Below are 51084 nucleotides of genomic sequence, written 5' to 3' on the forward strand. Positions count from 1 at the left end.
TGTTCAAGAATCATGGGACTGATCCGGCGGCTGCGTTTCTCCACGGCGTTTGCGAGAAACACGACTGTTCAGACGCGGTGTTTCTCGCCGATGCCTTCGGTTATCGGACTGCCTTCTCTCGATTAGGGTTGAACGGTCGGGTCGACTACACAGAGCGAAACCTGATCGAAAAGTGGTTTCACACGTTCAAAATGAGGGTCGACCGTTTCCACAACTCATGGGTGGGCAGTCGGCTGAGCGTCCGCCGGTGGCTTGCAGTGTTCGTTCATTACTATAATTTTCAGCGACCGCATCAATCGCTCGGTGGTCGAACGCCAGCTCAGGAGGTTAACTAGACAGTGCCCTATAATTGATGAGCAACGCAACGAGAGACACGAATACGAACGGGAAGAGCCAAGCAATCGGTCTCATCGCGACAGAGGCGAATTTGGGAAGGCTCGCGCGACGAATCGTTCAGGCGAACGGACGAGGATACAAGTCGTTGGTTACCTACGAACGGGGGATGAACCTCGACCAACTCCGTTTCGTCGAACAGCTTGGTGGTTCACTCATTCACCCGGACGGCGTGGTAGAAGGTCGGAACGAACTGTGTAGGAAGTTAGAGAGTGAAGCAGAGCGACTGAACTATCGGATAGTGCTATCAGGTGATGGTCCCGACCTGTTTCGAGGAGACCACACTCTCGTCGCGACAGAAGACGCGCTGGCCTCGACTGTCGATGCGACTGCGTCGGTGGCTCAGGATAGAGAAGACAAGGTTGCCACTACAGAGACTATCGTGGCGATTCCAGCCTACAACGAGGCACAGACAATCGGGGACGTAGTGAGGAGAGCGAAGCCGTTCACCGACGAGGTCATCGTGGTCGACGATGGTAGCTCCGATTCGACCGTCAGCGTCGCTCGCGAAGCAGGCGCGACTGTCGTCGAACACGTCGAGAACCGAGGCTACGGTGCCGCGCTCCGGACGGCGTTCAGAGAAGCATACCGTCGAAACGCGACACAACTCGTCACGTTGGACGCCGATGGACAGCACGACCCACGTGATATCCCAAAACTACTGAACTCACAGAAGAAACTCGATGTAGAGGTCGTCGTGGGAAGCCGGTTCGTCGACGACGGCTCGTGTGATGCCCCCCTGTACCGACTGTTCGGGCTCCGTGTGATCAACCTACTCACAAATCTGAGCCTCGGTGTCGTCCGGAGTGATTCGTGGGTCACCGACACGCAGAGTGGATTTCGGGCGTACGACGAGCGAGCGATAAAGACACTCGCAACGGATCGGACAATCGGAGAATCGATGAGTGCGAGCACAGATATCCTCTATCACGCGCACCGACACGGATACTCTATCAAGGAGGCCGGTATCGACGTCAGTTACGACGTCGATAGCCCGAGCAGTGTGAACCCGCTCGTTCATGGACTGACGCTCGTTACGAACATCCTGAATACAGTCGAGCGAGAACGTCCACTGTTGACGTTCGGTCTCCCAGGACTACTTCTGATCCTCTTTGGAATCTCCTTCACGCTCGTAGCGACGATGGGGTACATAACCACAGTGCCCCCTCTCGGCCTGACAATCACCTCGATTACCGTCACGATGGTCGGCATCTTCTCGTGTTTTACTGCGTTGATACTCCACTCGGTGGCTGGACTCCTCGAACGAGAACAGTACGAGAGACAGGACGACTATCACCAAGACACCATCTTTCCAAGATGATATTTGCACAGCACAAAGGATGTCAGTGCGACGAACCAGCGCCCGGTGACGAGCGCCTCGTCGACACCGAGTGATGTTCGTGTCTCGTTCGTACATCAGAACGCCTACGCTCTGAGTCTCGCATGACCGGTATCGGATGCTCGTTCCGGTCGACACCTCATCATGAGTGTGAGAGGAGCGAGCACCACGATGCAAGTCGCGGTTGACGGATTCGCGGTCAACCAGAGACAGTCAGTAATGTTTAGAGTGAGCAATATTCGCAAGTAAACGGATTTTTGTCGAACTAATGCCTAGAAGTGCAAATTTAGGATATTAGCCATATTCCTCCTCGTTCAAATTCCATAAATCCTGGATATTTCAGATAATACCGGGATAAAGTTCCGAGAAGTGTTGCTAGACTCTCGCGCGTGAAAACGAATCCAGGTAGCCGGCCGGTGTAGAGCGGTTGTGCCTCTGAAACGCTCTTAGAGCAGATAGAGGCCAGGTGCCGTTTCATTGGGTCAGTAGTGAGTTGCCGACGGGCGAACAGGAGTATTGTATTGTATAGGAACGACAGCGAACGTCAACAGTTGCAACATCGTCCGAGAGACCGACGTCAGTCCAGGAGTTTGCTATACCAGATTCTGTCGCGACTCTACCCCAACCGACAGAGTATATCGTCCGAATACAGATACATAAAGGCCGATTTATCCGAACGGGGTTCTAGTTTGGCGGCTTACAACTTTACCGTAGGTCACACAACTACCGCCGATGGTCAAACAGTTACGAGGAAAGACGATTCTCATCACAGGCGGCGCCGGATTCATCGGCAGTCATCTCGCCGAGACACTGGTCTCAGACAATCGTGTTCGGATACTCGACAACCTGTCCGGTGGAGACGTACGGTACGTTCCCGACGCGGCGACGCTCGTCGAGGGTGACATTCGAGGCCCGATGCTCTCCGAGGCAATGGCAGACGTCGACATCGTCTTTCACGAGGCAGCAATCGTCGACCCACAGGCTTCCGTGAAAGAGCCGTTCAGTACGAACGACGTCAACTGTAACGGAACGCTCGCGGTGTTAGATGAAGCACGCAAACGAGACGCGCGTGTAGTCGTGGCGTCCAGTGCAGCGATTTATGGACGGCCCGAGACCGTTCCAATCCCCGAAAGTCACAGCCTCAAACCGCTCTCACCCTACGGGTTGCAGAAGTTGGCGATAGACAGGTACGCGACACTGTACCACGATCTGTACGGATTGGAGACTGTCTCGCTACGATACTTCAACGTCTACGGCTCACATCGAAGTGCCAACAAGTACAGTGGTGTTATCCGTGAATTCCTCCGACGGGCCTCCCAGGGTGACCCACTCACGGTGTACGGTGATGGAACCCAGACGCGTGATTTCGTCCACGTCGACGACGTCGTCGCTGCAAACATTCGTGCAGCAACGACGGAACACGTTGGTGAGGCGTACAACGTCGGTACAGGCGAATCGGTGACGGTTCAGGAACTCGCAGAGGAGATTATTCGGATTACGGATAGTTCCTCGTCCATCGAATACGGCGACGACCGTCCGGGCGATATCAAACACAGTGTCGCAGATATCACGAGAACACAGAACCGTCTCGGACTCGAGCCTTCCATCGACCTCAGCACCGGTATTCGCCGTCTCGTGGAGAAGCCAAAGGCACTGACAGAGGGTGTCTCCTCTCTCGGCACGGCCTCTCGAAACAGCGGCGAGTCGAGTTGAGTCGCACGTCGTGTTCGTGCCCTCTATGTGACACCCCTACTCGTGCCCAGACACCTGAACCGGTTCGTACGGTTCCTCCAGATACTCCAACTCGCTGTCGCTCAGGTCGATGTCGAACGCTTCGACGGCGGATTCGAGGTGGTCGACGCTCGACGTACCGAGAATCGGCGTCGTGACCACGTCTTTGTGCAGGAGCCACGCCATCGACAACTGGGCCATCGAGTAGCCCTTCTCGTCGGCGAGTTCCTGGACGCGCTCGTTTATCTCGACGCCGCCACCCTGCTTGTAGGGTCGGCCGAGGCCATCTTCGTGCTCGCCGCGGGCCGTCGCGTCGAACTCCTCGTGCGGGCGCGTGAGATACCCCGCACCGAGCGGCGACCACGGCATGACGCCGACGTTCTCTCTCGCGCACAGCGGGAGCATCTCGCGTTCTTCCTCCCGGTAGGCGAGGTTGTAGAGGTTCTGCATCGTCTGGAACCGTTCGAGTCCGAGTCGTTCAGACGTGTGTAGTGCCTCCGCGAACTGGTGTGCCCACATCGACGACGCGCCGACGTGTCGGACTTTCCCGCGACGGACGGCGTCGTCGAGTGCCCGAAGGGTCTGCTCGATAGGCGTGTCGTAGTCCCAGCGGTGAATCTGGTACAGGTCGACGGTGTCCATTCCGAGTCTGTCGAGCGAGTTGTCGAGTTCCTGTTCGATAGTCTTTCGCGAGAGACCGGTGGCGTTTTCGTGTTCTGTCGCGCCCGAGAACCGAACCTTCGTGGCGACGACCATCTCGTCGCGGTCGTACTCCGCGAGGACGTCGCCGAGGATGGACTCGCTCTCGCCCGCCGAGTAGACGTTGGCGGTGTCGAAGAAGTTGATACCCAACTCGATGGCGCGTTCGACGAGTTCCGCGCCCTCCTCCTCGTCGAGCATCCAGTCGTGGCCGCTCCCGAAGCTCATACAGCCGAGACAGAGTCGGCTGACGGTCGTTCCAGTGTCACCGAGTGTCGTGTACTCCATGTGAGAGCGTTCCAGAGAGAGCCGTAAGTGCGTTAGCCTCGGGGAAAAGCGTTCGAGAGCGAAGGGGAGGTGTCACTAACGAGACGAGAGGGACAAGCCCGGAGAGTGACTGTGTGGAAGTGGACGGCGAAGCCGGCTACTCGAACGTCTCCAGTGACCCGGCGGCGCGTTCGTCGAGCGCCGAGAGTATCGGTGCGGAGGTGTCCTCGCGGAGTCGAACGAGGTTGTCGAGCGCCATGTGGAACGTCTCTTCTTGCTCTCTGGTGGTCCCGGACTGGAGGACGTCTTGGATGACCAGCGACTCCTCTCGGAGGGCTGTCGCGAGGGCGTCGAACTCGCGGGTGTGCGGATGCTCGGACTCGCCCGCGAGCGTCGTCGCGAGGCGTGCGAGCGTCTCCAGATTGGCCGATAGCACACTGAGGCGAGTGCGAACGTCCATCTGCCACGTATCGGTGTCGTCGCTCACACGCTACTGTAGTAGCTCCAGTGTCTTGTCGTTTTGCAGGTTAATCCGAGCCGTCCTCACGCTCCACCCGTGACTCGTCGTCGACGTCTCGCCTGGCGATTCGCTCCGCCGAATCGCGGTCCATCACCGGTAAATCGGTCGTCTCGGCGGAGACCAGCGCATAGAGGACGAGCGGTCCGAGGAGGGCGAGTGCAAGGACGAGGACGAAGACCAGACCGAATTCGCCAGCCATACTGTTTCAGTCGCGTGCGTGCGAGAAAACGATTCGGTCGACACGTTCGTCGCCATCCGCTCTACGACACACGACCTCTCACCGTTCAGCGAACGACGCTTCGGAGTTCGCCGAGGTCGAAGCCGTCCGCGGTGACCTGAAACACCGACTCGTCGCGGAGCCAGACCGTGTAGAGGCTCTCGCCGTCGTCGAGCAGATACGGCGGGTCGACCTTCACGACTGTCGCGTCCACGTCGTCTCGCTCGTCCGGGCGAGCGACGGGTTTGACGATGAGCGAGACTCGTTCACCGAGTGTGAGTCGGTCGAGCGTTCCTTCGAGGTCGGTCATACAGTGGCTCTCGGCGGGGACTACTGAATAGGTATCGTCGTCGCGTCATGCGGGGGTCCCTCGGCACGCTCGACGAGGCGTTCCACTCGCGCATCCATCGGCGGATGTGTCGAGAGCAACCGCCCCAACGAACTCTCCTCGCTCCCGTAGATGGTCAATGGCGAGCGAATTCCCCACGTCGGTTGCGAAACGCGTTCGATGCGGCGGAGTGCGCGTGCCAGTGCGAGTGGGTCGCCCGTCACGTCGACGGCGCGGTCGTCAGCCGCGAACTCTCGTCGTCGCGAGTGCACGCGGATGAGCAGCGTGAGTGCGACGAGGAGTAAGGCGAGCGCCTGGCCGATACGCTCGCGAAGCCGTCCGAACGGCGAGTCGGTCCACGTCGCTGGACGGCCGGTGAACCACCCGAACGCCTGCGCGAATCCGGTCACGACGAGGACGAACGGGAGCGAGACGACGAAGACGAGGCCGACGAGTGTGCGCATCACACTGTACGCGAGCGTCTGGACGAGACCGTCGTGACTCTCCAGATGCGAGAGTTCGTGGGCCAAGATTGCCTCGAACTCCGCGGGCGACAGGAGCCACAGGAGCGATCGGTCGACGACGAGGACGCCCTGCCGGGCGGTGCCGAGCGCCATCGCGTTCGGCAGTTGCATCTGTGCGACGAACACCGTCGGCGTATCGACGTTCATCTCGGCGGTCAGCCAGTCGAGGCGGCGGTACAAGCCTCCCCCGCGCTCTCTGTCGAGTTCGACAGCGTCCAGCGAAGCGAGGAGGGTGGTGGTGCCGAAGCGATAGCTGAGGACGCCGAACACGACGGCGAACACGACGACGAGACCGACCGTCGTCACCAGGTCTGTCCGCGAGGAGACCACCGTCGTGATGACGACGGTTCCGAGTGCTGCCAACCCGAGGTACAGCGCGAGCAGCAGCAGGCCGATGGCGGCCATCAGGAGGCGGAGTCCGAGTCGACGCATAGCTGAGAGAGGAGACGAGACGCAAAACCGCTACCGATTGTCAGAACCGTCGACGGCTCACGGTGCGTGCTGGTCGAGGAAGACGTCGATAATCTCGCTCTTGCGGTGGTGTTCGTGGAGATGGTCACGGAGGTGGTTCCTGTGTGAGCATTGGTGGTCGCAGAGCGGACAGTTACACGTGGTGTCGCCAGTGTCGCCGGTATTTCCGGTGTCGCCGGTATCGGTGGCCATGAGTATATACAGGGGCCGAGACGAGAAAGCGACACCGCCGCCTACTGTCTCGGGAGAGAGACGAACCCGACGCGGGTTTCCCCTGCCCAAAGGGATTACTGACGCTCGGACGACTATTCGAGTATGGCAATCACCAACGAGAGCGACGTGTTCCACCTCGACGGCGAGACGCCCGTCCACCGCCTCGGCTACGGCGCGATGCGACTCACCGGCGACGACATCATCGGCGAACCGGAGAGCACCGAGAACGCCCACAAAGTCCTGCACACGGCCCTCGCCCGCGGCGTCGACTTCATCGACACCGCCGACTCCTACGGTCCCGCCGTCAGCGAGCGACTCATCGGCGAGGCGCTCCACCCCTACCCGGACGACGTCGTCGTCGCCACGAAAGGGGGACTGCTCCGCAACGCCGACGGTGAGTGGCTCCCGAACGGCGACCCCGATTACCTCCGAAACGCCATCCTCGGTAGTCTCGACCGCCTGCGCGTCGACACCATCGATCTCTATCAGTACCACCGACCGGACCCCGACACGCCGTTCGAGGACTCGGTCAACGCACTCGCCGAACTCAAAGATGAGGGGAAAATCGAGCACCTCGGTCTGAGCAACGTCTCGGTCGAACAACTCGACGAGGCCCGCGACATGGTCGACGTCGCGACGGTCCAAAACGAGTACAACGTCGGCAACCGCGAATCCGAGGAAGTGCTGCAAGCCTGCGAAGAGGCAGACGTCGGGTTCATCCCGTGGTTCCCGCTGGGTGCCGGTGACCTCGGTGAGAAGGAGTCCGTCGTCGAGGACGTCGCCGACGCCCACGACGCGACTACGCAGCAGATTTCGCTGGCGTGGTTGCTCCAGCACTCACCTGTGATGCTTCCGATTCCGGGGACGTCGAGCGTCGACCACCTCGAACAGAACGTCGCCGCGTCGAGCATCGAGTTGACCGACGACGAACTGTCGCGACTGACCGAGTAGTTCAGTCGGAGGTAGGCGCAGACTGGAGATAGTCGTACAGTTCAGACATCACCTTTCCTTCGGCGCGCTTGAGATGTTCCCACGCCGTCGTCGGTGCGACGCCGACGATGTCTGCGAGTTCCTCGATAGAGGTGTCGCGGCCTCGCTCGTAGTAGCCTTCGCGGATAGCGAGTGTCAGCACTTCGCGCTGACGCGGCGTGAGTTCTTGGACGAACTCGAACATGTCGAGTTGGTTGGTGACGCCGACCTCACTCAACTCGACGTTCCGGACGAGTTCCGTGTCGTTTCCGGCGGCTTCCAGCGACGTGCGAATCTCGTTGATGTCGTCGTCGTCGTCGAGATAGAGCGTCCAGCGCTCCCACCCGGCCGTGATGGTCGTCCCGTTGCGGTAGTGAACCTCCATATCGGAGAGTCGCTCGGAGATACTGTCCCACTGGTAGGCGTCGTAGGTCATCGCGACGTACACTCGGTTGCGGTCGACGGGTGACAGCGGTTCGAGGTCGAGGATGGGGTCGGCCTCGCCGAACTCTTCTAAGAACGCGGGGATGACTTCGGGGTTCCCCGACACTTCGATGATGCGCTTTCTACTGTTAGTCCGCCCCGTCATCGACGAACGTGAACTGAGTGTGACCTGTGGATAGTTGGCAGTCACGTCGCTCTCGGGTTCACCGTGATGACGAATGAGGAGTGTTACCTCTCTCATCGTAAAATACACTTCTTTTTCGAGCGGATAGATATTCGTTCGTTCATTTTTCTCACCCACAGATTGTCGTCTCTCGATCTTTTGTGGTGGTGAACCAAATATATTCGGGTGACCATATATGCAATACGTTCTCATACGTCGCAGTGTAATGACTGCACCCGACGACAGCGGGTTCACCGAGGACGACCTTAGCGGCCCAGTGATCGACCGACGAACGACCGTCAAACTGCTCGCAGCGGCCGGTGTGACCGGCCTCGCTGGTTGTACCGGCGGCGACGGCGGTAGTGGCGGTGACGGCGGCAGTACCGACAGCACGGAAGATACCCAGAGCGGCGACTCGACGGCGAGTAGCGGGTCGATGGGTGGCCGACTGAGCGCGGGTTGGTTCACCGGCAGTATCGACGTACTCGACCCACCGTACATCAGCGTCGGTCAGTACTTCCAAATCGCGGCCAACGTGTTCAACGGCCTCGTCACGCTCAAGAAAGACCTCACCGTGCGCGGTGACCTCGCGAAAGACTGGACCGTCGAGAACGACGGCAAGACCATCCGGTTCAACCTGCGCGAGGGCGTCAAATTCCACAACGGCGACGAGTTCACCGCCGAGGACGTCAAGTACACCATCAACCGGACCATCAGCGAGGAGGCGCCGGCGGCGTCGAAACTCGGGACGCTGAAACCCGTCGACGAGGACGGCGTCGTCGTCGACGACGACTACACGGTGACGCTCAACTTCGAACAGGCGATGGCTCCCGCGCTCATCTACCTCACGCGCGGACCGGGGCGGGCGGCGACCATCGTCTCGAAGACGGCCATCGAGGAGATGGGTGCAGAGGAGTACAGCATAAAGCCCGTCGGGACGGGCCCGTTCAAGGTGAGCGAACACGAAGTCGGGTCGAAACTCACCCTCGACAAGAACGAAGAGTACTTCGAGACCGACGACGACGGAAACCAACTCCCCTACCTCGACGGCATCGACGTCAGACCCATCCCGGAGGCGGCGACCCTCGTCAACGCCCTTCGGAGCGGCGACATCGACTTCGCGAACCTCGTTCCACTACAGAACCTCGACCGCATCGAGGAGTCCGACGGCGTGAGCGCCTCGGTCGCACCGGGTGTGAACTGGTACGGGCTGGCGATGAACCAGCGCCGCGACATCTTCAGTTCGCGGGAGGCCCGAATGGGCATCGCGAAGGTCATCGACAACGAGAAGTTCATCGAGACGGCGTACTTCGGCAACGCGCTCGCCGCGAAAGGTCCCATCAACAAGGCGACCAACTGGGTCTACCGCGAGGACAAACCCGACGACCAAGCCTACGACATGGAGGCCGGGAAACAGCTCATCGAAGAGGCCGGCATCTCCGGTGAGAGCTTCTCTATCCTCGTCACGCAGGGCGACACCCGCGCGGCGAAGGCGATGCGTCAGCAACTCAACGCCGCCGGGTTCCAGGTCGAACTGGAGCAAGTTACCTCCTCGACGTACTGGGAGCGCTACGAGAAAGGCGACTACGACACCACCATCAGCGGCAGCGTCGGCGACCCGGACCCCGACCAGTCGCTCTACAACTTCTACCGCCTACCCGACGAGGACGGCGTGTGGAACTGGGTGAACTTCCAGGACCAGCAGGTCCACGACCTGCTGTCCGAGCAACGGCAGGCACTGGACCGCGAGGAGCGCAAACAGATCCTTCAGCAGTTGGAGGACCGCCTCATCGAGCAGGTGCCGCACGCCTACCTCGTCCACCAGAACGACATCGCTGCGCTCAGCGACTCGGTGTCGAACTTCACTCACATCCCGTTCATGCGTGACTTGTCACAGGTGATGTTGGACGGCTAGCATGCGACAGTACATCCTCAAACGGGTCGCCCACGCGGTGTTCATCATGTGGCTCGTCGCCACCACCGTGTTCTTCGGCCTTCGCGCCATCCCGGGTGGCCCAGTGGCGACGATGCTCGGACAGGAGGCGACGCCCGCCGCCAAGCGCGCGCTCCGCGAGCAACTCGGTCTCGACCAGCCGTGGTACGTCCAGTACGTCGACTGGATGGTCGACCTCGCGACGTTCAACTTCGGCCAGAGTCTCACCAACAACCAGGCCGTCTCAGACCTCGTGATGCAGGCCGCACCGCGGACGCTCTCTATCGGCATCGTCGCCGTCGTCGTCGGCCTCAGCGTCGCGGTTCCGGCTGGCATCGTCAGCGCGACGCGGAAGCGCGAACCCGTGGACTACGTGGCGACTGTCGTCGCGTTCCTCGGTCTATCGATGCCGGCGTTCTTCGTCGGCATCCTGCTCGCGCTGGTCTTCGGCGTCTGGCTGGACCTCCTGCCAGTGTTCGGCTACGTCCCCATCTCGGAGGGTCTCGTCCCGTGGTTCGAGAGCATCCTCTTGCCGGGACTGGCCGTCGGACTCCCCTACGGCGCAGTCGTGATGCGGATGATGCGCTCGTCGCTGCTCGAAGTGCTCGACGAACCGTACATGAAGACGGCGCTCGCGAAGGGCGTGAACTCGCGCGTGCGACTCTACAAACACGCGCTCCAGAACGCGCTCATCCCCGTCGTCACCGTCGCGGGTATCCAACTCGCGCTCGTGCTCGTCGGGAGCGTCACGGTCGAACTGGTCTTCGGGATTCAGGGACTCGGCCGCCTGCTCGTCGACTCGATGCTCGACCGTAACTACCCCGTGACGCAGGTGGTCATCCTACTCGTCTCGGCCGTCCTCGTGTTCACGAACCTCGCCGTCGACTTGGCGTACACCGCCATCGACCCGCGCATCCGCTACGGGAGTGAGAGTGCATGAGCACCGACTTCGGCGAGAACCGCGGCACCTACGGACCCGGCGAGATGCCGGCGGAGTACGAACAATCGGAAGCCGTCGAGGAGTACAAGAGCACACGACAGCGACTCGTCGAGGGCGTCCTCAGAGACAAACTCGCACTCTTCGGCGCAATCGTCATCGTGCTCTTCGTCCTGACGGCGGCGCTCGCGCCGGTCATCGCCCCCTACGGCGAGGAAGAGACGTTCGGATTCATGAAGGAACCCGGAAGTTCCTCGCAGGCCGACGTCGACGGCGACGGCCAAGTCGAGCAGGTGTTCCATCCCCTCGGAACTGACTCGTTCGGCCACGACATCCTCACACGCCTCATCTACGGTGCGAGGGTGTCGTTGCTGGTCGCGTTGGCGACACTCGCACTCGCGTTCACTCTCGGGACGGCCATCGGCATCCTCGCGGGCTACCACGGCGGGTGGATAGATAGCCTGCTGATGCGCTACGTCGACTTCCAGTGGGCCTTTCCCGAGTTGATTCTCGGCGTCGCCATCATCGCACTCTCCGGCGGGTTGGGGGTGGTGAACGTCGTCATCGCCATCGGTATCGCGTACATCGACGACTTCGCCCGCCTCATCCGCGGGGAGGTGCTCTCGATTCGCGAAGAGGAGTACATCATGGCTGCCCAGACGGTGGGCATGTCCGACCGCCGCATCATGATCAAGGAGATCCTTCCAAACGCCGTCGCCCCGCTCATCGTGCAGGCGACGCTGATGATTCCGTTGGCGATTCTCGCGGAGGCCGGTCTGTCGTTCCTCGGTCTCGGCGTCAAACCGACGACGCCGACGTGGGGGCTGTTGCTCTCGGACGGGCGGCAGTTCATCAGCGAGGCGTGGTGGATTTCGGTGATGCCCGGACTCGCCATCATGCTGACCGTCCTCGCGTTCAACATGTTCGGTGACGGCCTGCGCGACGCCTTCGACATCGACGAAGGGGAGGTGGAGGCGCGATGAGTTCGGACCGCGCGTCTCCCTCGACCAACGAGTCGAGCGACTCGACGACGGGGTCGAGCCTCCTCGAAGTCAAGAGTTTGAAGACGCAGTTCCCCACGTCGCGGGGGACCGTCACCGCAGTCGACGGCGTCGACCTGACGGTCGAACGCGGCGAGATTCTCGGTCTCGTCGGCGAATCAGGCTCTGGCAAGAGCGTCTTCGCCCAGAGCATCATGGGCATCGTCGACGACCCCGGGCGTATCGTCGACGGCGACATCCAGTTGGCTGGGGAGTCGCTGCTCGACAAGTCGGCTGGAGACCTCGAAGCGCTCCGCGGAGGGCAACTCTCGATGATCTTCCAGGACCCGATGAACAGCCTCAACCCGACGCTCACCGTCGGCGAGCAGATAGCCGAGACCGTCCGACTCCATCAGGACGTCGGCGAGTCCGTCTCGCTGCCCGCCGAACTCAAGCGCAAGCTGTTGGGGGCGACGAAAAATAGTGAGGCGTGGCGGCGCGCCATCGAGATGCTCGAAGCCGTCGAGATTCCGGAGGCCGAGAGCCGTGCGGGCGACTACCCCCACGAGTTCTCCGGCGGGATGCGTCAGCGCGCGATGATCGCGATGGCGCTCTCGTGTGAACCGGACCTGCTCATCGCCGACGAACCGACGACGGCGCTCGACGTGACCGTCCAGGCGCAGATTCTGGACGAACTCCGCGACCTGAAAGACACGTTCGACACCTCCATCCTGCTCATCACGCACGACCTCGCGGTCGTCTCGGAGGTCTGCGACCGCGTCGCCGTCATGTACGCGGGCGAAATTGTCGAACGGGCGAGCGCCCGCGAGTTGTTCTCGAACCCGCAACACCCCTACACGCAGGGACTCATCGCCAGCACGCCGCGACTGGACGCACCGGACGACGAACTCACGCCGATCCAGGGGAACGTCCCCGACCTCATCGATATCCCCTACGCCTGCCACTTCGCGCCGCGGTGTCCCGAAGCCGAACGCGAGTGTTTCGAGGTCGACCCCGACTTCCGCGAGGTGGGCGAGGGCGACCACGAGGCGGCGTGTCTCCGTCGTGGTCCGGAGGAGCGACGACTATGACCAGACAGAGTAGACAGAGTCAGACGAAGCCGAGTCCGACCGACGAACCGACACGCGACTCGACCGCCGAGGGAGACGTCGTCCTCGAAGCGACGGGGCTGAAGAAGTACTTCGCCCAGTCGGACGGGTTTCTCGACCGACTGGTCGGCGAGACCGGGTCGGTGAAAGCGGTAGATGGCGTCGACCTCTCCGTTCGCGAGGGCGAGACGCTCGCCGTCGTCGGCGAGTCGGGGTGTGGCAAGAGTACGCTCGGACGTACCCTCTTGCAACATCACGCCGCCACGGCGGGGAGCGTCGAGTACCGCGGTGACGAACTCACAGGCCTCTCGAACCGCGAACTCAGGACGTACCGGCGACACATCCAGATGGTGTTTCAGGACCCGTTGGCGTCGCTCAACCCGCGCCAGACGGTCGGGCAGATTCTGAAAGCGCCGATGGAGGTCCACGGAATCGGCGACTCCGACGCGGAGCGAACCGAGCGGGCACGTGACCTCTTAGAGCGCGTCGGCCTGAAGGCGAACCACATGGACCGGTACCCGAAACAGTTCTCGGGCGGGCAACAGCAACGTGTGGGTATCGCCCGGGCACTGACGCTCGAACCGGACGTCATCGTCGCCGACGAACCCGTCTCGGCACTCGACGTGAGCGTGCAGGCGCAGATTCTCAACCTACTGGAGGAGTTACAAGAGGAACTGGACCTCGCACTGCTGTTCATCACCCACGACCTCTCTGTCGTGCGGTATCTCGCCGACCGCGTCGCCGTGATGTATCTCGGCGAACTCGTCGAGACGGCACCGACCGACGACCTGTTCGACAACCCACAGCACCCCTACACGAAGTCACTGCTCTCGGCAGTGCCGCGTATCGACCCGGCGGCGCGGACCGACAGAATCCTCCTCGAAGGGACGGTTCCATCACCCATCGACCCGCCGTCTGGCTGCCGATTCCACACGCGCTGTCCGGCGGTCGTGCCGCCGGACGACTGGCCGGGCACCGACGACGCGTTCCGGCGAGCGTTCAGATTCCGGACGCGCGTCACCGCGGGCGAACTGGACCCGGAGGCGGCGAGAGACCGTCTGCGGGCCGAAGGGCACCCTACCGACGACGACCACGTCGTCGACCACCTCGTCGACGGGACGCTCACGGGCACACGTGAGAGCCTCCCGGACGACGCGGTCATCATCATGGAAGAAGCGACTTCCGCTGTCGTCGCGGGCAACGACGAGCGAGCGGCGTCGATAGTCGAAGAGGCGTTTCCGTCGCCGTGCGCGAGCGATACGCCGACGACGGTTGCCGTCGACGCGGCGCACACGGCGGCGTGTCATCGTGTCGGACCGCACAGCAACTACAGCAATTCGTAGACGCCTCGACGCGACCACACTCGCGCGAGAAACCGCTACGGTCGCCGCGACGTGAGACTCTTCGCGCAGACCTAGCCCGTGATTGTGGGGACGGAGTTCGAGAAGGAACTAACAGATTTAGAGAATGAGTCGGAGCATATAGAATTGTGAGAAGATAGCACAACTGTGACGAGCGTACAGAAGAGACGATTCGGTCAGAGAACCGTGAAACGAGAACGTGAACAACACAAGTACCACCGCGGCCCAGTGACAGCGACGTCGACTCGCTCGAAACTACTTTCGGAAGGAGAGCGACAGTAGTCACGAGGTGAGCGATGGCAGCACGCTAACTAGAACGGGCAGTAGAGACATAGATAGTCGAGAGAGAAGCGAACGACCCATACTGTCACGGTCTAGCAGTTCGTGTCTGACGTAGAGTGCCCTGCCAAAAGTATTGTTATAATAGGGCAATATATCCCTCCAAATGATACAGATTTGGCGGGTATTTGATTATTTGCCGAAGAGAGACAACAGCCCAGTGAGATTGTAGAGCGGAAGTTACAGCGGTAGTGCTGTAATACTACGAGTACGTCCACCACTCACCGGGAGAAAGACTATGCAATCAGACACACAATCCACAGGACAAGAGACGATGAACACGAACCCGATTATCGACTACGAGTTGTTCGAGGTACCACCGCGATGGATGTTCCTGCGCGTCGAGACAGCCGACGGAACGGTTGGCTGGGGTGAGCCAGTCGTCGAGGGCCGTTCACACACGGTTCGCGCCGCCGTCGAGGAACTGATGGACAACTATCTCGTCGGCGAACCGGCCAACGCCATCGAGGACCACTGGCAGACGATGTATCGCGGCGGGTTCTATCGCGGCGGACCGATTCTGATGTCGGCCATCGCCGGCATCGACCAAGCGCTGTGGGACATCAAAGGCAAGTCGCTCGACGCGCCCATCTACGAACTCCTCGGCGGAGCAGCACGCGACAGCATCCGCGTCTACCAGTGGATCGGCGGCGACCGACCCTCCGAAGTCGCCGACGAAGCGGCACAGAAAGTCGACGCGGGCTTCTCCGCACTGAAGATGAACGCGACGGAGGAGTTAGAGCGCGTCGACAACCCCTCTGCCGTCGAAGACGCCGTCGACCGACTGCGGAAGGTCAGAGACGCCGTCGGCGACGAAGTCGACATCGGCGTCGACTTCCACGGACGTGTGACGAAACCGATGGCGAAGCGTCTCGCGAAGGCGCTCGAACCCTACGACCCCATGTTCATCGAGGAACCGGTGCTCCCGGAACACAACGATGCGCTGCCGGACATCGCCGCGCACACGACGATTCCCATCGCGACCGGCGAGCGGATGTACTCTCGATGGGACTTCAAGGAGGTCTTCGAAGACGGCGCAGTCGACGTGATTCAACCGGACCTCTCGCACGCCGGCGGCATCACCGAGGTCAAGAAGATTGCCAGTATGGCCGAAGCCTACGACGTCGCACTCGCGCCGCACTGCCCGCTGGGACCCATCGCACTCGCGTCCTGTATCCAAGTGGACGCCTGTACGCCGAACGCGCTCATCCAAGAACAGAGTCTGAACATCCACTACAACGAGACGTCCGACGTCCTCGACTATCTGGAAGACGTGACGGTGTTCGACTACGACGACGGCTACGTCTCTATCCCCGACGGGCCGGGACTCGGCATCGACATCAACGAGGAGCACGTCCGCGAACAAGCCGAGAAGACTGTCAACTGGCACAACCCCATCTGGCGGCACGAAGACGGGAGCATCACCGAGTGGTAACGGGGCATCCCGCTGCTCGAACTCTAGTGACTAGTTCACTCAATCGAACCGTATCTTTCACGAAGCGTTCGGCGGTCCGCACGTTGATATACTACCACCGTGATGGGCACACGTATGTCGATAGGCGTCTGCTACTTCCCGGAGCACTGGCCAGAGGAGCGACTCGAAGCCGACATCGAGCAGATGGCGGCGGCGGGGCTGGAATACGTTCGAATGGGTGAGTTCGCCTGGTCGAAGTTCGAACCGGAACCGGGCGAGTACGACTTCGAGTGGCTGGACCGCGCCGTCTCGCTCGTCGGAGACCACGGGATGCAGGCGGTGTTGTGTACGCCGACGGCGGCCCCGCCGAAGTGGCTCGTCGACGAGTATCCCGACGTTCGACAAGAGGAACCAGACGGGACGGTCCGAGACTACGGTGGTCGCCGACACTACTGTTTCAACTCGCCCGTCTATCGTCGCGAGAGCCGTCGAATCGTCGAGAAGCTAGCGAACCACTTCGCCGACCATCCGGCCGTCGCCGGATGGCAAACCGACAACGAGTACGGCTGTCACGGGACGTTACACTGTTACTGCGACGACTGCGCGAGCGCGTTCAGAGACTGGTTACGCGCGACGTACGACGACGTCGACGACCTGAACGACTGTTGGGGAACCGGCTTCTGGAGTCAGGACCTGAACTCGTTCGCGCAGGTCGACCCGCCGCGGCACACGGCCGCCGACCACCACCCCTCGCGGTTGTTGGACTACGACCGGTTCACCAACGACGGCGTCGTCGCCTACAACCGACTCCAAGTCGAGGCGCTCCGCGAGGCGAACGACGAGTGGTTCGTGACGCACAACTTCATGTCTCACGACGGCCTGAACGCCTACGACGTGGCCGAAGACCTCGACTTCGCGTCGTGGGACTCCTACCCGACGGGACACGTCCAAGCGCATCACGAGTCGGTGTCGGCCGACGAGTTCCGCGCCGGCAACCCGGACAACCTGGGCATCGACCACGACATCTACCGGAGCATGACCGACGCACCACACTGGGTGATGGAGCAACAGCCGGGCGACATCAACTGGCCGCCGTACTCGCCGCAGCCCGCCGACGGTGCGATGCGACTGTGGGCGCACTACGCTGTCGCCCACGGTGCGGACGTCGTCGCGTACTTCCGCTGGTGACGGTGCCTGATGGGACAAGAGCAGTACCACAGCGGCCTGCTCAGACAGGACGGCGAACCCGACGCGGGCTACCACGATGCGGTCGAAGCGGCGGCAGACCTCGACCGACTCGCGGCGGCGACGGACGACGACAAAGCCGACGCGGCGACAGGCGACGTCGCACTCCTCCACGACTACGACAACCTCTGGGCACTGGACAAAGAGCCGAACACGCCCGAGTTCGACTACTGGCAACATCTGGAGACGTACTACGCGGCGCTCCGCCGTCGGTCGGTCACCGTCGACGTCGTCTCTCCAACGACACCGCTCGCCGACTACGAGGCAGTCGTCGCGCCGACGCTCTACCTCACGGACGACGAACGCGCCGAGACGCTGGAGTCGTACGTCGACGGCGGCGGTGAACTACTGCTGACGATGCGGTCCGGCGTGAAAGACCCGTACAACAAACTGCACGACGCCCCGCAACCCGGACCGCTCCGGTCGCTCGTCGGTGCCACCGTGGACCAACACGAGAGCGTCCCCGAGTCGTTGGCCAATACGGTCGACTACGCGGGCCGGCAGTTCGACAGTCACGTCTGGAACGAGTGGCTGGTTTCCGACGACGACACGGACGTACTCGGTCGGTACGACGACGGTCCCGCCGACGGGACGGCCGCCGTCGTCCGGAGCGAGCGAGGAACGGGGTCGACGACGTACGTCGGTACGTGGCCGAAACCGGCGTTCGCAGACGCACTCGTCGGTGACCTACTCGACCGAACTGGCGTGGAGACGACAGACCCACTTCCCGACCACGTGCGGTTCACCCGGCGGGGCGACCTGACGTGGGTCGCGAACTTCGGTGGCGAGGCCCTCACCGTCGACGCACCCGCAGACGTCACGTGGGAACTCGGCGGCGAGACGGTCGGCGCCTGCGACGTGTCGGTGACGGACGCGGCCCCGTCTGCGCTGTCGATTCGCGAGGAGTCTCGATAGCACGCCGGGTCGCCCTTTCGGGTCGACGCCGACAGTACCGGGACGACAGCGAACCGCTCGGCGAGCCAGTTCGGCCAGTAGACCGAGAGACCGAGAGACCAGACGGACGTCGAGAGCGGCGAGCGGTCTCGACGTGCGGTCGATGCGCAGTCGCGTTACTCGGCGCGAGCAGTCTCGACGGCGTCGACGAACTCGGCGGCGCGTGCTTCGACGGCGTCCATGTCGCCACGCTCGATGGCCTCGTAGTCGACGAGTGCCGACCCGGCACCGACGGCGACGGCACCGGCGTCGAAGTAGTCGGCCGCGTTGTCCGCCGACACGCCACCGGTCGGCATGATGGGGATGTCACCGAGCGGTCCGCGGAGTGCGCCGACGTGGTCGGGGCCGACGACCGACGCGGGGAACAGTTTCAGGATGTCCGCACCGGCTTCCAGCGCGTCGACGGCTTCCGTCGGCGTCATGACGCCCGGGATACAGACCACCTGTGCTCGATTACAGCTGTCGACGACCGCTTCGTCGAAGTTGGGCGCGAGGACGAACTCTGCGCCGGCGTCGATTGCGCGTCTCGCCGTCGGTTCGTCGAGAACGGTTCCCGCGCCGACGACGGCGTCAGTCTCCGCCAGTGCGTCGTCGATTGCCGCAATCATCTCTGCGTAGTCTCCGGCGTCAGCCGTGACTTCAAGTGCGGTGACGCCGCCCGCGTGAATCGCCTCCGCGACGTCGACGATTTGGTCTCTGGGGATTCCACGGAGCACAGCGACGACGCCGCTGTCGATGAGCTGCTGCTGGACGGACTGCTTTCTCGTCATGAATCGCGCTTCGCGTGACGCCGAGAAAAAGTTACCCCGTGACGTGGAGGGAAGCCACGGGCGAAGGAGAGAACTGTCGAGCGACGAGAGACGACCGACTCCCACCTCGTAGATAGAGTAAGTTGGAATAAGTCGGGGGCGGGTGCAGTACACGAGGATTGAACAGGGCGTGTCGGGAGCGACCGAGAAGAGACTGTTCAAGAACTGTAGACATTCTACAATTTTTAGAAATCGTTCCGAGAAACAGTTTGTATCCGCTCTGAGGGAAAAGAGAGATGTCGTCGAAGAGAGGATACCGCTCACGTGGGTTCGGGACACGAGAGTCGTTCGTCTCGTCGTGTGTTTCGATTCGGATTTTTTCCCACTCCTAATTTGTACAAGTTGTTGCGTCTGCTGTATCCGCAGTAGGATGGTCGTGAGCGGTGTCGTTCAGTCGAAGATTCTGGACTTCTTTGCCTCGGTGAACTGCTCGCTGGCCTCGCGGGCAGCCTCGTACACCCGCCGGAGTTCCGCGATGGGCGTCTCGTGTTCGTCCACCCGCAGGTCGTGGTAGATGGTCGTCTCGGGGGCTTTGACCTTCAGCGCCGCGGAGGTGTGGCCGCGTTTGTCGCCGCCGGCCTCCTTGCCCGCGGCGAGGGCGTCGACGAGGCGTTCGCCGACCTGCCCGTCGCTCTCTCGATACGCCTCGACGGCGGCCGAGAGCGTCTCACCGTTCGCGAGCATGTTACCGGCGACGGTGATACCCTCGTCGCCGTGGACTTCGTGGCCGAACCAGCCGTCGCACTCGTCGCCGGAGAAGGCGTAGGCGTTCCCTCGAAAGTCAATGCCGTGGACCTGCCGGAGTTCGCGGTGGTCGTCCTGTGTGAGGAGTCCAGAGAGCGCGTCGTCGACGGCGAGGTCCGGCAGTAACTCGATACCGCGTCGACCGAGGCGGACGTTGACGAAGCTTTGGGTGCTGATGACTCCGTCGTGAGAGATACACGGAGCGAGCGCGCCGACGGCGGGAGCGTCTGTCGCGACGGCGACACCGAAGACGGGGCCGTCGTCTGTCTCTTCACGGACACAGATGGAGAACGTCATAGCTGAGAGTCAGTGTCGCGGGAGGTATAGTCTCCACCGAACTCATTCGGGTGGTGACATACCGAATAGGTTTGGTGGACGGTTTTATAGGGTGTGTCCAAACCTTGTGGTATATGGTAGACATCGACAAATACCACTCCCGTCGGTCGACCGTCTACGGTCAGCGCGGCGTCGTCTCGACGAGTCAACCGCTGGCGGCACAGGCGGGCATCGAGATGCTCAGGCGCGGCGGCAACGCCTTCGACGCGGCCGTTGCCTCGGCGGCGGCGTTGAACGTCGTCGAGCCGACCAGTACGGGTATCGGTGGCGACGTCTTCGGCCTCTATCGGACCGCCGACGGCGACGTCGGCGCGATGCGCAGTTGTGGCGGCGCGCCCGCCGAGGCGACGATAGAGAACGTCCGCGAGGCCGTCGCCGAAGCGGAGGACGAAGATCCGGAAGACGTCGAGATGCCGGACACCGGTCCGCACACCGTCACCGTCCCCGGAACCGCCCGCGGGTGGGAGACGACAATCGAGGAACTCGGTCGACTCACGCTCTCGGAGGTGCTCGAACCCGCGATTCGCTACGCGAAAGAGGGCTACCCCGTCACCGAGGTCATCGCCAGCCACTGGACCTACGCCGAGGAGTTGTTCGAGGACGACCACGCCCGCGAGGCGTACCTGCTGAACGACCGCGCCCCGAAGATGGGCGAGACGATGCGGCTTCCGAACCTCGGCGAGACGATGCAAGCCATCGCCGACGAGGGCGCAGACGTCGTCTACGAGGGCCACGTCGCCGAGGCCATCGCCGAAGAGATTCAGTCGAAGGGCGGGTTCATGACCGTCGACGACCTCGCCGAGTTCGAACCGGAGTTCCTCGACCCCATCAGTACGACCTACAACGGCGTCGACGTCTACGAACTGCCGCCGAACAATCAGGGACTCATCGCGCTCGAAGCGCTCAACATCGCACAGGTCCGCGGCGCGGGCGACCACGACCTGCACTCCGTCGAACGCGTCCACGAGTTCGCCGAGGCGACCCGACTCGCCTTCCACGACGGCCACCGCTACATCACCGACCCGAAGTACGAGGAGATTCCGCCGCTGAACTCGCAGACGTATGCAGAGGAGCGCGCCGCCAACATCGGCGACGAGCGGATGGAGGACGTCTCCTTCGGCGTGCCGGGAGCCAACGCAGAAGACGCCGACACCGTGCTTCTGTGTGTCGCCGACGACGAAGGCAACGTCGTCTCCTACATCAACTCTCGGTTCGCCGGGTTCGGCAGCGGCCTCGTCGCTGGCGACACGGGCATCGCACTCCAGAACCGCGGGGCGTCGTTCTCGCTAGACCGCGACCACCCGAACCGTCTCGAACCGGGGAAGCGTCCGTTCCACACGCTCGTCCCCGCCGTCGCCCAACTGGGAGAAGACGACTGGGCGGCGTTCGGCGTGATGGGCGGCTACATGCAACCGCAGGGCCACGTACAGGTCATCTCCAACATCGTCGACTACGGGATGAGCCTCCAAGAGGCACTGGACGAACCGCGCTGGCGATACCGCGAGGACGGCACGCTCGCCGTCGAGGAGCACATGGCGTCGGGTATCCCGACGAAGTTGGCTCGGAAGGGCCACGACGTGCGCATCCTCCCCGGCTTGCAGTTCGGTGGCGCACAGATCGTCCGTAACGAGGACGGGACGCTCTCCGGAGCGACAGAACCACGCAAAGACGGGCTGACCATCGGGTACTGAGATGGCGGACGACACCGACTACGGCGCGCGGGCACGCGAGGAACTGGGCTTCTCGCGGTGGTGGCTCGTCGCCGCCGCCGCGCTGGCGATGGCCGTCGTCAGTCCGTACCAGTACGTCTGGTCCTCCATCGAAGGACCACTCGCCTCGGACCTCGGCATCCCGCTGCCGCAGTTGGGACTCGTGTTCACGCTGTTCGTCATCGTCCAGTCGGGGTCGCAGTTTCCCGTCGGGTGGTGGCGCGACAGACACGGCCCGCGACTGCTCACGCTCGGGGCGGCCGTCCTCGCCGGCGGCGCGTACTACCTGCTGTCGTTCGCGACCGAGGTCTGGCAGTTGTACGTCCTCTACTCGCTGGGGGCGCTCGGCGTCGGCATCGTCTACACCATCTCGGTGAACACGGCGCTGAAGTGGTTCCCCGACCGGAAGGGCCTCACCACCGGCGTCGGCACGATGGCGTTCGCCGCCGGGGCGGCGCTGTTCATCCCGTACGTCCGAGGCAACGCGACGGCCGGTGGATACCCCGACGTGCTCCAGAACATGGGCATCGTCATCGGTGTCGGCATCCTCGTCGCGGCGGCCGTCCTCCGGGACCCACCGCAGTCGTGGTACGACGCCCGGAAAGCCGACCAAGCCGCTGCGGCCGAAGCCAACGGCACAGAAGACGCCTCGAAGCGCGACTACCACTGGAAGGAGATGCTCCGGACGTGGCAGTTCTGGCTGATGTACGGCATGTTCGTCGCCGTCAGCGGGGCCGGACTGATGCTCACGGCCAAAATCGTCTCGTTCGCGCAGGCGGTGTCGCTCGACGCCGGAACCGTGACGGCGGCGGCGGCGCTGTTGCCCGTCGCGGGCGGCGTCGGCCGCCTCGTCATGGGCGAACTCTCGGACCGTCTCAACCGAAGGCTCGCGATGGCCGCCTCGTTCAGCCTCTGTGGACTCGGACTCTTCGCCGTCGTCGCCTTCGGCCAGACCGGAACGACTGTCGGCTTCCTCGCCGCCGTCGTCATCGCGACGTTCTTCTGGAGTCCGCAGTACACGCTCTTCCCGAGCATCGTCGCCGACTACTACGGCGAGGCGAACTCGTCGGCGAACTACGCGCTGCTCTACTCGGGGAAGATGTGGGGCGGCGTCTTCGGTGGGGCCGTCGCCGGGTGGGTCGTCACGCAAGTTGGCTGGACGACGACGTTCCAACTCGGCGGCGTGCTCGCCCTCGTGGCCGGAATCGCGGCGCTCGCGCTCCGTTCGCCGGGACCCGCACCAGAGAGCGTCACTCGCCCGATAGCGACGACTGGCGAGGACGACTGATTGGTGAAGAGACGACCCTGTGGAGTGGTCGTCGGGAAGCGAGGTGAGGTACGGTGAGGTGAGACGAGGCGCGCGCGACGAAAGCTGACTTCGAACGAGCGGTCACGGGGGACGTCTTCGACGAAGGAGTGTCGACGGGGAACGTCCTCGACGAAGGAGTGTCGACGGGGAACGTCCTCGACGAAGGAGTGTCGACGGGGACGTACGCGCCGTAACGCGAATTGACGGGCACCGTCGCTCGCGAGTGAGATATAACAGCGCGGGAGAACTGGCGTCAGGCTTCGTGTACCCCTACCCGAAGACCTGCCGCACGGTCCCGCGTTTCGTACCCGATAGTGGGGACACCATGGATATATGTTTTGTGTCGTACGACCGTCTGACGGAGCAAAGGTTACGAGCCAGAGAATCGAGAGAGGAGTGCCTCAGAAGGCGAAAAACGTCGATTGACGCACGGGCACGCGAGTGCGTCAATCGCGTACGGGAGGAGGAAGGGGTTAGTCGCCCGGGTTGTTGCCGCGCTGATACTGCGCGACCATCTTCCACATGGTGTTGTCGAGCGTCCCTTCGCCGGATGCGTCGACGAGTTGCCGGTAGAGGCTCTCGGAGACGGTGATTTCTGGCATCACCACTGTGTAGGTCGTGAGGATATAAAATAGTACTGTAATACGTAATCGAGTAAGTTGTCGGATGCGCAGGGTGTGGAGAGCGCTCAGTCGCGGCGGCGTCCGGCGAACAGGGCACAGAGCGCCAGCGCGACGAGGGCGAGCACCAGACCGAATCCGGGACTCGTCGTCGCCGTCTCCGGCGTCGTCACCACGTCAGTGGGAGCGTCGTCAGACAGGTCGTCCGCCGAAGCCGTCACGGTTTCGACGGGCGTCGTCGCCTCGGCGTCGACAATCGGCGCGTCAGTCTCGGCCTCCACCGCTCCGATGACGAACAGCGAGAGGCCGGGGACGGTCGCACGGAACGTGTAGGTGTCGTCCGTCTCCTCGACGAGGTTGAGGTCGTAGGTGACCCACTCGCCGTCGACGAGACGGTACAGCACGAGCGACTCTGGCGTTGCGTTCTTCGCTTCAATGGTCGAGCGGTTCACGTCGAAGGTGAACGTCACCGACTCGACGGACGCGTCGCTCATCTCGTGGTCGACGCGGAGGTAGCCAACCGACGACTGGCCGTCGGGGTCGGGCGTCTCGGCGTCGAACGTGGTCGGACTGTACTCGACGCGGAAGTCGAAGTCGGCCCGTTCAGCGAACGTGACGCTCATCTCCGAGAGTGTCGCCCCGTCGCGGACGGTGCGGGTGGTGACGTTCACCGGGTCGAAGGTGACGTTGACCGTACTGCCTGCAGTCGCCTGCGTGATTCGGACGCTCGTCTCCGTCTCCGAATCGACGGCCGTGACGCTCGCGAGTCCGTCGTCGACGTGGGTCAGGAGTGTCGGAACCGGGGTCGGTTGCTTGTGCTTCTTGCTCTTCGTCGGGACGTCGACGTCGAACGTCCACGTGGTGGTTCCGACGTTACCAGTCGTATCCTCGACCGACAGCGTCACGCGAATCTTCTGCTCGTCGAGTTGGAGACCGGCCTCCTTCGGCGAGAAGGTGAGTTCACCGGTTGTAGTGTCAACACTGACGCCCGCAGACGAGGACGTGGCGTCGTGGACGTACAGTTTTGTCTCGTCGGCGCGTTCGACCGTCACGGCGAGCGTCTTCCAGTCGACGTCGTTCGCGTCAGCGACGGTGGCACTGATGGTCGACGTTCGAGACGAGACGCGGGTCGTCGGCGAGGGGCCGGAGAACGTCGGCGCAGTCGTATCGAGCGTCACGGTGTCCGAGAGTGTCTCCGTGTTCCCAGCCGTGTCCGTCGCCATCACGGTGAGCAAGACGGGGCCGTCGGCGGCCGATGGCTTGGTGACGACGAACGTGCCGTACCAGCCCTCGGTGTCGTGAGACGGAATGACGTTGATGTGTAGGAGATGTTGCTTCTGGAGCGCGACTGCCTCCGATCCACCGAGCGGGGAAGCGTCGACGGTCACACTGTCGACGTCCGAAGTCGGGTCGACCGCCTGCACCGAGACGACGACGGTGTCGCCCTCGGTGACGAACTCGCTGCCGTCGGACCCGACGACTTCGAGTTTCGTTATCGTCGGGGCGGTGGTGTCGACGGTAATCGCACTCGGATTCGTGAGGGACTTTCCAGCCCTGTCGGTCGCAACCACGGGAATCCAGACGATTCCGTCAGTGAGCGTCTCGTCTTCGAGCGTATAGGTCGCCTCGAAGCTATCGCCCTCCGTGTGGTCGAGGGAGAGTTTCGAGGGGCCGCCGAGTGCAGTGACGTCGGCGGTCACAGCGTCGAGCCCGGAGAGCGCGTCGGTGGCCGTCGCAGAGATGACCACCGTTCCGCCGACGCCGACCGTGTCGCCACCGGCCTGATTCGAGACGGTGACGTCGGAGAGCGACGGGGACGTGTCGTCGACGACGACGGCGTCCGATTCGGTCACGGTACGAGTGTTACCCGTGAGGTCTACGACAGTGAGCGTGAGGTCGTACGTTCCCGGTGAGAGCGATTCACCCGAGACGGTGTACGTCTGTTCAGTTCCGGACCCGAGGCTGGAAATCGGGGTCTTTCCGGTCAACGTCAGCGACGTCGTCGAGACGCCCCCGGCGTCCGTGGCACTGTAGCTGACGTCGAAGGAGTCAGACGACGTGACGTACACCGGCGAAGCCGACGTCGGCGAAGTGATAGATGCCGTCGGCTTGGTGGTGTCGCTGGGAGTCGACGTTGGTGTTGGCATCGGCGTCAGTATCGGGTAACAGCCGGGATAATACGGGTCAACGGAGCAGATCGGATCATCGTACGAGGCCGTCTCAGCACCGCCAGCAGTTCCGTCGCCGCTAAAGTGTACGGACGATATCGAGGCGAACTCCGGAACTGTTCCTGCGACAGCGATACCCGGAATACTCGCGAGCGTCCCGAGCAGGACACAGCAAATCAGGAGGATGTTCACCGCTCGTCGTCCGAATATAGAATCGTGCATTGGTTCTCTCCGAGAAGACACGTCTCTCTCGAATCGTCGACAACGAGGCCAAATACGGCGAAATCGGCATCAAGACTGCGAGAGAGCCGCGGTATTTTCTCGCCAACAGTCTGTTGTACAAGTATATAAAATACTATATGATAGAGAGTGACTCGCCGGGTTCATGTACCCGGACCCCTTTCGCGAGGAAGGATGCTACTCAGCGGAACGGTCGTCGCCGATTCGGCGACGGTCATCGACAACGGCGCGGTCGTCGTCGACGGGACGACCATCGAGGCGGTCGGCGAGCGCGAAGCACTCGTCGACCAGTACCCGGACCACGAGCGACGCGAGTACGACATCATTGCTCCAGGAATGGTCGGCAGTCACATCCACTCGGTGCAGAGTCTCGGCCGCGGCATCGCCGACGACACCGAACTGCTCGATTGGCTGTTCGACCACATCCTCCCGATGGAGGGGTCGATGAGCGCCGAAGAGATGCGGACGGCGGCGACGCTCGGCTACCTCGAACTCGTCGAGAGCGGCACGACCACCTGTATCGACCACCTCTCGGTCTCTCACGCCGACCAGGCGTTCGAGGCCGCCGGCGAAGTCGGAATCCGCGCCCTGATGGGCAAGGTGCTCATGGACAAGGAGTCCCCGGAGGCACTACAGGAGGACACCGAGGACGCACTGGCGGAGTCCGAGCGACTGATACAGCAGTACCACGGCGCCTTCGGCGACCGGGTTCGATACGCGGTGACGCCGCGGTTCGCGGTTACGTGCTCCGAAGCGTGTCTCCGCGGTGCTCGGCGACTGGCCGACGAGTACGACGGCGTCCGAATTCACACACACGCCAGCGAGAACTTGGGCGAAATCGCCGCCGTCGAGAAGGACACCGGGATGCGCAACGTCCACTGGCTGGACGAAGTGGGACTGACGGGCGAGGACGTCGTGCTCGCACACTGCGTCCACACCGACGCCTCCGAGCGCGAGGTACTCGCAGAGACCGGCACACACGTCACGCACTGCCCGTCGTCGAACATGAAACTCGCGAGCGGTATCGCTCCCGTGTTGGACTATCTGGACCGCGGCATCAACGTCGCACTCGGCAACGACGGCCCGCCGTGTAACAACACGCTCGACCCATTCACCGAGATGCGACAGGCCAGCCTCCTGCAGAAAGTCGACGAGTTGAACCCGACGGCGTTGCCCGCGGCGACGGCCTTCGAGATGTCGACTATCAACGGCGCGAAGGCGGCCGGATTCGAGACCCTCGGAGAGCTGAAACCGGGGTGGAAAGCCGACATCGTGGGCCTTCGGACCGACACGAGTCGAGCGACGCCGGTCCACGACGTGCTCTCGCATCTCGTCTTCGCGACCCACGGCGACGACGTGGCGTTCACGATGGTCGACGGCGAGGTACTGCTCGACGACGGCGACGTCGTCGGCGTCGACGCGGAGTCCGTTCGAGCGCAGGCCCAGGAGTACGCCGACCAGTACAGCTAATCGAACCGGGCTGCCACAAGGGATTACTGCGTTCCCGGCGAGTTCCGAGACAGATGTCTTCGACAGCGCTCGCTAAGACTGACGGACGCTCTGCCGACGTGACAGTGGTCCTGGAGGCGTCGGCGTGACGGCAGTCGACCCACCGCTCTCGGACGACCTCTGGGAGGAAGACGTGCCCGAAGCGCCGAGCGCCCGGCCCGAGTCGGACCTCGTCGCCGACGCGATGGCGGCGTTCTCGCTGTCGACGACCGAGGCCGAGACGCTGCTCGACTCCTACACGCCTCGACAGGTCGAGACGTTGCTGTTGCGACACTGGACGTCGGCGTAATCGTCTGGTTACCCAAACTGTTTGGGCATGACAACTATGCGAATTCACTTCCTTACAATGTTCGTATGCCGGAATGCAGCAACTGTGGGTCATTCGTCACCGTGGACTACGTCCGCGTCTTCGCGCCGAACGAGATGGACAACCCCCGGGTCTGTCCACACTGTGAAGATATGGTTCGAGACGGCTCAGGTGTTCGAAAAGCCCGTAGCGTTCGACAGTAACGTCACACCACACCGACGTCCGACAGTCGGTCGGTGAACTACACACTCCTTCACACCGCACAACACGCCGCACAGTCGAGACACAACTCACTACTCCAGCAACATCCAGAGGGGTGACAAAAGTTTAATTATTAACATTTTTTGAGAATTGTGGAAATTGTAAAAATTGTAGAAATTTTGTATTCGGGCTATCTGGGGCGTCTCGACTGAATATCTCCTGAGTTGTGGACAGATTCCGGAGAGAGGAGCAAGATAGAACTGGACACTTCGTGTTTTTGATTCACCAACAGCTGATTCGTCGAGTCGCCGCCGTCTCGTCGACGAGACACGAATCGAACGCACGTCCGCGTGGCCGACTCGCTCTCGCGAAGCTATCGGGGGACAAGTCGTCGACGAAGGCCCCGTCGAAGGAACTGGGCGAAGACGAGTCTCCTCCTAAACAGATACCTCGACGTCGGCCTCTGAACCGCACTTCCTTCGCGAGACTGTGACTGACGAAAACGTATTTAACGGTAGACGGTGGCGATTCTGTATGATCTATGATGAGGTAGAGACCGCGTCACGGGAGGACCTCGAAGACCTACAGAGTGAACGCCTCCGGGAGACGGTGGCGCACGCCTACGACCACGTCGAGTACTATCGCGAGGCACTGGACGAGGCGGGCGTCTCGCCCGACGATATCGAGAGCGTCGACGACATCTCGTCGCTCCCCTTCACGAAGAAAGAGGACTTCCGCGACGAGTACCCCGACGGGATGTTCGCCGTCGACTGGGCGGAGGTCAACCGTATCCACGCCTCCTCCGGAACGACGGGAAAGCCGAAAGTCGTCGCCTACACGGACGAGGACCTCGGCGTCTGGCGCGAGGTGATGGCCCGGTCGCTCTACGCGGCGGGCGTCCGCGAGGACCACGTCGTCCAGAACGCCTACGGCTACGGCCTCTTCACCGGCGGTCTGGGTTTCCACGACGGGATTCAGGAACTGGGTGCCTGCGTCATCCCGACCGGCGGCGGCAACACGGCGAGACAGATAGACATGCTCCAAGACCTCGAGAGCGACGTGCTCTGCTGTACGCCCTCCTACTGTCTCTACCTCGCCGAAGCGGCAGAGAAGCGCGGTATCGACGTACGCGACCTCCCGCTCTCGACAGTCGTCATCGGGGCAGAACCCTTCACCGACCCGATGCGCGAGGAGATAGAGGAAGCACTGGGCGTCACCGCCGTCGACGTCTACGGCCTTTCGGAGATTATCGGCCCGGGCGTCTCCATCGAGTGCGCCGACGCACAGGACGGCCTCCACATCTGGGAGGACCACTTCTACCCCGAAGTCGTCGACCCGACCACGGGCGAAGTCTTACCCGAAGGTGAAGAGGGCGAACTCGTGTTGACGACGCTCTCGAAGCAGGCCCTTCCGGTACTTCGCTACCGCACGGGCGACATGACGACGCTGAACTACGAGACCTGTGAGTGCGGGCGGACCGCCGTCCGCATGGGCAACGTCACCGGCCGCGCCGACGACCTGCTCATCGTCCGCGGCGTCAACGTCTATCCCAGCCAGATAGAGGAGGTCATGCTCGAACTCGACGAGGTGGCCCCGCACTACCGCATCGACCTGCGGCGCGAGGACAGCCTCGACCGCCTCGAACTGACGGTCGAACACCACGAGGAGTACCACGGGTCGACCGAGTCACTCCGCGAGGAAGTACAGGCCAAACTGGAGAGCGTCCTCGACGTGAAACCCGACAGTCTCGACATCGTCCCGCCGGGAGAGATCGGCCGCACCGAGGTCGGAAAAGTCCAGCGCGTCTTCGACCACCGCTGACACCGACTGACGACGAGTTTTTCGAACTCCGAGAACGCTGCCGTCCGGATATTAGACGGTCAGGGTCGGTAGACTCGCCCGCGGAAGGTGGCGAGACGTTCGCCGTCGCCTTCGGTGGTGAGGACGACTTCGTACTCGGCGGTGCGTCTGGTTAGGTGCGTCTCCGTCGCCGTCGCGAGAATGGTCGAACCGACTTCGACTGCCGACAGGTAGGAGATGTTCGTCTCTAGTGCGACGGCCGTCTCACCGTGGCTGTTGGAGGCGGCGGCGAACGCGGCGTCGGCGAGCGAGTAGATAGCCCCGCCGTGCGGCGTTCCGTGGAAGTTCACAAGGTCGTCGGTGACGGTCAACGCCGTCGTCGCCGACCCGGGTTCGAGCGCCCGGAGTTCGATGCCGAGCGTCGCACAGTAGGGGTCCGATTCGATACGTTCGCGGACCGCCGGAGCCACCGGCGTCGGCGTCTCCGCACTCGTCGTGGGTCCCGCCTCGTGTGTGCGAATCTCGCGAGAGTCCCCGTTCGCAGCGTCTCCACCGTCCCCAGAGTCGCCATCTCGTGGGTCGCTCATTCGACCCCTCCGCGTCCTCCGAGGGGGACGTTGACGGCGCGGATATCTGCGGTTTCGAGGCTGTCGACGAGGGCTGACACCGCCTCAGGAACCGACTCCACAGCGATACCGACGTGGTCGACCCGAATCGGCGTGTGGTGTGTGGACATGGTTGATGACTCGGTGCTGTCGTCTTAACCGTATTTACCGAACCGTTCGTGTCGAATCTACGATCCGTCACCGGGACGACGACTCCCCCGCGTTGGCAGTTCTGTAAAGAAATGCCCCGGAACGCCGTCGTTCTTTCGCCGAAATCGCCACTTTCCCGACGACTCTGTGATATCGTATCCCACACAATAGTTAATACAGATTGGAGAGCATGTTCGGCTATGGACTCCGCCAGTCCGACCGCCGACCGCATCGTTGGCAGTGAACACGTCTCTACCCACGGAGGGCTGACACTGGCGGAGAAATTTTTCGCGATATCCACAGCACGCTGGACGAGCGGCCGACTCGACGGGAGAGCAACCGACGGAGCCGGCCACGTCTAACCACGGACCCATCGTGTCCGACGACGACACGTCGCCCGACGACTCGACACCGTCGGACGCGACGAACACGAGCACGAACGACGTGCCGAACGAACGAATCGACCGACGACAGCATAGCAACCACCGACCGGACAGCCCAAACCACGAATCACTCCCCATGAGCGTACTCGACCACTCAACCGACGAATCGACGCGGTATCAGCTCTTGACCCTCGACGGGTCGAGAACCGACGAACCACTCCCCATCGACGTCGACGACGACACCCTGGTGGGTATCTACGAACACATGCGACTGGCGCGCCGCTTCGACGAGCGGGCGGTCAGCCTCCAACGACAGGGACGCATCGCCACCTATGCACCCCTCGCAGGCCAAGAAGCCTCGCAGGTCGCCAGCGCCTACGCACTGGACGCCCAAGACTGGCTCTACCCGACCTATCGAGACCACGCCGCGAAGGTGGTTCGCGGCGTCCCCATCGAGTCACTCTTGCTCACGATGATGGGCCACGGCGACGGCTATCGGGTTCCGGAGGGCGTCAACGTCATGCCGGAGTATATCCCCATCGCGACGCAGATTCCGCAGGCGGCGGGCGCGGCGATGGCCTCGCGCTACCTCGACGAGGATAGCGTCTACTGCTGCTACTTCGGTGACGGCGCAACCAGCGAGGGCGACTTCCACGAGGGATTGAACTTCGCGGGCGTCTTCGACGCTCCAGTCGTCTTCTTCTGTAACAACAACCAGTGGGCTATCTCCGTCCCTCGGGAGAAGCAGACGGCCAGCGAGACCATCGCTCAGAAGGCCGACGCCTACGGCTTCGAGGGAATCCAAGTCGACGGGACGGACCCGCTGGCCGTCTACGTCGCCACCCGAGAGGCCGTCGAGAAGGCGCGTAACCCGGGACCGGGTGAGACCCGACCGACGCTCATCGAGGCCGTCCAATACCGCTTCGGCGCACACACCACCGCCGACGACCCGGACGTCTACCGCGAAGGTGTCCCCGACGAGTGGCGTGACCGCGACCCCATCCCACGCTACGAGACGTTCCTCCGCGAGACGGGACGACTCGACGACGAGACGAAAGCCGAAATCGAAGACCGCATCGAATCCCGTCTCGCAGACGCGATCGAGACGGCAGAGTCGACGACGCCCGAACCCGTCTCGGCGATGTTCGAGCACGTCTACGCCGAACCGACGCCCGAACTCGACCGCCAACGCGAGGAACTGGAGCGACTCGTCGAGCGCTATGGAGAAGATGCCTTCCGGAGGGACCACTCGTGAGTCTCTCGTCCGCGGACTCCGACCAACTCACGCTCGTCGACGGCGTCCGTGAGGCCCTCCGGAGAGAGATGGCCGACGACGACCGGGTGCTCGTCCTCGGCGAGGACGTCGGGAAGAACGGCGGCGTCTTCCGTGCGACGGGCGGCCTCTACGACGAGTTCGGTTCGGCACGCGTCATCGACACGCCGCTGGCGGAATCCGGCATCGTCGGGACGAGTATCGGGATGGCGACGAAGGGACTCCGTCCCGTCGCCGAGATGCAGTTCATGGGGTTCATCTACCCCGCGTTCGACCAACTCGTCTCCCACGCTGCCCGCCTTCGAAACCGCAGCAGAGGACGATACACCTGTCCGATGGTCGTCCGCGCGCCCTACGGTGGCGGCATCCGCGCACCCGAACACCACTCCGAGTCGATGGAGGCGCTGTTCGCCCACCAACCGGGGCTGAAGGTGGTCGTCCCCTCGACGCCGAGCGACGCCTACGGTCTCCTCCGGGCGTCGATTCGTGACCCCGACCCCGTGGTCTTCCTCGAACCGAAGCGCATCTACCGGTCCTCCCGCGAACCGGTCGACTTCGACGCGGCACTCCCCGAGTTGGGCGAGGCCGTCGTCCGCCGCGAGGGGTCCGACGTCTCGGTGTTCACCTACGGCGCGATGGTCCCGGAGACGCTGGAGGCCGCAGAGATGGCCAAGGAGGACCTCGGAATCAGCGTGGAGGTGGTCGACCTCCGGACGCTCTCCCCGCTGGACCGCGAGACGATGGTCGACTCGCTGAAGCGGACGGGCCGCGCCGTCGTCGTCCACGAAGCGCCGCTCTCGGGCGGACTCGGCGGCGAAGTCGTCAGCGCGCTGCAAGAGGAGGGACTCTACCACCTCGAAGCGCCCATCAAGCGCGTCGGTGGGTACGACACGCCCGTGCCGCTGCACGCGCTGGAGGACTTCTACCTACCCGCACCGGTGCGCATCGCCGAGGGCATCCGCGAGACGGTCGAAGCCGAAGCCTGAGTTCGAGAGCGCCGACCCTATTTTTAAGACGAGCGGGGGTGACACCCGCACATGGACATCGAGGAGTTCTTCGAGACGATGCCGTTCGCCGACCTCTTGGGCGTCGAAATCACCGAAGCCGCAGACGGCCACGCCGAAGGACACATCGAGATGCGCGACGAGTTGTCGTGGAACACAGAGCGACAGATGGCCCACGGCGGCGTGACGTTCACCCTCGCCGACACGGTGGGTGGGGCGGCACTCGTCTCGCTCGTCGACCAACCCGTCCCGACCATCGACATGCGCATCGACTATCTGAGCGCCGGAACCGGTGACCTCCAAGCCGTCGCAGACGTAGTGCGACTCGGCGGCGACATCGGCGTCGTCGACGTCGACGTGTTCACCGAGGACGACGAACGCGCCGCGCAGGTTCGCGGCGTCTACAAGACGGGGTAGGCAGAGAGAGGGAGAGAGCGAATTTTTTGCGCGCCGACCGGCCGGTAGGCCGGTGGGTGGGGTGGAGGGGAGCGAAAAGAGGGTGGGAAGCGGAGAGGAGGGGGTGTGGGGGAGGAGAGGTGAAGGGAGGGAGTCGAGGTCACTCGAGTCGAGCGGCGCTATCGTCGACGACGACAGACCACAGAGAGATGTGGAGAGGGGGGTGTGGGGGGAGAGGCGAAGAGAGATGCGTACAGGCGGCGAACAGACAGCGATGACGAACACGGCGGACAGAGACGGCGGTCAGACCGAGCGAGAGATGACTCGGAGCAGACCAGAGACCGAAGAGAGCTACGGGATTCCCGAGGAGAGCGACGGACTGCTCCCGTGGTCGTTCGTCGAGGAGACGCTGGCCGACGACCGGAACTACTGGGTGTCGACGACACTGCCCGACGGTCGACCGCACGCTCGACCGGTCTGGGGCGTCTGGGTTGACGGGACGATGCACTGCGGCGGCGGCGAACGAACGCGGTGGGTCCGGAATCTCGCACAGAACCCCGCGATTACGATTCACCGCGAAGACGCCGAGACGGTTGTCATCGTCGAGGGGACGGCCGAGCGATACATGGAAGGCGAGGCGGACCCCGAGATACTGGAGCGCATCGACGACGCCTACGAGGAGAAGTACGGGATTCGACACGGAACGCCCGTCTTCGCGATTCGACCCGAGCGTGTGCTCGCGTGGAGCGACTATCCGAGCGACGCGACGCGGTGGACGTTCGGTAGCGAGTGAGCGAGGGGGGTGCGGGGGGAGTAGAGGAAGAGAGGAGTTGGGGAGGGTGCGGGAGGGGAAGAGGAGTCGAACTTCAGGCGAGGTTCGGCGCAACCTCGCTACCGAGACGCTCGATACACTCGGCCATCGCGTCGGTGCCGATGCCGGGGTGGTACGTTCGGAAGATGAAGTGCACGTCGTCGCCGAGCGCCTCGTGGTAGGTTTCGAGTTCCTCGGTCACCTGCTCGGGCGTGCCGAAGATGGCCTGCTCTTTCAGTTCCTTCTTTCGTTCGTCGGAGAGTTCGGTGACTTCCTCGCCGGAGAAGATTTCGGCGTACCGGCGCTGGATGTAGAGATAGCCGTCTTTCATCGTGTTCCACGCCTCCTCGCGGGAGTCGCCGACGAACCCGTGTTGGAGGACGTAGATCGTAAAGTCGTCGTCGAGTCCTTCCTTCTCACGCACCTGCCGGATGTCGTCGACGCGTTTCTTCACGCCGCCGACAGAGAGCGACGAGGGCGCACACCACCCGTCGGCAGTGCGGGCGGCGCGGCGAACGGCGGGCTTGGCCCCGCCGCCGAGCATGATGGGCAAGTGGCCGTCGGGTTTGGGCGTGACGGAGGTGTCGGGCGAGACGTCGTTGAACGGCGACTCGTGGCCGATGGGACCGTCGGACCACGCGCCTCTGAGGAGTTCAACGGTGTCGGCGAGACGTTCGACGCGTTCCTCCTCGGGGACGCCGAACTCCGCGAACTCGCGTGGGTTCGACCCGATGGCGAGACCGAGCGTGAGTCGGTTGTTCGAGACGAGGTCGACGGTGGCGGCGTCTTCAGCCAGCCTGACGGCGTTGTAGAGCGGCGCGAGCGCGATACAGGAGCCAATCTCTATCTCCTCGGTCTCGGCGGCCAGCGCGCCCAGTGCGGGCATCACGCCGGAGAGGTAGCCGTCGTCGAGGAAGTGGTGTTCGGAGACCCACGCGCTGTCGAGGCCGGCGTCCTCGATTGCTCGGGTGAGGGTCAGCATCTCGTCGTAGATGGCGCTCATCGACCGGTCGTCGTCCGGGCGGCGCTGGCAGGTGAACAAGCCCGTGCCGAGTTTCATGGTCGAGAGTCGGATGGGTGGAACTTAACGGTTTATCAGGGATTAGGCTGAGTCGAGTGTGAAGCCAGCCGTGGTCGGAACTGGAGAGATAGCAGGAACACGACCACGACCACTTGACAGACGAGACACCCACACCCTCCCCAACCGATTCGCTCACTCGCTTGCGCTCGTTCACTCATCCCTCGCGTGTGTGGTTCGCGGCCGTCGCCGCGAAGCCACGCGCCACGATGGTTGGTCAGTCCACGGGCGCTGGCCGCGCGACGGCGCGGCCGAAATGGGGGAGGGTAGGCGCGGTTCGGTGCTGTCCTCGGCGGACTTGCAAAGGGCGAGTGCTCTCGTCGGTTCCCGGAGGAAGTAAGCACCGCAACTGAGTGAAGCGAGGTGAGGAGCACAACGACTCCCGGAACCACGAGAGCGCGAGGGCTTTGCCGAGTAGCCCGTACCGTCGCTGATTCCACGCTACAGTTTCGCACCTGACCTAAAACTGGAAATGCCAAAAATCCCAATCAGTAGTCGATGGTCGTAATCTCCTCGACGGGCCACTGACTCAGAATCTCGACGCCATTTTCGCGAACCACGACCATCTCCTCGACGCGGACGCCCTGCCGCTCTGCTGGCTCCTGCGTCTCGACGGCCATCACCATCCCCTCCTCTAGTTCGATGGGGTGGTCCTCGGAGATGCCGCGCCAGATGAGCGGTACCTCGTACAACTGGAGACCCAGTCCGTGCGCCCAGTGGTTCGTCGTCATCTGCCAGTGGTCGTCGGCGTCGTACCACTCGGCGTGTTCGCCGTCCATGTCGGGGAAGCCCTGCGAGACGTCGTCGGTGGTGGCTCCGGGTTCGATGCGTTCGAGCACGTCGTAGAGGTTGTCGCGGGCCGTCTCGTAGGCGTCCTGCTGGGCCTGCGTGGGTTCGCCGAGCGAGAAGGTGCGGTAGTAGCAAGAGCGGTAGCCGAGATAGCCGATATTGTACATGTCGGCGTAGACGAGGTCACCGGGGCGCATCATCCGGTCCGTCGTGTTGGCTTGGTGCTTCGGCCACGTGTTCGGCCCCGAGGTCAGATAGCCGCCGCCGACGAACGCGCCGTGTCGCCAGAGTTCGCGGGTGACGTCGCCCCAGACTTCCGACTCTCTCCGCCCGGGGCGAGCGTTCTCAACGACCTGCTGGAATCCGGCCTCCGCGATGGCCGCGACCATGCGCAGACACTCGATTTCGTCCTTCGTCTTCACCTTCCGCGCGTCTTCCATCACGGCCCCACAGGTTTCGGTGTCGACGTCGACGCCCTGTTGTTCGAGGGCGTCCACGAGGCCCGCGTTGCCGACGTCGAGACCCATCGGTTCGCCCTTCAGGTCGTAGTCCGAGAGCGCCGTGGCGACCGTCTCGGCCATCTTGTCGAGGAGGAACTTCCGGGCCGAGGGGCTGCCGGAGGCACGCGGAACGTTGCCGAGACCAGGACACGCGTAGCGGATGTCGTTCAGCCACGGACAGTTGAACCGCTGGTTCGAGGCGTGGTCGGCGGTGTCCCAGTGGACGACGTTCCCGTCTTCGAGCAAGAGGGAGTAGTGGTCCGCGCCGCTACCGCCAGTCATCGCGAGGCCGGTGACGTAGCGGATGTTCGGGTCCGAGAGCAGGAGCATCGAACTCAGACCGGCGTCACGCATCCGTTCGAGCGCGCGCTCCTTTCGCTCGTTGCGCATGCGCTTCGTGTCGATGCGCTCCTCCCAGTCGACGGCCATCGTCCCGCGAGTACCCTCCATGAAGTCGCGTTCGTAGAACGTCATGCTCTCTCGTCCGCAGTCCGGTCTCTTAATTCCTCCCTCATGATTTATGCTCACGAACCGAGACAGTCGAACTGAATGAGTCTCTACAAGCACATCGCACTCCTCGTTCGGAAGGAGGGGATGAGTCACGACGAGTTCGTCGACTACTGGCAGACGAATCATACACCTATCGCCCGCGAGATAGAGGGCGTCGTCAAGTACAGTACGGTGCAACCAGTGACGCCCAAGGCGGCGGAGTTCGACGGCCTCGCTGAGTTGTACTTCGAGGACCTCGATGCGCTCCACGACGCACTCGGCAGTGAAGGCTCGCGCGACTACGACCCCGCGAAAGGGAAAGCCAAAGAAGCGAGAGAAGATGTAGACAACTTCCTCGATATCGAGAAGCGTCCGCGATTCATCGGCGAAGTCGTGGTGCAGAGAGACGACGTCGACGGCGACACAGACGGTCTCTACAAGCACTCGGCGTTCCTCGTCCGGAAGGACGGCATGACCCACGAGGAGTTCGTCGACCACTGGCAGAACAACCACACGCCCATCGCCCGCGAAATCGAGGGCGTCGTCAAGTACGACACGGTACTCCCGACGAATCCCGAGAAGGCGGAGTTCGACGGCGTCGCGGAACTCTACTTCGAGGACCTCGATGCGCTCCACGACGCCCTGGGGAGCGAAGGCTCTCGCGACTACGACCCCGCGAAAGGCAAGGCCAAGGAAGCCAGAGAGGACGTGAACAACTTCCTCGCCATCGGCGAGCGCCCGCGCTTCATCGGGAAGGAGACCGTCCAGAAGGACAGTCGATAGCCATGTCGAGTGATTTCTCCGACCAGCGAGGACAGGTCGAGGAAGCGTTTCCCGAACTCGGGGAGATAGAGTCCGAGGACCTTCGCGAGAAAGTCGTCGAGGCGTGGTGTCTCGGCCTCGCTCGCGGTGGGTGGCGCGACATCCACGACATCCCCTACGCGTGGAACATCCACGAGACGGACAACGTCGAGCACGTCCGCGGCGTGACCCGCATCGCCGTGAAAGCGGCCGAGGAACAGCGCGACTTCCACGGCGCGGACCCGGATTTCGACGTCATCGTCGCTGCCTGCCTCCTGCACGACGTGGGCAAATGTTACGAGTACGTCGACTTCGTCGACGAGGACACGTTGGATTCGCCGGACCCCGAGTACGCGACGAGCGAGGTGCCGCACTCCATCTCTGGCTACGCGCTCGCGCACGAAGTCGGCTGCCCACTGGCCGTGCAGCGAGCGATTCCGCACTTCCTCGGCGAAGTGCCAAAACGGACGCTCGAAGCGGAGTTGGTCAAGAGTGCGAACTCCGCGTCGTCGAACGCGATTACCTACGCGACGATGGGCATCAGCCTGAAAGAGTGGGTCGCCGAGTACTCACAGACCCAGGAGTGAGTATTTGAGGAAGGTGCAGGTTCGAGTTTGCTGACTATCGTTTCTTGACGTGTTCACGTTGTAAGCGACCGAAGAGATGTGGAGAACACGACTCACGACTGCTTGACAGACGAGACGCCACACCCTCCCCAACCGATTCCTTCGCTCCTTTTAGTCGCTCAGTCATCCCTCGCAAGAGCGAAGCTCTTGCTGCCCTTCACTCGCTCCGCTCGCGAAGACCTCGCACGCGACTGACGTGACACGGAGGTCACGTCAGCGCGCGCCATCAACAGAGTGGGTGCAAAACCGAGCGCACCTTTTTCAGATTGCCACGAGAAGCGCCACCGATGCACGACCAAGTCAACCTCGACGAACTGGAAGCCCGCGAACTCGACGACTTCGGCCCGCGACTGAAAGGCGTCGGCTACGAACTCCGCCCCGAGAAGATGCGCCCGAGCGTCTGGGTGTTCGACGAGGGCGAGAAGATGCGACGCCACTACCAGGAGGAACAAGAGGAACTCTACCACGTCCTCTCGGGGCGCTTCGAGATGCGCTTCGGGGAGGCAGAGACGGCGGAGTTGGAGGCAGGCGACGTGATGGTCGTCTCACCCGACGAGGTTCGGCAACTCGTCTGCGTCGAACCCGGCGAGGTGTTCGTCGTCGGGTCGCCGGCGACGAAAGATGACGGCGTCGTCGTCGAAGAGTAGACAGAAGACACTTAGCAGACACCTCCGACCGGTGAGCCATGCCCCGAACCCGCCGACGCGCCCTCCGCTCGCTTGCCGCCGTGGTGACCATCGGTCTCGCTGGCTGTACCGGGACGGATGCACAGGGCAACGAAGAAACTGGCTCGCCTTCGACGACGACCACAGAGACATCGACAGCGCGGAGCGACGCTCCGCGAGCGACCGGACGTCGTCCGGGAGCACCGACCGAGACACCACGACCCACCGCGACGGCGTCGCCGACGCCCCGCGCACCCGACGCGTTGGCCCTCGAGGAACTGGACTCCGTCAGTCGCTCCGTACCGGATGCGCTCGACACGACCGATGTCGCTTCAACGCCGTTTCTGGCGTTGAGCGTGGGCGAACGGAGTCAGGTCCAGTCGGAACACAGAAAACCGCATCAGGTCTGGGTCTGGAACGACGCCGACGAACCTCACGACCTGACGCTGACGCTCTCGAACGCACGAGGAACCATCGTCGAGCGCACCGTGTCGTTCGCGGCGAACTCGAAACTCGTCGTCGTTCTGCAGGTTCCATCGGCGTACGAGTTCACCGTCGCCGTCGGCGGCGAGGGTGCGGGCGAAATCGACGCCAGCGAGACGGTCGAGATTCCGTTCTCGCAGTTCGACTGCAACGACTCGGCGACGGACGTCGTCGTCCGCGACGACGGAAGCATCGAGTCGAGTAGCGTGACGACAGAGGTGGCCTGTACGGCACTCACGCCCGGACTGGACTAGCCCCAAACAGAGCCAGAAGAGCCAAACCGAGTCAGACCGGGTCGAGTCCCGCTTCTTCGCGCAACACGCCGATGTACTGTCGGAAGCCGGCTTCGAGGTCGTACTCGGGGTCGTAGCCCAAGTCCGCCTGTGCCTTCGTCATGTCCAACTTCTGCGTCCACGGCAGTTCGCCCTCGTCGGAGACGGTAACGTCGGCGTCGGGGAGAATCGTCTCGACCGTCTCGGCGGCCTCCCGAATCGTCGCGAGTTCGCCGCGGACGTTGTAGATGCGCTGAGTCAGGTCCTCCTCGGGTGCGAAGGCGGCACAGCGGAACGATTGGGCGATGTCGCGGACGTGCTGCCAGTCGACGTGTTGGTCGCCGTACTCCACCGAGAACGACTCGCCGACGGCGGGTTTCTCGACGATGTTGGCGAGGAACGCCGACCCGCCCGTCTCCCGGTACGGGCCGTAGGCGACGGTAGGCCGGAGGCCGACGTGCGAGACGCCGAAGTCCTCGTGGTAGACCTTCGCCTGGTGCTCGTTGTACTCCTTCGTCGCCCCGTAGAGCGTGTCGGGGTAGACCAAATCCTCTTCTGTCACCCACCAGTCGCTCCCGTCGTCGTAGTTCGTCGGCGGCGCGTAGACGGCGGCGCTGGAGGCCCACGCGACACGTTCGACCTGTTCGTCGAGCGTCCGGGCGGCCTCGAAGACGTTGTTCGTCCCTTGGACGTTCACGTCGAGGGCGAGGCGCGGGTTCTCGCGGGCGGTAGTCGTCAAGAGTGCGGCGAGGTGGACGACGTGCGTCGCACCCGTCTCCTTGATAGCGCGAATCACGTCAGTGGAGTCCGAGACGTCGCCGCGGCGAATCTCCACGTCGTCGGCGATGCCGAGTTTCTCCAGAATTCGAGGGTCCGTCGAGAGGTCGTACGCGACGACGTCGTGGCCGTGTTCCAGCAGGTCTTCGGCGACGTAGGAACCGATGAACCCGGTCCCGCCGGTTACCAAGACGGTAGACATACTCGAAAGAGGAGGCGACGCCAGCAAAAAGGTTTCCCAGAAACGATTGTGTGGAATCGGGTCGAATCAGCAGTAGCGCTGGACGAGCCACAGCCCGCCAGCACCGACGCCGAGTCCGAACGCGCCGAAGGCGACCAACCCCGCGAGGTTCGCGAGGAGTTCGACGAGCGCGAGGGGTTCAATCACGGCCGCGCTCCCGGGCCACTTTGGAGACGTTCGCGATGGGCTTGGCTTCCATCTGCGCCCGCTTACGAGCGTTGGCGACGAACCCCCCAACGAGTGACGCGACGAGACTCGCGAGAGCGAGTGCGGCGAGCAGCAGTCCGAGCAGGACGCCGACGAACTCGTCGGCGACGTAGTAGTACACCACTCCGGGCGCGAGCGTCAGTACTGTTGCAATCGCCGCGTGGGTCGCGAGCCACGAGGCGCGGGTGCGGACACGTTCGGCGGCGGTCAGCGTCGTCATGGGCCGGGTTGGTCCCGGTTTCGTACATAAAGGTACGGCCGTGTGGGCCGAGGTCAGAAGTAGCGTTGGAGGAGCCAGAATCCGGCGGCGGCGACGCCGATAGCGACGAAGCCGAACACGGCCAGTCCGACGAGGTTCGCGACGATGCCACTCATCGGAGGCGCTCCTCGGCGACGTCGCTGATAGAGCGCGGTTCGGCCTCCGAACGCTCCTCGCTGTTCGCGACGAACCCCGCCGCGAGCGAGACGGCGAAGCTCGCGAACGCCACGACGGCCAAGACGGCCCCGACTTGGACGACGACCATGTCCTCGGTGACGAAGGCGTACACACCGCCGAGCGAGATGGCGAGGAGCGTCAGACTGGCCGCGTTGATGGCGAGCCACGAAGCCCGACTGCGAACGCGTTCGGCGGGGGTGAGGTCGGTCATAGTCGCACGTTCACGTCAGCGAAGCATTAAATTGTGGATGGGAACAGCCTACTCGTGTAACCCCCCGACCTGCGCGTAGAACGACGACTGGAGCGTCTCGGCCATATCCTGCTCGCGGTCGATACGGACGTCGACGACGGTGGGGACGTCGCTGGCCTTCCCCTCGCGCAGGGCGTCCGAGAGATCGTCCGCCGTCGTCACTCGGTGGCCGACTGCGCCGAAGCCTTCCGCGACTTTCACGAAGTCCGTATCGTGGAACTCGACGCCCGAGATGTCGTCCTCGCCGTGCTGCATCTGTCGGACCATCCCGAGACTCGTGTCGTTGAGGACGACGAACGTCGGGGCGACGCCGTACTCGACGGCCGTCTCGACGCTCGTCATCGTCATCGTGAACCCGCCGTCGCCAGCGACGGCGACGACGTCTTTGTCCGTCGCGAGCGCCGCCGAGACGGCGGCGGGGTTGGCCCACCCCATCCCGCCGACGCCGCCGCTGCCGAAGTACGTTCTGACCGCCGGCGTCTGGAGGTAGTTCAGGAGCCAAAAGCGGTTGTTCCCCGAGTCGGCCGTGACGATGGTGTCGGCGTCGACGACGGCCTCTATCTCCTTGACCGCGCGCTGTGGAAGGATGGGCGAGTCGTCGGAGTCGCACTCCGGCGCGGTGAACGACTCGCGGGCGTCTCGCGCTCTGTCGAGCGCCCAGTCGCTCTCGCCGCCGCCAGCCTCGGCGAGTTCGCGTAGCGACTCCTTCGCGTCGCCGACGAGGCCCACGTCGGCCGGGTAGACCCACCCCGCGTTTCGGGTGTCGATGTCGGCGTGGACGATGGTCTGCTCGTCGGGGCGGATGAACGAGGGTGCCTGCCAGTTAGTGTCCATCGGGTTCATTCGACAACCGACGACGAGCAGGACGTCTGCCTCGCTGACGACCTGATTCGCGCCCTCGTGGCCGAACGACCCGATGACGCCCGCCGCTCGCTCGTCGGTCTCGGGGAACGTCGACTTGCCGAGGTAGGAGGTGGTGACGACGGCGTCGTAGGCTTCGGCGACGGCCGCGAGTTCGTCGTAAGCCTTCGCGGCGTGGACGCCGTTACCGGCGACGACGACCGGTCGTTCGGCGTCGGCGAGGGCGTCGACGGCGGCGGCCACGTCCTCGGCCGTCGGCCGCGACAGCCACGTCCGCGTCTGCTGAACCGGGTCCCAGACGGGCGGAATCGGGTCGTCCGGAACCTCGCCCGTCACGCCGTCGCCGTCGAGGACGACGGCGGTGGGACCGGGCCGTCCGGAGACGGCGTGTTTGAACGCCAGTTGGACGCTCCGCAGGGTCTCCGTTGGAGTGCGAGGGAACCAGTGTTCCTTCGTCACGCCGTCGAGAATTTTGGGTAAGTCGAGTCCGCCATAATCGCCGCGCGACTGCTGATACGGCGCGAGCGTCGAGTAGTTGCCGCGCTCACTCGCCTCCGTGAGGACGACCATCGGCGACGACGAGAGTCGGGCCTCCATCTGCCCGATAAGTCCCAGACTGCCGACCCACGGTCCCTGCCCGGAGAGGACACCGGGTTGGCCGGTGAGTCGGCCGTGCATCTCGGCCATCACGCTCGCCTCACGTTCGTCGCGCGGGCGGACGAGTCGAATCTCCGACTCGGGGAGGTGGTCGAACAGTTCGATGACGCGCCCGCCGGGGTAGCCGAAGATACGCTCGACGCCGAGCGCTTCGAGCGTCTCGACGATGGCTTCGGCGGTTCCCGTCATGGTCGCTCCCCGTAGGTGTAACCGGTCTGGTCAACGAGCGTCTCGCAGTCGCCGTGGCTGGCGTCGTCGGGAGCGACGACGCAGTCGGCCGTCTTCGTCATGCTACCGAACATCACCGCGTTCGACTACTTTGCTCTATGGGTGAACGACGTCGTGAGCGAGTCGATTCACGACGCTTCGTCGTCCGGCTACGTTCGTATAACTCGAACAAGAGTTATGTAAGACCGGGACGGTTGATGATGTATAATCATGAATGAGACACAAAATCGGCCGGTGAAGACGGCCGAGACGTCGTTCGCACTGCTCGAACAACTCGCGCAGGCCGATGGCGACGCACTCGGCGTGACCGAGTTGGCACAGCGACTCGACTTGGCGAAGAGCACGGTCCACCGTCACGTCGGGACGCTCGAATCGCTCGGTGTCGTCGTCCGCGACGACGACGAGTACCGAATCGGGCTCCGACTACTCGACTACGGTCTCCGCGCTCGCGACCAGCACGCACTGTCTACTGTCGCTCGCCCGAAAGTCGAGGAACTGGCCGAAGAGACGGGCGAGAAAGTGTGGTGCATCACCGAACAACAGGGCCGGAGCGTCCACCTGTACGGCGCGTCCGGGAAGAACTCCGTGCAGACGAGCGCGCGAGCGGGTGCCTGGGGGTATCTCCATCAGCACGCCGCCGGAAAGGCCATCCTCGCGCATCTCCCAGCAGAGCGCGTCCAGCACATCGTCGACGGTCACGGTCTCCCAGCGAAGACACCGCACACAATCACCGACGAGAACGAGCTGTTCGAACAGCTCGAACAGATTGCCGACCGAGGGTACGCGTTCAACCGCGAGGAGTCGATTGCGGGTCTGCACGCTGTCGGCGCACCCATCACCGACGACGACGGTGTCGCCACCGGCGCAATCAGCATCTCGGGGCCCGCAAATCGCCTGAAGGGAGAGTGGTTGACCGAGACGCTTCCGGACCTGTTGCTCGGTGCGACGAACGAAATCGAACTCAACCTGAGTTTCTCGTGAGCGGGTCGGACCATCGACACGTTCGAAGAGGTCGAACAGAGCTAAAAGTGTTACACGACTACAGACGTAATAGTGAGAGAGTCGGTCGGGAAGTAGAGAGGGTACCGAAATCGGGGACGACCGACCCGTGAGCCAGCGAAAACGAGCGCTTAGATGCTCGTGACTCGGGCGTGGCGCTCGTCGACGGCGGCGGCGTCCTCCGGCAGGAGTGCGACGACGAGGTAGTCGGCGTAGTCGGTCATGTAGTCGATGAGCGAGGCGATGCGTTCGGAGTCGATAGCCTCCAAGGAGTCGAGGAGGATGAACGGGAGCGTCTCGTAGACGTCGTGGGCGAGATAGCCCGCGAGCGCGAAGACGAGTCCGGTGACCTCGCGTTCACTCTCCGAGAGGTGGTCGACGGTGTCCTCGTAGGTCTTTCCGTCTTCGGTGCTGCGGATGATGTGCAGCTCGAAGTGGCTCTTGGTGACCTTCCGACGACCCTCGCGGACCTGCCGCTCGGTTCGCTCGATCCAGATGCGGTCGATGTTGTCGTAGGCGAGTTCGGCGAGGACGGCGTCCATGTGCTCGTTGAACTCGTCGACCGTCTGCTGTTCGATGCGCTCGATGCGGGTTCGAAGCTCTTCGAGTTCGTCCTGAATCTCTTCGCGGCGTGCTTCCAGTTCCTCGCGCTCTCCCAGTCTGTCTTCGACGGAGCGAATCTCGTCGTCGACGGACGACTGCTCTTTCTGGAGTCGCTGCAACTCGAATTCGAGTTGGTTCGCCTCTTTGTGTCGGTCGAGTACCTCGCTGTACTCTTCGGTTTCGAGGTCGTCGACTTCCGATTCGAGGTCGGCGAGTTCGTCGACGAGTTCGTCCTCGCGTGCTTCCAGGTCCTCGATAGTCCCCTCGCGACGGCGAATCTCGTCTTCGACGTCGTCGAGGCGGCGGTCGAGACGCTGTTTCTTCTGTTGTGTTCCTTCGATGGAACGCTTCTCGGCCTGTAGGTCGTCTATCTCGGAGGTGAGTTCGTTCCGCGTCGAGAGTTTCGACGAGCGCAGGTCGCGAAGACGGTCGAGCGTCCCCTGAATCTGGTCGGTCTCTACTTCCGTCCCACAGGTCCAACAGACCGTGGTGTCGTCGCCCACCAACTGGTCCGTGACCGACCCGTTGGACTCCGGTTTGAGCGCGTTCGTCAACTCGCTTCGGCCGCCGTCGAGCATCTCCTCGTTGAACTGGATGATAGACTGGAGTTCGCTGACGACGGCGTCGATAGACTCGGCACGTCCGCGGAGACGCTGAATCTGCTTGTCGAGGTCGCCAATCTCGTCGTCGGGTGCGGTCGGCAGGTCCGACCGTTCGTCTTCCAACTCGTCGAGGTCGTTACGGAGCGCGTCGAGGCTGTCGCGTTCGGTCTCCATGTCGAAACGGACGTCTTCGAGCGCCGACTCCGTCTCGCGGAGTTCCTGCAGTTTCGCGTCCAGTTCCGACTGCTCCTCTCGGGACTCCTCGACGTCGGCGTCGAGTTCCTCTAGCGCGTCGCGCTTCTCCGAGAGTTCCTCCCGCTGTTCGTCGATTTGGGACTGGAGTTTCGTCCGGCGCTCTTCGAGTTCCGGGAGTCGGCGCTTCAGGCCGTCGAGGTCGTCCAGTTCGGCGTCGATGTCACGCTTCGTCGACTGAAGGTCGCGAATCTGGTCTTGAATCGCGTCCGTGTCGACCGGCCGCATGATGAGTTCGTGGAGGTCGTCGCCGCGGGCGACGGCCTGCCGCGCCTCGTTCATCTCCAACAAGAACGCAAAGAGGTCACCGAGTTCGGGGTCGTCGAGATACGGTGTGCCGTCGGCGACGATGGTGCCGTTCCGTCGGCGGAGGGTGCGCGTGTACGTCTCGTCGCCGAGTTGTAACTCGACGTGTGCCTCGTCGGCGTCGCGTTTGATAGAGACGTTCTCGCTCCCGAGTGCGGCCATGATTCCCTGGAGGAGAGACGTCCGGTTCGTCGCGTTTCGACCCGTCAGTGCCGTGACGCCGCGTTCGAGTGTGACGTTCGTCTCGTCGATGCCGCCGATGTTCGTGACGCGAAGTTCAGCACGTTCGACTGAAGACTGCCGAGATTCCATTACTATTCAGCGTATGGTGCGCCGGGTATTTACCTTTCAGGGTATCGTGAGAGGAGGTGGTCGAGCGGACCTCGTCGACTGCGAGCGACTCTAGGTCGGTGTGAGCGACTGTGGGTACTGGCGTCCGTCCGTGGTTCCCCGAGAGATGCTCACTCTTCGCTACCGTCTGATTCGGCGCGTTCCTCGAACAGTTCGTTCACGTCGTACGTCTCGCCGCTCGCCGTCTCGATGACGCGAACGTCGACCATCACGTCGAAGTCGTCGATGTCGAGGCGCCCGGTATCACGGAGGTTCTCGATGATGTTCGTCGCGACGGCGCGTGTCCGCCCCTTCAACTGCTGGATGGTCCGCTGGTTCTTCTCCAGTTTCTCTCGGTCGTCTTCGGGTTCAGTCTCCTTCGAGACACCGCGGTGTTTGGTCAGATAGGTGTGGATGGCCTGATGCGAGACGAAGTCGCCGAGGACGGTTTCGACCTGCACGTCGTCGCGTTCGAGCGAGCGTCGTGCCTCGGTTCGAATCCCGCTGCTCACGTCGTCGCCGGTCAGCAGTCGATACGTGTTCTCCACCTCGCCGTTAATCGGGTTCAAGTCAGCCTGCTCCATCGCACTCGCGAGGACGCGACGGTTGAACTCGTCTGCCAGCGACCGAAGGCTCTCGCCGTCGTCGACCCATCGTTCGATGAGTTCGTCGCCGAGTCCGTCCAACGAGTACGCTTCGATGACACGGCTCACCTTGCTGTTCATCGAACCGACTCTCCGTCGTTCCGAGGCACTATTCGTTCGTCGGCATGGTCAGTCATTGTTCATCGTTACTCGGACACCTACTAAAAACTCTCGCCCGCCGTGTCTAGAGCGTAGATCACCGCCCCAGGCGACTGTATCTGGCGTGTTACAGCCGTAGACGTGTAATTCATAGAACGAGATGATGCACGCACGGCACCGTGCAGACTCGTTACCCGCTCTCTAAGATGTGTGTGAGGACGCGGTTGTGGCGGCGGTTCGGACACTCGACTGGACGCGTCTCAGATACGAACTGCAGGGAAACCTGGAGGGAGGAACGAACACCTCGACGCCGAGAGGTGGTACGTAAGAGGGTTAGCTTCAGAGAGCGATCGACGTGTCGAAAGAACACACTCCAAAGTCGCGACGACGCAGGTGGGGGCAAACCATGTGGACTGTGAACAGAGTCGACCGTCTTCGAGAATTTTAGACATTGTACAATGTGTAGAAACTCTACACAGGGAAAAAGTTGCGTAGAGAGGCCCCTATGCGACAGATATCGAGGAGTCACCTTATCGAAGAGAGAGAGTTACGACGTCAATACGAGATAGAGAACCGCGATAGACAGACTCGAAGACAGCAAACTGGTGACGGAAATCAGTCGTCGCGTGCGTCGAGAATCAGCTTAGCGACCGCCTCGGGGTCGGTGGCGACGGCCCGGACGAGTGCGTCGTGGAACTCCCGTCCGGTCAAATCACGGACGTCGTGTTCTCGGCGTAGAATCGACTCGACTTCGAACTCCACGTCTTCCAACAGGTCCAGCGTCTCTGGGCGGACGTAGATGCTCTTGGCTCGCGTCGCTTCGAAAGTGAACGCCGGGCCGCCGTCGGCTCCCGCGTCGGGGTCCGAGGTGCTGGCAGGTGCGTCCCGGTCCGACGTTGGCGGGTCGTTGTCATCCACTTGTTCCACCTCGTCTTCATCGTCCATCTGCTCGCCGAGTCCGGCGAAGCGGTTCTCGTCAGGCATCGGCGACACCTCCGTCTTCGACGATACGAGCCAACTCGTCGAGTCTCCCGAGCATGTCGTTGTCGGAGTCGTACTCACGCAGGGTCTTTCCCTCCCTCCACGCACGACTGAAGGCGATCCGGTGTCGGATACCCGGCCCCGGCGAATGCTCGAACTCGTCGCTTCGAGCGAACGACGGGAGATACCGCGCGAACGGTGACTCTTCGAGGTCGGCGATGATACGCTTCTCCTCGTTGTTCCCGCTCAAGTCGTTCGGAACGATAGCGAGAAGGTCGACACCGACCTCCTCACGGATGGGTCGAATCTGCTGTTCCCACATCCGCTCGAACCCGCTGACACTCGGTTCGCTCATCAAGAGCGGGACGATGACGTGACGAGCGCCGACGAGGGCGGCATCAGAGAGTGGTCCGAGACTCGGCGGCGAGTCGACGACGATGTAGTCGTACGTGTCGTCGAGTAGTGGTTCGACGATGCGGCGACGAACCCAAAGCATGCCGAACGTCGAGTTGCGAACCTTGTCCTCGACTTCGTCGAGATTCACGTGTGCGGGAAGGACGTCGAACCCGTCGCGTTCGTGAATCACCTCGCTGACGTCGACCGGGTCGCTGTCGGTCAACACGTCACCGATGTGTGGTGAGTCCTTCTTGTAGAGATCTTTGAGTCCAACTCCTTCTGTCGCGTTTCCCTGTTGGTCGAGGTCCGCGAGGAGAACGTCGTGTCCACGCGCACTCAGTGCGTCCGCGAGGTTGATGGCGAGTGTCGTCTTGCCGACGCCACCCTTCTGTAACGAGACACTGACTGCCCGGCCCATCAGACTCTCTCCTCCCCAATTCCACAAATTGTGGAATTTGTGAACAGTTCGTGCTGTGCAGACCGTGCCACCTGTGTCCGCTGGGTGAACCGCGTGGACTGTCTCATTCCTACCGGATGGCTCAGACCGATTCGACTTAACGCTATCTCCATCGTGAGAACTGTGCGACGTTTAGGATTTTCAAAAATTGTAAACATTGTAAAAGGCGTCGCTCAGAGTCGACGAGAGACGAAAAGTGACCTACAGGTTTTTGTGACTCAGCCGTCTCTGTGCAGAGCGAAGCAATGAACGAACCGACACGAGTGACGGAACTATCTGAACTTTCTGCAGGCGAATCAGTACTCATCACCGTCCGTGACGCCGACGGCTCAGAAGAAGAGGTCATCGTCGTCCGAACCGACGAATGCGTCGCCGGTTGGAAGAACTTCTGTCAACACGAGACGGATCAACGACTGGACCGAGGGTTCGGCGCAGCGATTCGCGACGGCGACATCGTCTGCCCGAAACACGGGTCGATGTTCGACGGGTGTACAGGATACTGCGACAATGGGGAGGCTTCGGAGTCGACGCTGGTGGCCGTCGACGTCGACGTTCGAGACGACGTGGTCTACCTCACCGACGACGAGTGTGAGTATCTACACGAGGGTGGCATCGACGACGATGACGACGACATGCCGAGTTCGTCGTCTCACCTCACTTTTTAACAGGCCCTCGGCTTATCGTTGAACGGGAAACGCCCACCTTCGCGCAGTGCGCGATGGTGGGCGTGCGTGTTTGACGACGACTGTTCCTCGCTGTCTGTGACAGTGCTGCCGCTCTGCGTTCGAAATGCGAACAGCCCCGACGAGCGCTGCTGCTCGTCGAGGCTGATGAATGTAAGTATGAGTGGAGGCGGCGAAGTGGTGTTTCCAGAGGCTCTCGCACTCCAGTACTTGCCACCACGCTGGTGAGCTTAACTTCCGTGTTCGGGATGGGTACGGGTGGAACCTCACCGCTGTGGCCGCCGTAATGCCGACCTATGGAATCGAACCATAGTGATACCAATGTCGGATTCGACTTGATCGAACCTTGTGTACGTGCATTCCAGTTAGCACCTGGACCCGTGTATCGGACACGGATTTGATCCCATGCGGTATGAATGTGGCTTGGACTGTTAGTGCTCGTGGGCTA

The 51084-nt window shown here is 62.8% G+C and carries 50 protein-coding genes, 1 rRNA gene and 1 pseudogene; 28 read left to right on the forward strand and 24 right to left on the reverse strand.

Features of this window, described 5'->3' with window-relative positions:
- The 3 genes from BM083_RS21860 to BM083_RS21870 form a co-directional block, all read left to right on the forward strand.
- The coding region (locus tag BM083_RS21860) for an integrase core domain-containing protein (RefSeq protein WP_143085800.1) at positions 1-335 on the forward strand (335 nt) is incomplete at its 5' end.
- Between the two features lie 17 nt (positions 336-352).
- On the forward strand, positions 353-1714 hold the full coding sequence (locus BM083_RS21865) for a glycosyltransferase family 2 protein (protein WP_089872651.1): 1362 nt from the start codon (positions 353-355) through the stop codon (positions 1712-1714).
- A gap of 750 nt (positions 1715-2464) precedes the next feature.
- On the forward strand, positions 2465-3445 hold the full coding sequence (locus BM083_RS21870) for an NAD-dependent epimerase/dehydratase family protein (RefSeq protein WP_089872653.1): 981 nt from the start codon (positions 2465-2467) through the stop codon (positions 3443-3445).
- Between the two features lie 36 nt (positions 3446-3481).
- Here BM083_RS21870 and BM083_RS21875 read toward each other — a convergent pair whose 3' ends face one another.
- From BM083_RS21875 to BM083_RS23615, 6 genes are all read right to left on the reverse strand, one after another.
- On the reverse strand, positions 3482-4450 hold the full coding sequence (locus tag BM083_RS21875; RefSeq protein WP_089872655.1) for an aldo/keto reductase: 969 nt from the start codon (positions 4448-4450) through the stop codon (positions 3482-3484).
- A 136-nt stretch (positions 4451-4586) separates the two neighbouring features.
- Entirely contained in the window at positions 4587-4916 is a 330-nt protein-coding gene (locus BM083_RS21880; RefSeq protein ID WP_009377770.1) for a hypothetical protein, read from the reverse strand.
- A 40-nt stretch (positions 4917-4956) separates the two neighbouring features.
- The gene (locus BM083_RS21885) at positions 4957-5148 is read right to left on the reverse strand and encodes a DUF8143 family protein (RefSeq protein ID WP_089872657.1); all 192 of its coding nucleotides are present in this window, start codon (positions 5146-5148) and stop codon (positions 4957-4959) included.
- Between the two features lie 85 nt (positions 5149-5233).
- Positions 5234-5476 carry a hypothetical protein gene (locus BM083_RS21890; protein ID WP_009377768.1) on the reverse strand — a complete coding sequence of 81 codons (243 nt, stop codon included), beginning with the start codon at positions 5474-5476 and terminating at the stop codon, positions 5234-5236.
- A gap of 20 nt (positions 5477-5496) precedes the next feature.
- Positions 5497-6450: a M48 family metallopeptidase gene (locus BM083_RS21895; RefSeq protein ID WP_089872659.1), complete on the reverse strand. Its 954-nt coding sequence runs from the start codon at positions 6448-6450 to the stop codon at positions 5497-5499.
- A 57-nt stretch (positions 6451-6507) separates the two neighbouring features.
- On the reverse strand, positions 6508-6681 hold the full coding sequence (locus BM083_RS23615; RefSeq protein ID WP_009377766.1) for a hypothetical protein: 174 nt from the start codon (positions 6679-6681) through the stop codon (positions 6508-6510).
- 123 nt (positions 6682-6804) lie between these two features.
- Between BM083_RS23615 and BM083_RS21900 the strand changes: the two genes are divergently transcribed.
- A complete protein-coding gene (locus BM083_RS21900) occupies positions 6805-7653 on the forward strand; it encodes an aldo/keto reductase (RefSeq protein ID WP_089872660.1) in 849 nt (282 codons plus the stop codon).
- Between the two features lies 1 nt (position 7654).
- On the opposite strand, the gene BM083_RS21905 is transcribed toward BM083_RS21900, so the two are convergent.
- Complete coding sequence (locus tag BM083_RS21905; RefSeq protein ID WP_089872662.1) at positions 7655-8356, reverse strand: helix-turn-helix domain-containing protein; 702 nt, start codon at positions 8354-8356, stop codon at positions 7655-7657.
- Between the two features lie 148 nt (positions 8357-8504).
- Here BM083_RS21905 and BM083_RS21910 point away from each other — a divergent pair, with 148 nt between their 5' ends.
- The 7 genes and pseudogenes from BM083_RS21910 to BM083_RS21940 all read left to right on the forward strand — a co-directional run bounded on the left by BM083_RS21910 (position 8505) and on the right by BM083_RS21940 (position 18511).
- Positions 8505-10193 carry an ABC transporter substrate-binding protein gene (locus BM083_RS21910; protein ID WP_089872664.1) on the forward strand — a complete coding sequence of 563 codons (1689 nt, stop codon included), beginning with the start codon at positions 8505-8507 and terminating at the stop codon, positions 10191-10193.
- Position 10194: 1 nt separating this feature from the next.
- Positions 10195-11151 carry an ABC transporter permease gene (locus BM083_RS21915; protein ID WP_089872666.1) on the forward strand — a complete coding sequence of 319 codons (957 nt, stop codon included), beginning with the start codon at positions 10195-10197 and terminating at the stop codon, positions 11149-11151.
- The gene (locus BM083_RS21920; RefSeq protein ID WP_089872668.1) at positions 11148-12131 is read left to right on the forward strand and encodes an ABC transporter permease; all 984 of its coding nucleotides are present in this window, start codon (positions 11148-11150) and stop codon (positions 12129-12131) included. The genes BM083_RS21915 and BM083_RS21920 overlap by 4 nt, the downstream gene beginning before the upstream one ends.
- Positions 12128-13219 (forward strand): ABC transporter ATP-binding protein, encoded by a 1092-nt coding sequence (locus BM083_RS21925; RefSeq protein ID WP_089872670.1) that lies wholly within the window; start codon positions 12128-12130, stop codon positions 13217-13219. Before BM083_RS21920 ends, BM083_RS21925 begins: the two co-directional genes overlap by 4 nt.
- A complete protein-coding gene (locus BM083_RS21930) occupies positions 13216-14580 on the forward strand; it encodes an ABC transporter ATP-binding protein (protein WP_245756976.1) in 1365 nt (454 codons plus the stop codon). The genes BM083_RS21925 and BM083_RS21930 overlap by 4 nt, the downstream gene beginning before the upstream one ends.
- A gap of 631 nt (positions 14581-15211) precedes the next feature.
- The gene (gene dgoD / locus BM083_RS21935) at positions 15212-16372 is read left to right on the forward strand and encodes a galactonate dehydratase (RefSeq protein ID WP_009377758.1); all 1161 of its coding nucleotides are present in this window, start codon (positions 15212-15214) and stop codon (positions 16370-16372) included.
- Between the two features lie 114 nt (positions 16373-16486).
- Positions 16487-18511: pseudogene (locus tag BM083_RS21940) on the forward strand (beta-galactosidase).
- 155 nt (positions 18512-18666) lie between these two features.
- Here BM083_RS21940 and BM083_RS21945 read toward each other — a convergent pair.
- Both BM083_RS21945 and BM083_RS21950 read right to left on the reverse strand, forming a co-directional pair.
- The gene (locus tag BM083_RS21945; protein WP_089872674.1) at positions 18667-19320 is read right to left on the reverse strand and encodes a bifunctional 4-hydroxy-2-oxoglutarate aldolase/2-dehydro-3-deoxy-phosphogluconate aldolase; all 654 of its coding nucleotides are present in this window, start codon (positions 19318-19320) and stop codon (positions 18667-18669) included.
- 429 nt (positions 19321-19749) lie between these two features.
- On the reverse strand, positions 19750-20400 hold the full coding sequence (locus BM083_RS21950; protein ID WP_089872676.1) for a DUF1028 domain-containing protein: 651 nt from the start codon (positions 20398-20400) through the stop codon (positions 19750-19752).
- A 113-nt stretch (positions 20401-20513) separates the two neighbouring features.
- Here BM083_RS21950 and BM083_RS21955 point away from each other — a divergent pair, with 113 nt between their 5' ends.
- Together BM083_RS21955 and BM083_RS21960 are read left to right on the forward strand one after the other, a co-directional pair.
- Complete coding sequence (locus tag BM083_RS21955; RefSeq protein ID WP_089872678.1) at positions 20514-22130, forward strand: gamma-glutamyltransferase family protein; 1617 nt, start codon at positions 20514-20516, stop codon at positions 22128-22130.
- Position 22131: 1 nt separating this feature from the next.
- A complete protein-coding gene (locus BM083_RS21960) occupies positions 22132-23436 on the forward strand; it encodes an OFA family MFS transporter (RefSeq protein WP_089872679.1) in 1305 nt (434 codons plus the stop codon).
- 494 nt (positions 23437-23930) lie between these two features.
- Here the strand turns inward: BM083_RS21960 and BM083_RS24040 are convergent, their stop codons facing one another.
- Together BM083_RS24040 and BM083_RS21965 are read right to left on the reverse strand one after the other, a co-directional pair.
- Entirely contained in the window at positions 23931-24059 is a 129-nt protein-coding gene (locus tag BM083_RS24040) for a hypothetical protein (protein WP_272942301.1), read from the reverse strand.
- Positions 24060-24145: 86 nt separating this feature from the next.
- Entirely contained in the window at positions 24146-26467 is a 2322-nt protein-coding gene (locus BM083_RS21965) for a PGF-pre-PGF domain-containing protein (protein ID WP_089872681.1), read from the reverse strand.
- 192 nt (positions 26468-26659) lie between these two features.
- Here BM083_RS21965 and BM083_RS21970 point away from each other — a divergent pair, with 192 nt between their 5' ends.
- The 4 genes from BM083_RS21970 (at position 26660) to paaK (ending at position 30323) form a co-directional block, all read left to right on the forward strand.
- Entirely contained in the window at positions 26660-27955 is a 1296-nt protein-coding gene (locus tag BM083_RS21970; protein ID WP_089872683.1) for a 5'-deoxyadenosine deaminase, read from the forward strand.
- A gap of 124 nt (positions 27956-28079) precedes the next feature.
- Positions 28080-28283 carry a hypothetical protein gene (locus tag BM083_RS21975; protein WP_089872685.1) on the forward strand — a complete coding sequence of 68 codons (204 nt, stop codon included), beginning with the start codon at positions 28080-28082 and terminating at the stop codon, positions 28281-28283.
- 65 nt (positions 28284-28348) lie between these two features.
- Positions 28349-28504: a DUF7563 family protein gene (locus BM083_RS24250; protein WP_449405006.1), complete on the forward strand. Its 156-nt coding sequence runs from the start codon at positions 28349-28351 to the stop codon at positions 28502-28504.
- Between the two features lie 532 nt (positions 28505-29036).
- Complete coding sequence (gene paaK, locus BM083_RS21980; RefSeq protein ID WP_089872687.1) at positions 29037-30323, forward strand: phenylacetate--CoA ligase PaaK; 1287 nt, start codon at positions 29037-29039, stop codon at positions 30321-30323.
- 59 nt (positions 30324-30382) lie between these two features.
- Here the strand turns inward: paaK and BM083_RS21985 are convergent, their stop codons facing one another.
- Both BM083_RS21985 and BM083_RS23620 read right to left on the reverse strand, forming a co-directional pair.
- A complete protein-coding gene (locus BM083_RS21985; RefSeq protein ID WP_089872727.1) occupies positions 30383-30772 on the reverse strand; it encodes a PaaI family thioesterase in 390 nt (129 codons plus the stop codon).
- A 113-nt stretch (positions 30773-30885) separates the two neighbouring features.
- A complete protein-coding gene (locus tag BM083_RS23620) occupies positions 30886-31038 on the reverse strand; it encodes a hypothetical protein (protein ID WP_177197742.1) in 153 nt (50 codons plus the stop codon).
- Positions 31039-31257: 219 nt separating this feature from the next.
- Between BM083_RS23620 and BM083_RS23625 the strand changes: the two genes are divergently transcribed.
- The 5 genes from BM083_RS23625 to BM083_RS22005 all read left to right on the forward strand — a co-directional run bounded on the left by BM083_RS23625 (position 31258) and on the right by BM083_RS22005 (position 34906).
- Positions 31258-31419: a hypothetical protein gene (locus tag BM083_RS23625; RefSeq protein ID WP_177197743.1), complete on the forward strand. Its 162-nt coding sequence runs from the start codon at positions 31258-31260 to the stop codon at positions 31417-31419.
- Positions 31420-31576: 157 nt separating this feature from the next.
- Positions 31577-32695: a pyruvate dehydrogenase (acetyl-transferring) E1 component subunit alpha gene (gene pdhA, locus BM083_RS21990; protein WP_089872729.1), complete on the forward strand. Its 1119-nt coding sequence runs from the start codon at positions 31577-31579 to the stop codon at positions 32693-32695.
- The gene (locus BM083_RS21995) at positions 32692-33699 is read left to right on the forward strand and encodes an alpha-ketoacid dehydrogenase subunit beta (RefSeq protein ID WP_089872689.1); all 1008 of its coding nucleotides are present in this window, start codon (positions 32692-32694) and stop codon (positions 33697-33699) included. Before pdhA ends, BM083_RS21995 begins: the two co-directional genes overlap by 4 nt.
- Positions 33700-33750: 51 nt before the next feature.
- Complete coding sequence (locus BM083_RS22000; protein ID WP_089872691.1) at positions 33751-34134, forward strand: PaaI family thioesterase; 384 nt, start codon at positions 33751-33753, stop codon at positions 34132-34134.
- A 253-nt stretch (positions 34135-34387) separates the two neighbouring features.
- Positions 34388-34906, forward strand: coding sequence for a pyridoxamine 5'-phosphate oxidase family protein (locus tag BM083_RS22005; protein ID WP_089872693.1), 519 nt, complete (start codon positions 34388-34390; stop codon positions 34904-34906).
- Positions 34907-34979: 73 nt separating this feature from the next.
- Here the strand turns inward: BM083_RS22005 and BM083_RS22010 are convergent, their stop codons facing one another.
- Both BM083_RS22010 and BM083_RS22015 read right to left on the reverse strand, forming a co-directional pair.
- Positions 34980-35984, reverse strand: a complete 1005-nt coding sequence (locus BM083_RS22010; RefSeq protein ID WP_089872695.1) for an LLM class flavin-dependent oxidoreductase — start codon at positions 35982-35984, stop codon at positions 34980-34982.
- A gap of 506 nt (positions 35985-36490) precedes the next feature.
- The gene (locus BM083_RS22015; protein ID WP_089872697.1) at positions 36491-37765 is read right to left on the reverse strand and encodes a M24 family metallopeptidase; all 1275 of its coding nucleotides are present in this window, start codon (positions 37763-37765) and stop codon (positions 36491-36493) included.
- Between the two features lie 75 nt (positions 37766-37840).
- Here BM083_RS22015 and BM083_RS22020 point away from each other — a divergent pair, with 75 nt between their 5' ends.
- The 4 genes from BM083_RS22020 (at position 37841) to BM083_RS22035 (ending at position 40609) form a co-directional block, all read left to right on the forward strand.
- The gene (locus tag BM083_RS22020; RefSeq protein ID WP_089872699.1) at positions 37841-38563 is read left to right on the forward strand and encodes an EthD domain-containing protein; all 723 of its coding nucleotides are present in this window, start codon (positions 37841-37843) and stop codon (positions 38561-38563) included.
- Between the two features lie 2 nt (positions 38564-38565).
- The gene (locus tag BM083_RS22025) at positions 38566-39168 is read left to right on the forward strand and encodes an HD domain-containing protein (protein ID WP_089872701.1); all 603 of its coding nucleotides are present in this window, start codon (positions 38566-38568) and stop codon (positions 39166-39168) included.
- Between the two features lie 326 nt (positions 39169-39494).
- Complete coding sequence (locus BM083_RS22030) at positions 39495-39854, forward strand: cupin domain-containing protein (protein WP_089872703.1); 360 nt, start codon at positions 39495-39497, stop codon at positions 39852-39854.
- A 38-nt stretch (positions 39855-39892) separates the two neighbouring features.
- Positions 39893-40609, forward strand: coding sequence for a hypothetical protein (locus BM083_RS22035; protein WP_089872705.1), 717 nt, complete (start codon positions 39893-39895; stop codon positions 40607-40609).
- 31 nt (positions 40610-40640) lie between these two features.
- Here the strand turns inward: BM083_RS22035 and BM083_RS22040 are convergent, their stop codons facing one another.
- The 4 genes from BM083_RS22040 to BM083_RS22055 form a co-directional block, all read right to left on the reverse strand.
- A complete protein-coding gene (locus BM083_RS22040) occupies positions 40641-41606 on the reverse strand; it encodes an NAD-dependent epimerase/dehydratase family protein (protein WP_089872707.1) in 966 nt (321 codons plus the stop codon).
- A gap of 178 nt (positions 41607-41784) precedes the next feature.
- Positions 41785-42072: a hypothetical protein gene (locus BM083_RS22045; RefSeq protein ID WP_089872709.1), complete on the reverse strand. Its 288-nt coding sequence runs from the start codon at positions 42070-42072 to the stop codon at positions 41785-41787.
- Between the two features lie 151 nt (positions 42073-42223).
- Positions 42224-42499: a hypothetical protein gene (locus BM083_RS22050; RefSeq protein ID WP_089872711.1), complete on the reverse strand. Its 276-nt coding sequence runs from the start codon at positions 42497-42499 to the stop codon at positions 42224-42226.
- A 48-nt stretch (positions 42500-42547) separates the two neighbouring features.
- Positions 42548-44245, reverse strand: coding sequence for a thiamine pyrophosphate-binding protein (locus BM083_RS22055; protein ID WP_089872713.1), 1698 nt, complete (start codon positions 44243-44245; stop codon positions 42548-42550).
- Positions 44246-44491: 246 nt separating this feature from the next.
- Between BM083_RS22055 and BM083_RS22060 the strand changes: the two genes are divergently transcribed.
- Positions 44492-45265 carry an IclR family transcriptional regulator gene (locus BM083_RS22060; RefSeq protein WP_177197745.1) on the forward strand — a complete coding sequence of 258 codons (774 nt, stop codon included), beginning with the start codon at positions 44492-44494 and terminating at the stop codon, positions 45263-45265.
- Between the two features lie 149 nt (positions 45266-45414).
- Here BM083_RS22060 and BM083_RS22065 read toward each other — a convergent pair whose 3' ends face one another.
- From BM083_RS22065 to BM083_RS22080, 4 genes are all read right to left on the reverse strand, one after another.
- Complete coding sequence (locus tag BM083_RS22065; RefSeq protein ID WP_089872717.1) at positions 45415-47358, reverse strand: archaea-specific SMC-related protein; 1944 nt, start codon at positions 47356-47358, stop codon at positions 45415-45417.
- 149 nt (positions 47359-47507) lie between these two features.
- Positions 47508-48101 carry a rod-determining factor RdfA gene (gene rdfA, locus BM083_RS22070; protein WP_089872719.1) on the reverse strand — a complete coding sequence of 198 codons (594 nt, stop codon included), beginning with the start codon at positions 48099-48101 and terminating at the stop codon, positions 47508-47510.
- Between the two features lie 633 nt (positions 48102-48734).
- Positions 48735-49103, reverse strand: a complete 369-nt coding sequence (locus tag BM083_RS22075) for a DUF7970 domain-containing protein (RefSeq protein WP_177197744.1) — start codon at positions 49101-49103, stop codon at positions 48735-48737.
- Positions 49096-49914: a ParA family protein gene (locus BM083_RS22080; RefSeq protein ID WP_089872723.1), complete on the reverse strand. Its 819-nt coding sequence runs from the start codon at positions 49912-49914 to the stop codon at positions 49096-49098. The genes BM083_RS22075 and BM083_RS22080 overlap by 8 nt, the downstream gene beginning before the upstream one ends.
- 284 nt (positions 49915-50198) lie before the next feature.
- Here BM083_RS22080 and BM083_RS22085 point away from each other — a divergent pair, with 284 nt between their 5' ends.
- Positions 50199-50618 carry a Rieske (2Fe-2S) protein gene (locus tag BM083_RS22085; RefSeq protein ID WP_089872725.1) on the forward strand — a complete coding sequence of 140 codons (420 nt, stop codon included), beginning with the start codon at positions 50199-50201 and terminating at the stop codon, positions 50616-50618.
- 182 nt (positions 50619-50800) lie between these two features.
- Here BM083_RS22085 and rrf read toward each other — a convergent pair.
- Positions 50801-50922 (reverse strand): 5S ribosomal RNA (rrf, locus tag BM083_RS22090).
- Positions 50923-51084 lie beyond the last annotated feature (162 nt).

Origin of the sequence: Halogranum rubrum (assembly GCF_900114455.1) — an archaeon.
GTDB lineage: Archaea > Halobacteriota > Halobacteria > Halobacteriales > Haloferacaceae > Halogranum > Halogranum rubrum.

Coding starts and splice junctions, on each gene's coding strand:
- BM083_RS21865 (WP_089872651.1), top strand. CDS start 353: ATGAGCAACGCAACGAGAGACACGAATACGAACGGGAAGAGCCAAGCA.
- BM083_RS21870 (WP_089872653.1), top strand. CDS start 2,465: ATGGTCAAACAGTTACGAGGAAAGACGATTCTCATCACAGGCGGCGCC.
- BM083_RS21875 (WP_089872655.1), bottom strand. CDS start 4,450: ATGGAGTACACGACACTCGGTGACACTGGAACGACCGTCAGCCGACTC.
- BM083_RS21885 (WP_089872657.1), bottom strand. CDS start 5,148: ATGGCTGGCGAATTCGGTCTGGTCTTCGTCCTCGTCCTTGCACTCGCC.
- BM083_RS21890 (WP_009377768.1), bottom strand. CDS start 5,476: ATGACCGACCTCGAAGGAACGCTCGACCGACTCACACTCGGTGAACGA.
- BM083_RS21895 (WP_089872659.1), bottom strand. CDS start 6,450: ATGCGTCGACTCGGACTCCGCCTCCTGATGGCCGCCATCGGCCTGCTG.
- BM083_RS23615 (WP_009377766.1), bottom strand. CDS start 6,681: ATGGCCACCGATACCGGCGACACCGGAAATACCGGCGACACTGGCGAC.
- BM083_RS21900 (WP_089872660.1), top strand. CDS start 6,805: ATGGCAATCACCAACGAGAGCGACGTGTTCCACCTCGACGGCGAGACG.
- BM083_RS21905 (WP_089872662.1), bottom strand. CDS start 8,356: ATGAGAGAGGTAACACTCCTCATTCGTCATCACGGTGAACCCGAGAGC.
- BM083_RS21910 (WP_089872664.1), top strand. CDS start 8,505: ATGACTGCACCCGACGACAGCGGGTTCACCGAGGACGACCTTAGCGGC.
- BM083_RS21915 (WP_089872666.1), top strand. CDS start 10,195: ATGCGACAGTACATCCTCAAACGGGTCGCCCACGCGGTGTTCATCATG.
- BM083_RS21920 (WP_089872668.1), top strand. CDS start 11,148: ATGAGCACCGACTTCGGCGAGAACCGCGGCACCTACGGACCCGGCGAG.
- BM083_RS21925 (WP_089872670.1), top strand. CDS start 12,128: ATGAGTTCGGACCGCGCGTCTCCCTCGACCAACGAGTCGAGCGACTCG.
- BM083_RS21930 (WP_245756976.1), top strand. CDS start 13,216: ATGACCAGACAGAGTAGACAGAGTCAGACGAAGCCGAGTCCGACCGAC.
- dgoD (WP_009377758.1), top strand. CDS start 15,212: ATGAACACGAACCCGATTATCGACTACGAGTTGTTCGAGGTACCACCG.
- BM083_RS21945 (WP_089872674.1), bottom strand. CDS start 19,320: ATGACGAGAAAGCAGTCCGTCCAGCAGCAGCTCATCGACAGCGGCGTC.
- BM083_RS21950 (WP_089872676.1), bottom strand. CDS start 20,400: ATGACGTTCTCCATCTGTGTCCGTGAAGAGACAGACGACGGCCCCGTC.
- BM083_RS21955 (WP_089872678.1), top strand. CDS start 20,514: ATGGTAGACATCGACAAATACCACTCCCGTCGGTCGACCGTCTACGGT.
- BM083_RS21960 (WP_089872679.1), top strand. CDS start 22,132: ATGGCGGACGACACCGACTACGGCGCGCGGGCACGCGAGGAACTGGGC.
- BM083_RS24040 (WP_272942301.1), bottom strand. CDS start 24,059: ATGCCAGAAATCACCGTCTCCGAGAGCCTCTACCGGCAACTCGTCGAC.
- BM083_RS21965 (WP_089872681.1), bottom strand. CDS start 26,467: ATGCACGATTCTATATTCGGACGACGAGCGGTGAACATCCTCCTGATT.
- BM083_RS21970 (WP_089872683.1), top strand. CDS start 26,660: ATGCTACTCAGCGGAACGGTCGTCGCCGATTCGGCGACGGTCATCGAC.
- BM083_RS24250 (WP_449405006.1), top strand. CDS start 28,349: ATGCCGGAATGCAGCAACTGTGGGTCATTCGTCACCGTGGACTACGTC.
- paaK (WP_089872687.1), top strand. CDS start 29,037: ATGATCTATGATGAGGTAGAGACCGCGTCACGGGAGGACCTCGAAGAC.
- BM083_RS23620 (WP_177197742.1), bottom strand. CDS start 31,038: ATGTCCACACACCACACGCCGATTCGGGTCGACCACGTCGGTATCGCT.
- BM083_RS23625 (WP_177197743.1), top strand. CDS start 31,258: ATGGACTCCGCCAGTCCGACCGCCGACCGCATCGTTGGCAGTGAACAC.
- pdhA (WP_089872729.1), top strand. CDS start 31,577: ATGAGCGTACTCGACCACTCAACCGACGAATCGACGCGGTATCAGCTC.
- BM083_RS22000 (WP_089872691.1), top strand. CDS start 33,751: ATGGACATCGAGGAGTTCTTCGAGACGATGCCGTTCGCCGACCTCTTG.
- BM083_RS22005 (WP_089872693.1), top strand. CDS start 34,388: ATGACGAACACGGCGGACAGAGACGGCGGTCAGACCGAGCGAGAGATG.
- BM083_RS22010 (WP_089872695.1), bottom strand. CDS start 35,984: ATGAAACTCGGCACGGGCTTGTTCACCTGCCAGCGCCGCCCGGACGAC.
- BM083_RS22015 (WP_089872697.1), bottom strand. CDS start 37,765: ATGACGTTCTACGAACGCGACTTCATGGAGGGTACTCGCGGGACGATG.
- BM083_RS22020 (WP_089872699.1), top strand. CDS start 37,841: ATGAGTCTCTACAAGCACATCGCACTCCTCGTTCGGAAGGAGGGGATG.
- BM083_RS22025 (WP_089872701.1), top strand. CDS start 38,566: ATGTCGAGTGATTTCTCCGACCAGCGAGGACAGGTCGAGGAAGCGTTT.
- BM083_RS22030 (WP_089872703.1), top strand. CDS start 39,495: ATGCACGACCAAGTCAACCTCGACGAACTGGAAGCCCGCGAACTCGAC.
- BM083_RS22035 (WP_089872705.1), top strand. CDS start 39,893: ATGCCCCGAACCCGCCGACGCGCCCTCCGCTCGCTTGCCGCCGTGGTG.
- BM083_RS22040 (WP_089872707.1), bottom strand. CDS start 41,606: ATGTCTACCGTCTTGGTAACCGGCGGGACCGGGTTCATCGGTTCCTAC.
- BM083_RS22045 (WP_089872709.1), bottom strand. CDS start 42,072: ATGACGACGCTGACCGCCGCCGAACGTGTCCGCACCCGCGCCTCGTGG.
- BM083_RS22050 (WP_089872711.1), bottom strand. CDS start 42,499: ATGACCGACCTCACCCCCGCCGAACGCGTTCGCAGTCGGGCTTCGTGG.
- BM083_RS22055 (WP_089872713.1), bottom strand. CDS start 44,245: ATGACGGGAACCGCCGAAGCCATCGTCGAGACGCTCGAAGCGCTCGGC.
- BM083_RS22065 (WP_089872717.1), bottom strand. CDS start 47,358: ATGGAATCTCGGCAGTCTTCAGTCGAACGTGCTGAACTTCGCGTCACG.
- rdfA (WP_089872719.1), bottom strand. CDS start 48,101: ATGAACAGCAAGGTGAGCCGTGTCATCGAAGCGTACTCGTTGGACGGA.
- BM083_RS22075 (WP_177197744.1), bottom strand. CDS start 49,103: ATGCCTGACGAGAACCGCTTCGCCGGACTCGGCGAGCAGATGGACGAT.
- BM083_RS22080 (WP_089872723.1), bottom strand. CDS start 49,914: ATGGGCCGGGCAGTCAGTGTCTCGTTACAGAAGGGTGGCGTCGGCAAG.
- BM083_RS22085 (WP_089872725.1), top strand. CDS start 50,199: ATGAACGAACCGACACGAGTGACGGAACTATCTGAACTTTCTGCAGGC.